The organism is Mycobacterium sp. 852002-51971_SCH5477799-a, from assembly GCF_001667145.1.
Classification (GTDB): domain Bacteria; phylum Actinomycetota; class Actinomycetes; order Mycobacteriales; family Mycobacteriaceae; genus Mycobacterium.
Genome location: NZ_LZIF01000118.1, coordinates 115,344 through 171,790 on the forward strand (window position 1 = coordinate 115,344; position 56,447 = coordinate 171,790).

Consider the following 56,447-nt stretch of genomic DNA (forward strand, 5'->3'; position numbering starts at 1 on the left):
CGAACACCCCGCGGTCGTGCGCCGCCGCGGTCTCCAACAGCGGGCGCAGCGAGCCGAACCCTAGGTATGGGGTGGCCGTCACGGCGTCGGCGGCCAGCGGTGAATCACCCGCCCAGGCGGCGGCATAGGACGCCATCGTCGTGCCGATGTCGCCGCGTTTGGCGTCGGCCAACACCAGCACCCCGGTCGATCGCAGGGCCGCGATGGTGCGTTCCAGCACCCCGAATCCCGCGGCACCGTAGGCCTCGAAGAACGCGACCTGCGGCTTGACGACGGCGTATCCGGAAAACGCCTCGATGCAGATGTCGCAGAACGCGGCCAGCCCGTCGGTGGTCGTGGGCAGGTCCCAGGCGCGCAGCAGCTCGGGGTGCGGGTCGATGCCCACACACAGCGGCCCGCGTTCCGCTTTCGCCGTCGCGAGGCGAACGCCGAAGCCGGTCACCGGTCCCCATGACCGGGCAAGCCGCCCTGACCGATTTGGCTGTGCAGCTCTTGCAGGCTGCGCACGCCGATGTCGCCGCGGATGCCCGCCTCGATGCCCTGGACGGCGGCCGAGGCGCCCTGCACCGTGGTGACACAGGGAATGTTGACCGACACGGCGGCCGAACGAATTTCATAACCGTCGATGCGTGGCCCGGAGTTGCCATATGGCGTGTTGATCACCATGTCGACCTCACCGGCCTTGATCGCGTCGACCGCCGACGTCTCGGGGCGGCCCGGCTGCGGGTCCTCGAAATGCTTGCGCACCTCGTCGCAGGGAATGCCGTTGCGGCGCAACATCTCCGCGGTCCCCTCGGTGGCCAGCACGCGGAATCCCAAGTCGGCCAGCCGTTTGACGGGGAAAACCAGCGATCGCTTGTCCCGGTTGGCCACCGACACGAAGATGGTGCCCTGCGCGGGCAGCGACCCATAGGCGGCGGTCTGGCTCTTGGCGAAGGCGCTGCCGAAGTCGCGGTCGATTCCCATCACCTCGCCGGTGGACTTCATCTCCGGACCCAGCAGCGAGTCGATGCCCGAGCCGTCAGCCCGGCGGAACCGGTGGAACGGTAGCACCGCCTCCTTGACCGCGATCGGGGCGTTCTGGGCCGCGTGGGCGCCGTCGCCGGACGACGCCAGCAACCCCTCCTCGCGCAGCTGGGAAATCTTGGCGCCCAACATGACCCGGGCACAGGCCTTGGCGAGCGGGATCGCGGTGGCCTTGGACACGAACGGCACCGTGCGGCTGGCGCGCGGGTTGGCCTCCAGGACGTAGAGCACGTCGTCTTTGAGGGCATACTGCACGTTGAGCAGGCCCACCACGCCGATGCCGTGTGCGATGGCCTCGGTCGCGCGGCGGACCTTCTCGATGTCGCTGCGGCCCAAGGTGACCGGCGGAAGCGCGCACGCCGAGTCACCGGAGTGGATGCCGGCCTCCTCGATGTGCTCCATGATGCCGCCGATGTACACCTCGGCGCCGTCACACAGCGCGTCCACGTCGATCTCCACCGCGTCCTCGAGGAAGCGGTCGACGAGCACCGGGTGCTCGGGCGAGAGCTCGGTGGCGCGGGTGATGTAGCCGCGCAGCGTCTCCTCGTCGTAGACGATCTCCATGCCCCGCCCGCCCAGCACGTAGGACGGCCGCACCAGCACCGGGTAGCCGATGTCTTCGGCGATCCGCTGGGCCTGCGCGAAAGTGGTTGCGGTGCCGTACTTCGGCGCCGGCAGGCCGGCCGCGGTGAGCACGTCGCCGAAGGCGCCGCGGTCCTCGGCCAGGTCGATGGCCTCCGGCGGCGTGCCGACGATCGGCACCCCCGCGTCGGCGAGGCGCTGGGCCAGCCCGAGCGGAGTTTGGCCGCCCAGTTGCACGATCACCCCGACCACACCGGCGCCGTCGCCCGCGGACTGCTGCTCGGCGCGGAACACCTCGAGGACGTCCTCGAAGGTCAGCGGTTCGAAGTACAGCCGGTCGGCGGTGTCGTAGTCGGTGGACACCGTCTCCGGGTTGCAGTTGACCATCACGGTCTCGAAACCGGCCTGGCTCAACGTCGTTGCCGCGTGAACACAGCTGTAGTCGAATTCGATGCCCTGGCCGATGCGGTTGGGCCCCGACCCCAGGATCAACACCTTGGGCTTCTCGGTCTGCGGCGCCACCTCGGTCTCGGCCGCGGGATCCAGCTCGTAGCTGCTGTAGTGATACGGCGTCTTCGCCTCGAACTCGGCCGCACAGGTGTCAACCGTCTTGTAGACCGGGTGCACACCCAGCCGCTCGCGCAGCGAGCGCACGCCGTTCTCGCCGGCCAATTCCGGCCGCAGCGCGGCGATCTGGCGATCCGACAGCCCACTGTGCTTACCACGACGCAACAGGTCGGCGTCGAGCACCGGGGCGGCGATCAACTCGGCACGCAGCTCGATCAGCTCGCCGATCTGCGCGACGAACCACGGGTCCACACCGCTGACCTCGGCGACCCGTTCCACCGAAGCGCCCAGGCGCAGCGCCAGTTCGATGTCGTATAGCCGGCCCTCGGTCGGCGTCAGCAGCCGGGTCAGCACCTCGTCGACGTCGCCGTCGGGATCAGGTTTGGTCCAGAAACCGGCGCGGGTGGTCTCCAGCGACCGCATCACCTTGCCGAGCGCCTCAATAAAGTTGCGGCCCAACGACATTGCCTCACCGACCGATTTCATGGTGGTGGTCAGGGTGGGATCGGCGCCCGGGAACTTCTCGAACGCGAAGCGCGGAGCCTTGACCACCACGTAGTCCAGGGTGGGTTCGAAACAGGCCGGCGTTTCCTTGGTGATGTCGTTGACGATCTCGTCGAGGGTGTAGCCGATGGCCAGCTTGGCGGCGATCTTGGCGATCGGGAAGCCGGTGGCCTTGGATGCCAGGGCACTCGACCGTGACACCCGGGGGTTCATCTCGATGACGACCAGCCGGCCATCGGACGGGTTGATCGCGAACTGGATGTTGCAGCCCCCGGTGTCCACGCCGACCTCGCGCAGGATCGCGATTCCCAGGTCGCGCATCCGCTGGTATTCCCGGTCGGTCAGCGTCATCGCCGGCGCGACGGTGACCGAGTCACCGGTGTGCACGCCCATCGGGTCGAAATTCTCGATCGAGCACACCACGACCACGTTGTCGTTGCCGTCGCGCATCAGCTCGAGCTCGAATTCCTTCCACCCGTAGATCGATTCCTCAATCAGCACGTTGGCGCTCGGGCTTTCGGCCAGCCCGGCGCCGGCCATGCGTTCGACTTCGTCGACGGATCGCGCCATCCCCGAGCCCAGGCCGCCCATGGTGAAGCTGGGCCGCACCACGACCGGCAGGCCGAGCTCCTCGACCGTTTCGCGAACCTCTTCCATGGTGAAACACACTCGGCTGCGGGCGGATTCACCGCCCACCTTGGCGACGATGTCCTTGAACATCTGCCGGTCCTCGCCGCGCTGAATGGCGTCGAAGTCGGCGCCGATGAGTTCCACGCCGTGGCGCTCCAGCGCCCCGTTTTCGTACAGCGCGACCGCGGTGTTGAGCGCGGTCTGCCCGCCCAGGGTGGCCAGCAGCGCGTCAATCTTGTTGCCGCGCTCGGCCTGCTGCACGATCACCTTCTCGACGAATGCGGCGGTTATCGGCTCGACGTAGGTGTGGTCGGCGTACTCCGGGTCGGTCATGATGGTGGCCGGGTTGGAGTTGACCAGGCTGACCTGCAGGCCTTCCGCGCGCAGCACCCGGCAGGCCTGGGTGCCGGAGTAGTCGAACTCGCAGGCCTGCCCGATGACGATCGGCCCCGAGCCGACCACCAGCACGTGGTTGAGGTCGGTGCGACGTGGCACTAGCTGCCCTCCCCTGCCATGAGCTCGATGAATTGGTCGAACAGGTACTCCGCGTCGTGCGGGCCGGCCGCGGCCTCCGGGTGGTACTGCACCGAGAAGGCTTGCCCGTCAGCGAGTTTGACGCCCTCGACTACTCCGTCGTTGGCGCAGGTGTGGCTGACGATCGCTTGGCCGAACGGCGTGTCGAAGGACTGGCCGGCCTCGCCCTCGAGCGCGAAGCCGTGGTTTTGGGCGGTGACGGCCACCCGGCCGGTGGCGTGGTCGATCACCGGGATATTGATGCCGCGGTGGCCGAACACCAGCTTGTAGGTGGACAGTCCCAGCGCCCGGCCCAGGATCTGATTGCCGAAACAGATGCCGAACAGCGGGATTCCGGCGCCCAGCACCTCGCGGGTGACCGCGACGATGTGATCGGCGGTGGCGGGGTCGCCGGGGCCGTTGGACAAGAAGACGCCGTCGGGCTTGAGGTCGGCGATCTGCTCGTAGGTCGCCGACGATGCCAGCACATGGGTCCGGACGCCGCGACGGGCGAAGTTACGCGGCGTATTGGTTTTGATCCCCAGGTCCAGCGCGGCCACCGTAAACCGCGGTGAGCCTTCGGGTTCCACGATGTAGGTCTCCGGCGTGCTGACCTCGCCGGCCAGGTCGGCCCCCAGCATGGACTGCTGACCGCGCACCCGCGCCAATAGTTCGTCCGTATCGGCGAGCGCGTCACCGGAGAACACCCCCGCCTTCATCGAGCCGCGGGTGCGCAGATGCCGCACCACCGCGCGGGTGTCGATGCCGGCGATCCCCACGATGTGCTGACGGACCAGTTCGTCCTCCAGCGTTCCGGTGGCCCGCCAGTTCGACGACCGCGGCGACGGATCGCGCACCGCGTAGCCGGCGACCCAGATCTTGTCGCCCCGGCTCTCGGCGTCCTCGCCGTTCCAGCCGGTGTTGCCGATCTGCGGCGCGGTGGCCACCACGATCTGCCGGTGGTAACTGGGATCGGTCAGCGTCTCCTGGTAGCCGGACATACCGGTGGAAAAGACGGCCTCGCCCAGTGTTTGGCCGACCTTGCCGAATGGTGTGCCGGTGAAGACGCGGCCGTCTTCGAGTACCAATTGCGCTTTACTCACGGGCGCCGCTCCTCCTCATGCTGCGATTTGAGCCAGCCGTCGTATTCGTTGCGGTGATTCGCCCGGAAGCCGGTGTCGATCTCGACACCCGACGGCAGCCGCCAACGGATCGCCAGTATCCCGATCCGGCCGGTCATCCGGCGCTCCATGCGGATCTCGGTGATCGAGTCTCGGGGGATCCAAATCGGTTGGGCTCGTACGCGTTCCACCATGATGCCCCCGGCGTAGCGGGTCAGCACCGCTCTGCTGCGGAAACCGAGATCGCCGGCCGCGATCCGCTCGTGCCAGCCCGGCGCCATCATGGAGCCGCAGTAGTGCCCGCGGGTGGTGATGGTCGCCGCCCCCACCTGGTCCGGGATCTCGGGCAACGCCCCGATCAGCTCCGCCTGCTGCTGGGAACGACGGTGCCACGTCCGCATCATCAGCTGGATCACCACCGTGATCACCACCACCACCACGGCGGCGAAGATCAGCGATCCCACCAGCGTGCCCGAGTTCATGCCGGGGACTTCCCATCTCGGGCGGTGACCTTGCCGCGTAGCAGCGTTGCGGTCACCGTGGAGGGCAGGGCCATCGCCTCGTACGGCGTGTTGGCCGACCGGCTGGCAAGGTCGGACCCGGCGACGGTCCATGACGCCGTGGGATCCACCACCGTGAGGTTGGCGGGCTCCCCCACCTCGAGCGGCCGCCCGTGATCCGGCAGGCCCACGATGCGTGCGGGGTTCTCACTCATCACCCGGGCAACGTCCCGCCAGGTCAGCAGCCCCGGGATGACCATCGTCTGCACCACGATCGACAGCGCCGTCTGCAGCCCCAGCATGCCGGGACGCGCCGCGGAGAACTCCACACACTTCTCGTGCTCGGCGTGCGGGGCGTGGTCGGTGGCCACGCAGTCGATGACACCGTCGGCCAGCGCTTGGCGCAACGCCATCGCGTCGGCGGCTTCACGCAGCGGTGGGTTGACCCGGTTTTGCCCGTCGTAACTGGCCAGCCTGCTGTCGTCGAGCATCAGATGGTGCGGGGTGACCTCGGCGGTGATCGAGATGCCTTGCCCCTTGGCCCATTTCACAATTTCGACGGTGCCCGCGGTGGAGGCGTGGCAGATGTGCACCCGGGCACCGGCATCGCGGGCCAGGAGCGCGTCACGGGCGACGATCGATTCCTCGGCCGCCCTGGGCCATCCCGCCAGGCCCAGCCGGGCGGCGGTCGGTCCTTCGTGGGCGACGGCGCCGACGGTCAGCCGCGGCTCCTCGGCGTGCTGGGCGATGAGCACGCCCAGGCCGGTGGCGTATTCCAGGGCGCGGCGCATCACCAGCGGGTCGTGCACGCAGATGCCGTCGTCGGAGAACATCCGCACCTGCGCCGCCCCGGCCGCCATCATGCCCATCTCGGTGAGCTCTTTGCCGGCCAGCCCGACGGTGACGGCGCCCACCGGATGCACGTCGACCAGGCCGACCTGCTGGCCGCGATGCCACACGTGGTCGGTGACCACCGGGCTGTCGGCGACCGGGTTGGTGTTGGCCATCGCGAACACCGCGGTGTATCCACCCAAAGCCGCTGCAGCCGAGCCGGTTTCGATGTCCTCGGCGTATTCGCGCCCGGGTTCGCGAAGGTGGGTGTGCAAGTCCACCAGGCCCGGCAGCAGCACGTGATCGGTGGCATCGATCACGTCGGCCGTCTCGGGGATCTCGCGACCCCGGCCGATGTCGACGATCTGGCCGTCATCGACCAGCACATCGACGCGATCGCCCTCGCCGTACAACCGAACCCCGCGCAGCAGCACGCTCACGCAACACCCTCTTTACTACCCGTCCGCTCCGCAGACTCGGTGCCGACCAGCACATGGAACAGCACTGCCATTCGCACGTGGACACCATTGGAAACCTGTTGCAACACAGCCGATTGCGACGAATCGGCCACCGACGAAGCGATCTCCATGCCGCGCAGCATCGGCCCGGGGTGCAGCACCACGGCATGGCCGGGCAGCATCGCCTGGCGGCGATCGGAAAGGCCGTACAGCGAGGAGTATTCGCGCACCGACGGGAAGAAGCCGCCGTTCATCCGCTCGGCCTGCACCCGCAGCATCAGCACCGCATCGGCGGCGGGCAGCTCGGCGTCGAAGTCGTTGGATACGGTGACCGGCCAGCCCTCGACCCCGACCGGCAGCAGCGTCGGCGGCGCGACCAGGACCACCTCGGCGCCCAGGGTGTCCAGCAGCATCACGTTGGAGCGGGCCACCCGGCTGTGCAGGATGTCGCCGACGATCACGATGCGACGGCCTTCGATGCCGCCGAGGCGCTGGCGGATGGTGAGCGCGTCCAGCAGTGCCTGGGTCGGGTGCTCATGGGTGCCGTCGCCGGCATTGATCACCGACGGCCCGCCATCCTCCTTCGCGCCGGTCCAGTCCGCGAGCAGATGCGCGGCGCCCGAAGCCGGGTGCCGGATGATCAGCGCGTCGGCGCCGGCGGCGCGCAGCGTGAACGCGGTGTCGCGCAGTGACTCCCCCTTGCCCACCGACGATCCGGACGCGCTGACGTTGATCACGTCGGCGCTCATCCACTTGCCCGCAACCTCGAAGGAGACCCGGGTGCGGGTCGAGTTCTCGTAGAACATCGTGACGATGGTGCGCCCGCGCAGCGTCGGCAGCTTCTTGATCTCGCGGCCCACCAGCGCCTGCGCGAACCGGTCGGCGTCGTCGAGGATGGCGGTGGCGTCGTCGCGGCTCAGGTCGCCGGCGGCCAGCAGATGGCGCGTCATCGTGAGATCACCACCCCGTCGTCACCGTCGTTCTCGCTCAGCAGCACGCGCACGCTCTCGCTGCGTGAGGTGGGGACGTTCTTGCCCACATAGTCGGCTCGCAACGGCAGTTCGCGATGGCCGCGGTCGACCAGCACCGCCAGCTGCACCGCCCGCGGCCTGCCCACGTCGCGCAGCGCGTCCAGCGCGGAACGCACGGAGCGGCCGGAGTACAAGACGTCGTCGACCAGGATCACCAACGCGTCGTCGATGCCGCCGGCCGGGATCGAGGTGGCTTCCAGCGGCCGCGGCGGCTTTTGCATCAGGTCGTCGCGGTAGAGCGTGATGTCTAGGGCGCCGTGACCGACTTCGACGCCGCTGTATTCGCCGATGTTGGTCGCCAGGCGGTTGGCGAGGATGACACCGCGGGTCGGGATGCCCAACAAGACCACCCGGGGCGCGTCCGGGGCGTCCAGCGCGGTCTTTTCGATGATCTGATGTGCAATGCGGGAAATGGTGCGGCTCACATCGGCCGCCGACATCAACTCCCGGGAATCGCTGCCCATGCCGGTGTCGCCCGCAGCACCCATACGAAACTTGACCTCCTTCTCCGCCTCGCCGGACGGATCGTTAAAGGATGTCGACTGCGTGGCAGCGTAGCACTTATTTCCAACGCGGCGCCGCCAGGCACCTGTCGCGCCGTCGGCCTCGCCCGCGCCAGTCACACCGGCCCGTCTCTGAAAAGGAACTCAGGATGTTTGCCCGCCGCACAGCGACAAGTTGGCGTCGCGGGCGAACGCGTCTTGTCGAATGGCGGGCACAGATGGCGTCCACCGCGATGCTCGGACGGGGCGTCAGCGAAGAACGCGAGCGCTGCTAGGAAGGCGGCGGAGGCGGCGCGGGCGGGGGCCAGGTGCGGCGCGGGCTAATGGGCCCGCAGTTCAGGCCGATTTTGCAGTGCCAGCCGCTTGCCTGGGGTTGGGTCGCGTCGCAGCAGGCGTCATCCGGCGATGTGGGCGCGGGGTCCACCGTCGTCGACGGGTCAGTGGCGGTGATGTGCGGCGCATTCGCGCCGCCGACTCCCGCCAGGGCAAACACGGCGGCACCACAGCACACTGCGGCCAGCGTCCTGGCCTTTTGATGGGCCATGACACGTAAGTCTAATTTCTGCGGGCTGAATGTACAGAGCCGCGACGCGGCGGCATGGCCGGCGAAAGGTGCCTGATCAGCTGCACCGAGATTGCCCGTTGAGCACGCAATTCGCCGGTGGCGAATAGGCACCGGTCAGCACGCCTCTCATGCCACCTGTGGCCGAACCGCCGGGCGCGATGGTGCGATTCCAATTCGCGGGGGCGAGCACATAGTGCGTGCCGGATTGGGTGATGGTGCTGTTCCAGGTGTGCACGACGGATTCTCCCGCCGGCAAGTCGAATTCCAGCCTCCAATCGGTCAGCGGCGCCGCACTGGGGTTGTTGACGATGAAGCGGGCGATGAAACCGGTCTGCCACGTGTGTTCCACCGACAACGTCGCCGTGGCCGCGGCCGCATGAGCCACGGGGGTGACGGCGAGCCCGAGGAAGGCAACTGTCACTGCCGCCACGGTTACGTGAAGCGCTGTGCGCCAGCGCTTCACGCAATTGTTCAGTCCGGACATAATGGCCAACACTAAAGCCAAACCTGCGATGCCGGCCCGCGCATCGCGGCTAAGCTGCAGTACCTTTGCTCAACCGAAACCATCATGAAATTTTGGCGCCGACACGGCCGATCGGCGCCGCCCCCGGCCCGCTAACCTGACCAGGTGAATCGCTCGACGCTTGGTGGCAATGCCGCCTCCGTTAGGGAAGTGTGCGACGCCGGCCTGCTCGCCGGTGCGGTGACGGTCGTCTGGCAGCGCGGAGAACTGCTACAGGTCAACGAAATCGGCTATCGCGACGTGGATGCGGGTCTGCCGATGCAGCGCGACACGCTGTTTCGCATCGCGTCGATGACCAAGCCGGTGACGGTCGCGACGGTGATGAGCCTGGTCGACGAGGGCAAGCTGACGCTCAAGGATCCGGTCGCCCGCTGGGCGCCGGAGCTGGCCGACGTGCGGGTGCTCGACGATCCGCACGGCCCGCTGGACCGCACGCACCCGGTGAACCGCACCATCCTGATCGAGGATCTGCTCACCCACACCAGCGGGCTGGCCTATGGCTTCTCGGTGACCGGGCCGATCTCCAAGGCCTACATGCGGCTGCCCTTCAATCAGGGCCCGGACGCCTGGCTGGCCGAGCTGGCCAAGCTGCCACTGGTGCATCAGCCCGGTGACCGCGTCACCTACAGCCACTCCATCGACCTACTCGGCGTCATCGCCGCCCGCATCGAAGACAAGCCGTTCCACGAGGTGCTCGACGAACGGATCCTCGGCCCGGTAGGCATGACCGACACCGGGTTCTTCGTCACGCCCCAGGCACGGCGGCGCGCGGCCACCATGTACCGCCTCGACGAACACAGCCGGCTGCAGCACGGCGTGATGGGACCGCCGCACCTGACCCCGCCGTCGTTCTGCAACGCCGGCGGCGGATTGTGGTCCAGCGCCGACGACTATCTGCGGTTCGTGCGGATGCTGCTCGGCGGCGGAACGGTCGACGGAGTGCGGGTGCTTTCGGAAGAGTCCGTCCGGCTGATGCGGACCGACCGGCTCACCGACGAACAGAAGAGGCACAACTTCCTCGGCGCACCGTATTGGGTCGGCCGCGGCTTCGGGCTGAACTTGTCGGTGGTGACCGATCCGGCCAAGAGCACACCGCTGTTCGGGCCCGGCGGTCGCGGCACGTTCAGCTGGCCCGGCGCCTACGGGACCTGGTGGCAGGCCGACCCCGACGCGGAGCTGATCCTGCTCTACCTGATTCAGAATCTGCCGGACCTGACCGTCGACGCCGCCACGGCCGTCGCCGGCAACACGTCGCTGGCCACACTCCGCACGGCGCAACCGAGATTCGTCCGCAACACCTATCGCGCCCTCGACCGCTAGAGTCACCGATGCCCACATACCCGCCCGACCGCATCAGCGGCCCGCGGCTGCTGCTACGCCCGCCCGCACTCGACGACGCCGGGGCGCTGTTTCAGCGGGTCGCCCGCGATCCGCAGGTCACCAAGTATCTGCTGTGGGCGCCGCATCCCGACGTCGCGGCGACGCGGCGCGTGATCACCGAAAAACTCAACGCCAGCACGGACGAGAAGACCTGGGTCATCGAGTCGCGGCACCGCGGCGAGGTGATCGGCCTGGCCAGCTGTCGACGCACCGCGCCGCACTCGGTCGAGGTCGGCTACTGCCTGGGCCGACGCTGGTGGGGCAAGGGATTGATGTCGGAGGTGCTCGGCATGCTGCTCACCGCGCTCGACGCCGATCGCGAGGTGTATCGCGTCTGGGCCACCTGCAGCGTGGACAACGAACGCTCGGCGCGGCTGCTCGAGCACGCCGGCTTCTTCCTGGAGGGACGGCTGGCCCGGCACGCGGTCTACCCCACGATGGGGCCCGAACCGCAGGACAGCCTGCTCTACGCCAAGATCCTGCGCTGATCAGGCTTTTTCCGCCACGCTGTCCTGCTCGAGCGCCCGGCGCGCATAGGCCCGCACGTCGGCATCGCCGTCCTTGAGCGCAAGCCCCAACGCGTCCCGGGCGGCGGGCTCACCGGCCCACCGGGTCAGGCTGAGCACGGCCGCCTTGCGCACGTCCAGATGGGCGTCGCCCAGCGCCTCGGACAGCTGCGGAACCGCGAGGTCGGCCGGCGCGCCGGCCAGCGCGCGCGCGGCGCCCTCCCGCACCTGCCAGGCCGGCGCCCGCAGCGCCTGCTTGATGGCGGCGTAATCCTCGTGGCCGCAACCTAATTGGCCCATTGCGGCCAGCGCGGCCGCGCGAACCAGCGGGTCGGCGTCGGCGACCAACCGGCGCACGGCCGACCTGGCTGGGGCTGCGGCCGCTCCCAGCGTTGCCAGCCCGGCGGCCACCGCGATGCGCACCTCGCGGTTCTCGTCGGCGGCGGCGGCGACGACGCCGTCGACGTCGTCGATGGACACCAGCGCCCGCACCGCCTCGATGCGCACCCGGTGATCAGTGTCGCCCAGGGCGCGACGGTACTGCCCGGCGTCACCGGCCCGGCGTGCGGCCAGCACGTACAGCGACGCGGCGCGCACCACGCGATCGACTGAATCCAGGTGCTCCCGAATGCTTTCCGGCTCGGGCAGCACCTCGACCAGCTCGCGGATTCCGTCGGCGCTGGTGAGGCGGACCGCGGCGTCGTCGTCGTTCAGCGCGGCCACCAGCGCCGGCGCGTAGCCGTCGGGAATGTGCTCGGTCAGCGTCGACACCGCGGTGCGGCGAACCCCTGGATCCGCGTCGACAAGGTAGGGCCCCAGGGTGGCGATCGTGGGCTCCTCGAGCGCAAGGACCTCGGCGATGCGCGGTGACGGCGGCTCGAAAGCCGTTGCTGCGGGGCCGATTCGGGACACCGCGGTGGCCGGCGCTTGGCCGCCGACCAACGGTGGCTGCTCCACGGGGTACACGGTCTGGTCGGTGGGCGGCAGGCCGTCGAGCTCGGGGACCGGCACGAAATACGGTGCCACCGGCCGCTTGAGGAACACCATCTCGCCGTCGGCGTCCCTGCGCAGATTGAGGTGATATCCCCACTGGTCGTCGTCGCGGCCCGGCAGGTCGGCGCGATCGTGATACAGCCCCCACCGCGATTCGGTGCGGGTGTGCGACGAGCGGGCGGCCATCTCGGCGCAGTCCCGGATGAACGACACCTCCACCGCGCGCATCAGCTCGTGCGGATTGCGGGCGCCCATCTCGGCGATCTCGGCGCTCATGCGCTCGAAGGTGCGGATGGCCAATGAAAGCTTGGCCCCGGTCTTGGGCGGCGCGACGTAGTCGTTGACGAACCGCCGCAGCTTGTATTCGACCTGCGGTTGGGGCGGGCCGTCCGGATGCCGCAGCGGCCGGTAGATCAGCTCGTGCGCCTCGCGCACCTGTTCGTCCGGAAGTTGTTGTGGCTCATCGACGTCGGCCAGGGTCGAGGCGGCGTGGGTGCCGGCCAGATCGCCGAACACGAACGCACCGATCATGTAGTTGTGCGGGACGCAGGCCATGTCGCCCGCGGCGTACAGCCCGGGCACGGTGGTGCGGGCGTGCTCGTCGACCCACACGCCCGATGCGGAATGCCCGCTACACAAGCCGATTTCGGAGATGTGCATCTCGATGTCGTGGGTGCGGTAGTCGTGGCCGCGGTTGGCGTGGAAGGTGCCCCGGGTCGGCCGCTCGGTGGTGTGCAGGATGTTCTCCAGCGCGGTCAGCGTCTCGTCGGGCAGGTGCGACACCTTGAGGTAGATGGGTCCGCGCGCGGAGTCGATCTCGGATTTGACCTCGGCCATCATCTGGCCCGACCAGTAGTCGGAGTCGACGAACCTCTCGCCGTGGGCGTTGACCTGATAGCCGCCGAAGGGATTGGCCACATAAGCACATGCCGGGCCGTTGTAGTCCTTGATCAGCGGGTTGACCTGGAAGCACTCGATGCCGGACAGCTCGGCGCCCGCGTGGTAGGCCATCGAGTAGCCGTCGCCGGCATTGGTGGGGTTCTCGTAGGTGCCGTACAGGTAGCCCGACGCGGGCAGGCCGAGGCGCCCGCAGGCGCCGGCGGCCAGGATGACCGCCTTGGCGCCGACCGTGACGAATTCGCCGGTGCGCGTGTTCAGCGCCGCCGCACCCACGGCACGCCCGCCGTCCACCAGCACCCGGACCGGCATCAGCCGGTTCTCGATGCGGATCTTCTCGCGCATCGACCGTTGCCGCAGCACGCGATACAGCGCCTTCTTGACGTCCTTGCCCTCGGGCATCGGCAGCACGTAGGAGCCCGAGCGGTGCACCCGGCGCACGGCGTATTCGCCGTGCTCGTTCTTCTCGAACTTCACGCCGTAGCGTTCCAGCCGCTGCACCATCGCGAAGCCGCGGGTGGCGGTCTGATACACGGTGCGCTGGTTGACGATTCCGTCGTTGGCGCGGGTGATCTCGGCGACGTAGTCCTCGGGTTCGGCCTTGCCCGGGATCACGGCGTTGTTGACGCCGTCCATGCCCATCGCCAGGGCGCCGGAGTGGCGCACGTGGGCCTTTTCCAGCAGCAGCACTTGGGCGCCGTTCTCGGCGGCCGACAGCGCCGCCATGGTGCCCGCGGTGCCGCCGCCGATGACCAGGACGTCGCAGTCGAGCCGGACCGGGGCCGCCGGGTCGGGGATCTGCATCACGCCGCCACCGCCGAGTGATTCAGTGCCGCAATGACTTCGGCGCGCAGCGCGGCGCGCTGCCGGTCGACGCGCGGCTCGGGCACGTCGACCAGGGTGCGCAACGGCTGACCGGCCTTGCCCAGGACGGCGATGCGATCGCCCAGCAGCAGCGCTTCGTCGACATCGTGGGTGACGAAGACGATCGTCGTCGGGTGGGCACGCCAGGTGTCGATGAGCAGGCGCTGCATGGCCGTACGGGTCTGGGTGTCCAGCGCGCCGAACGGCTCGTCCATCATCACCGCGCGCGGCGCCCCGGCCAGCCCGCGGGCCAGCTGGACGCGCTGCCGCATGCCGCCGGACAGGCTCTTGGGCAGATAGTCGCCGAAGCCGGTGAGGCCGAGCTCGGCGATCCAGCGGTCGGCCTCGGCGCGCCGGCCGGGCCGTGCGACGCCGCGCAGCCGCAGGGCCAACTCGATGTTGGAGCGCACGGTGCGCCAGGGCAGCAACGCGTTGTCCTGGAACACCATGCCCCGATCACCCGAGGTGGTGGTCACCTCGTCGCCGTCGGCCACGATCCGGCCCTCATCGGGCCGCAGCAGTCCCGCCAGGGCCCGCAGCACCGTCGACTTGCCACAGCCCGAGGGGCCGGTGAGCACCAGGATCTCCCCGGGGCGCACCGTCAGGCTCAGCCCGTCGATCACCGGTTCCCCGGTGTAGGACAAGCGAACTCGATCCATTTCCAGACTCACGCCCACAGTCATCGCTGCTCCTCCTCCGCTCGCGGCAGCCAGCTGGTCACCCGACGGCCCACGACCTCGACGGCCGCCGCCGTCGCGAAACCCAGCACGCCGATGGTGATGATTCCGACGAACACCTGCGGATAGGCCAGCACGGTGTAGTCCTGCCAGGTGCGATAGCCGATCCCGAGCCGGCCCGAGATCATCTCCGCGGAGATCACACAGATCCACGCCACGCCCATGCCGACCGAGAGGCCGCCGAACACGCCCGGCAGGATGCCCGGCAACACCACCTGCTTCAGCACATCCCATCGGCCGCCGCCCAGCGTGCGCACCGAGTCCTCCCACAGCGTGGGCAGGGCCCGCACCGCGTGGCGGGTGCTGACCAGGATCGGGAAGTAAGCCGCCAGGAAGGTGATGAACACGATGCCGGCCTCATCGGTCGGGAACAGCAGGATCGCCACCGGCACCATTGCGATGGCGGGCACCGGTCTGACCAACTCCGTCAGCGGGCCGAAGGTGTTGGCGAACAAGCGCGAACGGCCCAGCAGCACGCCGGTGGCGACACCGACCACGGCGGCCAATCCGAAGCCGGTGAGGATACGGATCAGCGACTGCGCCAGGTCGAGCCAGTACTCGGAGGTTCCGAGCCGGCGTCCCAGCGCGTGCACGATTTCGGTGACGGTGGGCAGCGTGTCGAAGCGCAGCAGCAGCCGGACCTTGTCGGCGGTGAGCGCCTGCCACAACCCGATCGCCGCGACAACCGAGGCGAGCCGCAGCAGCCGCCACTGCCACGGCGAGCCGGCACGTCGCGGGGTCGAGGTCGCCGGGACCGTGTCGACGACTTGCGTGGCTACCGGGGCTGCCGGGTCGCCGGTGAGATAAGCGGTCATACCGAACCTCCAAGGGCCTGCTCGTAATTCACGATGGTGCCGCCCGGGTGCGCGGCGAGATAGCGATGCGCGCCGGCCGGGGTTCCGAACGGCAGATAGTTCTGGCCCTCCTTGACCCAGACCGCCTTATCGGCGAACCACCGGGTGCCCAGCTCCGCATCGGGGACATAGGCTGCACGGACCTTGGCGCCGCGGGCGGTCGCGTCGCGCGCCGCCCGAAGCAGACCGGTCGGGTTGGCGACCGTCTGGGTGGAATCCGAACCGTCCAGCCACAGTTCGCTTGCGAGCGCGGGATCGCCGCGGAGCGTGGACGGGTTGGCGGTGGCGGCCCGGGCCGCCTCGTAGTTCAGGCCGCGCGCGCCGAACACGGTGCGCAACGGCGCGTCCTGGACGAAGGCGGATACCTCGAGGTCGGCGAAGTCGCCGATCGACTTCAGATACGGCACATCGTTTTTCAGCGCCTCGACCAGTGACGGTTTGAGCGTGGTGTCGAACGACGTACCGCCGGGACCGTTGTAGAGATACACCACTTCCTGCGGCAGACCGCTCCCCTGGGCGACGATGCGGGCAGCCTCCAGCGGCTTGGAGTTGAGGAAGTCGGTGGCGTCCAGTTGCGCCTGCAGGAAGGCGCCCAGCACATCCGGGTGGGCCGAGGCATACGAGCGTCGCACCAGCACCCCGTGCAGGGTGGGCAGGTTCAGCTCGGCGCCGTCGTACAGCAGTTTGGCCTTGCTCTGGAAGACCAGCAGGCCCGGCCAGGCGACGAACTGCGAAAGACCCTGCACCTGACCGGATTCCAGTGCCGATGCGCCCACCTGCGGTTGCTGGTTGAGCACTTCCACGCCGTTGATCCCGGCCCGGTCCAGCGCCCGCATCAAGGTGCCGTGACCGGCCGAGCCCACGCTGGCCGAGACTTTGGCGCCGGCCAGGTCTCGCAGCGTGGTCGCCGATGAACCGGGCGCCACCACCACCATGTTCAGGGCGCCCTTGGGGTTGTAGCCGGTGATGGAGACGATCTCGGTTTTCGCCAGCGGGTTGGCTTGCGTCTTGGAGCCGTTGATCAGCATGGGATAGTCGCCCATCGAACCGATGTCGATCTTTTCGGCGAGCATCTGCGCGGTGATCGGGGCGCCGGTGTCGTAATCCTGCCATCGCACCGCGTATTTGGTGCCGGTGCGGGTGGTGATGTCGGCCAGGCGGCGCTCCAGGTAGCCCTGCGCGCGCAGCAGCGTCCCGGCGGTGACGGTGTTGATGGTCTTGGACTGATATCCCACCACCACGTTGACCACACCGGAGGACTGCGACAGGGATTCCAGCGAGCAGCCGGTGGTGAGCGCGGCGATCACGATCACCACCGACGCGAGCCGGGTGGCGCGTCGTTTCATGAAAGTCCCTGGGATCGAATGCTTTTCAGCGAAGGAGATAGGGCATGTTGACGGTGACGGCGCCGGTCGGACAGCGGGCCGCGCAGGGGCCGCAATACCAGCACTCGTCGACGTGCATGAACGCCTTGCCGGTGTCGGGGTTGATGGCCAGCGCATCGAGCGGGCACACCTCCACGCACAGCGTGCAGCCGTCGATACACAGCGACTCGTCGATGGTGACCGGCACGTCGGCGCGGTTGTTGTTGATCAACGTCATGGGTTGCTCCTCATCGGCTCGGCTCTAATAAGTTTGCCCCGCATGGTGATTCGATCGCCCCGCATCCGGATGTACTCGAGGTCGACGGGGGTGCCGTCCGCGAGGCTGGTGAGCCGCTCGAGCATCAGCAGCGCAGCACCGTCGGGCACCTGCAGGGTGGCCGCCGAGTGCGCGTCGGCGGGAATGGCCTCCAGTGCCAGCGCCGCCGAGCCCAGCCGTTGCCCGCTCACCTTTTCGATGAGCGCGAACAGATCGTTGGTCTCCAGCGGATGGTTCAGCACCTCGCGGCCCAGCTTTGGGGCGAGGTAGGTGAGATCCAGGCTCAGCGGTAGGTCGCCCAGGTAGCGCAGCCGTTCGACGAACACCGCCTGCTGGCCCGGTTGCAGCCGCAGCCGGCGGGCCACCGACGGCGGCGCGGTGACCGGCATCGCGGCGCGCACCTCGTTGCGGACCTCACCGAGATCCTTGAATGTCTCCTTCAGACCCAGCAGCGCGTCGAGCCCGTGATCGTACTTGCGCTGCGCGACGTGCGTGCCGACCTTGGGTCCGCGGTCGATCAGCCCCTCGTGCTTGAGGACGGTCAGCGCCTCGCGAATGGTGTTGCGCGATACGGAGAATTCGGCGGCCAGGTCCAGTTCCGCGGGCAGGCCACCCGAGTAGGCGTCGGCGTGGATCTGCTGGCGCAGCACATCGGCGACCCGGCGGGCACGGTCGGCCCTGGGTCCTGCGATCGGTACTGGTTGCGCCACGGGGGTCACGCTAACGCAGCTCAGGGCGGTTTTGCGGGTCGCCGATCAGGCCCCGCGACGGCGGCCGGGCGCATTGCGCCGGGCCGCGTTCGGGCCCGACCAGCGAAAACCGCCACCCGCCGCGGTATTGCGCCACCTGCGCGAACGCGTCGGCTTTGCGATCCCGGTGAGCAGAACCTGCCAGGCCACCGAACCCGACGATTCCCGGATTGGCCCTCGACGAAGGATGATGGCGTGCATGACGGACGTTTCGAAGCACGCGCTGACCAAGGTGCCGGCGGTCACCCTGGGATTCTGGGTCATCAAGGTCTTGGCGACGACGTTGGGCGAGACCGGCGGCGACACCGTCACGATGACGCTGAATTGGGGTTACGCCGCCGGGGTCGCGATCTTCGGCGTCGCGCTGGTGGCGCTGGTTGCGGCGCAGATCCTCGCCAAGCGATTTCATGCGGTCCTCTACTGGGCGACGATCGTGGCCTCGACGACGTTCGGCACCGTGCTGGCCGATTTCGCGGACCGATCGCTGGGCATCGGGTACACGGGCGGATCGCTGCTGCTGCTGGCGTGCCTGCTGGCCACCCTGGGGCTGTGGCGATGGTCGCAGGGCACCGTGTCGGTCAGCACCGTCTCGACGCCCAAAGTCGAGGCTTTCTACTGGGCGACCATCACGTTCTCGCAGACGCTGGGCACCGCCCTCGGCGATTGGCTGGCCGACACACGCGATTTCGGGTACGAACGCGGCGCGCTGGTTTTCGCGGTCGGCCTGGCGGTGGTCGCGGCCCTGTACTTCTGGACGTCCATTTCCCGCGTCACCCTGTTCTGGGTGGCGTTCATCCTCACCAGGCCGCTGGGCGCGACCGTCGGTGACTTCATCGACAAGCCCGTGGCCGACGGCGGCCTGGCGTGGAGTCGCCCGCTCGCCTCGGCGGTGCTCGCGGCGCTGATCGCGGTGCTGGTCGTGGTCATACCGCAGCGCCCGGGCCGCCACCCCGGCGAACCCAAAGATGATGAGGCACAAGATTATCCGGGTAACGAAGTCGAGCAACCAGACCGGGACGGACGCTGACCGCCGCCCGATTGAGGGTACGTCCGGCCCTCGACGTAGCTTGGAAACATGCGCGTCCTGCTCGTTGAGGATGAACCGCGGCTGTCCGCCACCGTGGCCAGGGGGCTCAAGGCGGAGGGCTTCGTCGTCGTGGCCGTCGGCAACGGTGTCGACGGCCTGCGCGAGGCCACCGAAAACGCTTTCGACGTAGTCGTTCTCGACATCATGTTGCCGGGGCTCAGCGGTTATGAGGTGCTGCGCCGGATGCGGTCGCACAAGGTGTGGACACCGGTGCTCATGCTGACCGCCAAGGACGGTGAATACGACGAAACCGACGCCTTCGACCTGGGAGCGGATGACTATCTGACGAAGCCGTTCTCGTTCCGCGTGCTGGTTGCTCGGCTGCGGGCACTGATTCGTCGCGGCGCCCCGGCGCGGCCGGTGGTGATGAAAGCGGGGACGCTGGCCCTGGACCCCGCCCGGCACACGGTGAAACGGGGCTCGACCCCGATCGCGCTGACTCCGCGCGAATACGGGGTGCTCGAATTCCTGATGCGCAACAAGGACGTGGTGGTGACCAAGGCCGAGATATTGCAGAACGTCTGGGACGCGCACCACCACGGCCCCGACAACGTGGTCGAGGTCTACGTGGGATATCTGCGGCGCAAGATCGATGTTCCTTTCGGTACCAACACCATCGAGACCATTCGGGGCGTCGGTTACCGACTGCTGTCCTGAGACACGGGCAGCGTCACGATCATTTTTGTTCCACCACAGGGCGGGTCGTCGATGGTGACCACGCCCCCGTGCGCGGCAACGACCTCGGCGACGATTGCCAGGCCCAGCCCGGCCCCTCCCCCGGCGCGGGCCCGATCGGTATCCAGGCGCACGAAACGTTCGAATACCCGGCTCCGGTCGGCCGGGGCGATTCCGGGGCCGTCATCGCTGACGGCGAGCGTCGCCGTTCCGTCCTGGCCGCCGACTTCGATGGCGGCACACGAAACCGCATGGCGGACAGCATTTTCGATGAGGTTACGGATCATCCGCGACATGGCCACCGGGTCGGCTTGCAGGCGCACCGGCCGGATCTCGGTGTGGATCACGCATCGCGTGTCACGCCGCGCGCGGTCGACTTCGGCCTGAGCGAGCTCATCGAGCGCCACCTGCTCTTTGCGCCGCAGCAGCGTCTGCTCGTCGGCGCGGGCCAGCAGCAGCAGATCTTCGATCAAGGTATGCATGCGCCGCGCCTCGGGCAGCAAGGTGTTGATCGCCAGTTCGGCGTCGAGCAGATCGGGATGTGCCTCGGCCACTTCCAACCCGGAGATGATGGTGGTCAGCGGGCTGCGTAATTCGTGTGACGCGTCGCCGACAAAGCGCTGCTGCGCACGGTGACCCGCTTCCAGGCGCGAGAGCATCTCGTTCATGGTGACGGCCAGGGCCGCGATTTCGTCGTGGCTGTCCGGCACCGGCACCCGCTCGGCCAGATCCGAGGTCGAGATGTCGGCCACCCGGGTTCGGATGGCGTCGACCGACTGCAGCGACCGTCGCACCAGCCAGTAGGTTGCCCCGGCCGCGACCGCGACGATCACGGGCGCGCTGCAGGCCAACAGGATCGCCAGCGTCCGCGCGGTCGCCTCGACCGCCTCGCTGCCTCCCCCCACCAGCACCGTGTACACCCCCGATGGGGTCGCGACCTTTTGACCACTGACACGCATATCGTCACCGGCGACCGCGTCGTCGGGTAGGCCGCGACGCAGGTTGAAGTCGAACTGATTCGCCGGGACCAGCGGCGTTTTCGGCGCCGAGCCGGATCGCTTCACCACGGTGCCATCCGGACCGATCAATTGTGTTGCGACCACGCGCTGATCGGTATGCAGCAACGCGTTGTCGAGGTCGTCGAGCGAACCGGACTGCAGCGCCTTGGTGATGTCGTGGACCCTTTCGGCGGCGGCGTAGTCGACGCCCGCCAACAACTTGCGGTACAAAACCGCGTCCAACCCCGCGCCGGCCACGCTGAGCGCGCACAGCACGACGATTGCCGACGCGGCCGCCGAGCGGGCCGAAATGCCCAGCTGCGCGAGGTGCCACGAACGCGCTCGCCCGCTTCGCCGGAACGGCCGGATACCGGATATGCGCACGTCGTCAATTCTGCAACCCCGCCGCCGGGCTGAAAACATCGAGCTCAGCGCGTTCTCAGCGCCCTCTCAGCGGCCGCGTCCTAGGCTGACGTCGTCATGCCTGGTATTGCACGCCCTGTGCGTCGTAACGACCGTGCGATCACCCGACTACTGGTCGGCGTGGCGGTCATTCTCGGTTGCGCTGCCCTGGGAGCGACCCCCGCCGGTGCCGACCCGAGCCCGTTCAACACCCTCAGTTCGAGCTGCAACCAGACGGCTCCCGCGGGCCGCGACGCACTGCTTCAGGGGATCCGGCATGGCATCGCCGACTGGACGCCGGGTGGACCGCACACCTCCGCCCGCACCACGTGCGGCCCGAGCCCGACACCGACGACCGGTTAGTCGCTCAGCTGTCGGCGGCCGACGGCACCGCTGGGGCGTCGTCGACACCGTTGGCGCGTGCCCCGTTGGTTCCGGACGCGTCCGAGGGAAGCTCGAAAGCCGCGGTCACCGAACCCACCGCCGCCATCGCGGCGTTGCGTTGCGCTTCCATCCGGGCCAGCGCCGCCTCGGTGAAGACCGACAGCCCGAGATCGGGGTTGTAGCCGTGGATTTCCTTGACGTCGAGCTGGGCCATGAAGTACACGATCTCCTTGGAGACCACCTGGCCAGGCACCAGCACCGGAAATCCCGGCGGGTAAGGCACCACGAACGTCGTCGACACCAGGGTCTTGCCCTCGGCCAGCCGCCGTCCGGCGGTGCCGATCAGCACATGCTCTCGATCGGATTCTTCGTATCCCGAATAAAAGGCCGAACGCATGTCGCCGAACTTGCACTCATCGACGGGTTTGAAGGCGACGTCGAACTCACTGAAGTCGGGCAGATGCGGCAGATCCTCGGTGATCTCCTCCACATGACGCTGCTGCAACTCCCGGTCGGCGACGCTGGCCGCCTTCTCGATGCGGTCGAAATCGATTGCCACCCTTCGCAACACGTCGAGCAGGTAGTGCACGCTCGACCAAGTGACACCGATCGTGAAGATCAGCAGCACGCTGTTGATCGACGTTTTGTTGATCTGGATGCCGAATCGCTCCATCAAAATTTTCTCGCGGAAGTCGTAGCCGTTCATTCCGGTCGTGCCGACGAAAAGCGTGACACGCGTGGGATCCAGCACGAACTGGTCGGATCGCCACGCCTCGTTCCACTCGGCCAGGGCGCCCTGCCTGATCGAAGCGGTCGAGCTGACCGCGGACTCCCGGAAGTCCTCGGGCACCAGGTCCGATTCGTCGAGAATCCGAAACCACCTGCTGATCAGCCGGTCTTTACGCACCCGATGCCGGAAGACCAGCGCCATGTCGTAGACCTGCCGGACCAGTTGGAAGCCTTCGATGTCGACCTGGCGCCGGGCCAGGTCCAGGGACGCCAGCAGCTGCTGGTTCGGTGACGTCGAGGTGTGGGTCAGAAACGCCTCACCGAACGAATCGCGGGTCAGCGCGTTGAAGTCCTGATCGCGTACGTGGATCATCGACGCCTGCCGCAACGCCGACAGCGATTTGTGCGTGGAGTGCGTCGCATACACGCGCACCCGCGCGGTGGCCGGGTCGGGCATCAGCTTGCGCTCGACCCACTCCGACCGGTCGACCCCGGCCATGGACGCGGCCCATTTCCGGTATTCCGCAACGTATTCCGGCGATGCCAGCATCTGCTCGAGACGCTCGGCAGACACCATCGCGGTCCGCTGCCGGGCCCATGGCACGGCCGTGGCGAACGCATACCACGCCTCGTCCCACAAAAAGCAGATGTCGGGCTTGATCGCCAGCACCTCCAGCATGACCTGCAGGGGGTTGTAGACGACACCGTCGAACGTGCAGTTGGTCAGCAGAAGCATGCGCACCCGGTGCAGCTGACCGGCCGCTTCCAGATCCAGCAGTGTCTGCTTGATGGTGCGCAGCGACACCGCGCCATAGATCGCGAACTGCGGCAGCGGATACGCGTCCAGATACAGCGGGTAGGCGCCGGCCAGCACCAGCCCGTAGTGGTGCGACTTGTGGCAGTTGCGGTCGATCAGCACGATGTCGCCGGGTCGCGTCAGCGATTGCACCACGATCTTGTTGGCGGTCGACGTCCCGTTGGTGACGAAGTAGGTGTGGTCGGCGTTCCACGTCTTCGCGGCCTTGTCCATCGCCTTCTTGATGTTGCCGTGCGGGTCCAGCAGCGAGTCGAGGCCACCGGAGGTGGTGGAGGTTTCCGCCATGAAGATGTTGCGGCCGTAGAACTCCCCCATGTCCTGCAGCGACCTGGAGTTGAAGATGCTGGCCCCGCGCGCGACGGGCAGGGCGTGGAATTGGCCGACGGGCGCCGCGGCATACGCCCGCAATGCGTCGAAAAACGGTGTGGCATAACGGTTTCGCAGCCCGGCGAGCACCGTGCTGTGCAGGTCGGTGACGTCGTTGAGCCGGTAGAACGTCCGGTCGTAGACGTCGGGCTCGGCGTCATCGCCGGCGGCGATCGACTCGTCGGTCAGCAGATAGAGGTCGATGTGGGGGCGCAGCTCCCTGATCCACTCGCCGCACTCCACCCAGTCGTTGGCGCGATCGGGGATGACGCCGTTCGCGTCCTCGTTGGGCCCGAGCAACGTGTTCATCAGCGGCAGCCGGTCGCGCGACCGAAGCGGTAGGTCGTCGCGAATGATCGCGGCCTGGATCTCGCCGTTGAGTGCGACCGCGGTGATGGCGTCCTCGACGCTGGGAACCACCAAGATTTCGAACTGCACGTCGTCGGAGGGGCTGCGCAGCGTGCGCAAGCACTCGGCAAGGCTGTCCGGCGCCGTGCTCGGGGCGTCGTCGGCGAGCAGCACGGTGTAGAAGTGCTGCTGCTTGGCCTGTGCGACCAGCTCCTGGTCATCCAGCGGCGACGAGGTGTCGAAAAGCCCTGCGCGGTCACCGTATTCACTCAGCAATCGCACGGCCAAGGAGACCTCTTCGGTGAGCCGCACGGTGGACAGGCTCTCCAGGTGCGCGCGGAAGATCGCCAGATTCGACGCACCGGGGTACAGCCAGTACCGCTCGTATGCGGCGATGCGATCCATCAGCCGTTTCACCCGCGCCACGTCGTGGGCCTTGTCCAGACCGGCGAGGTCCACCTCGGCCAGGTGACGGCAGGCGTCGTCGAGCAGGTTCCACGTGTCGACCCGGGCGTAGGACGGGTTGGCCACGGCCGCCAGTGCGGACACTCGAAGTCGTCGCGGCTGGGTGCTGTATCGAATCATGACTCACCTGTTCTTCTCGGATCCGCCGCCGCTGACGTGCCGCTCGTATTGTCAACCCGCCGCGCCACCCCCGTGGTCATTTCACCGCAGCTCGATCAATCCGCCTCGTCGTCGCTTTCCACGTCACCCTCTATTACGCGCCTTCGCCCCCGGGCGCCGTCCGTCCACCGCAGCATCGGCAGCTCCCAACGGCGGGCCGGCAACTCGGTGACATCGGTGAGGGACCTGACCACGCCCTGCGTCAGTCCCATGATCGCGGCCATCACCGGCAGCAGCGGCTGCAGCGGCTTGGCCGCCGAGCGCACCGTGCTGATGCGGCGCGCGACGACCACCCGTTCGACGCAGTGATACAGCCAGGCGCCCACGGCGAGCGCGTAGATCGAGAGCACCGAGGCGACGATGGTCAGGCGAAAGGCGGCGCAGATCACCGCACCCAGCACCACCGTCGCGGCCAGGACGGCCGCCACGAGCAGGCGCAGCTCCAACCGGGTCATGGCTGCGGTCCGTGGCCCTCCGGTGTCGTGTCGGAACCCACCGCGCCCCGAACCGCCCGGGCGGCGGCCCTGATCTGCGGCGTCACCAGCATGATGTGGCCGAGGACCCCGTTGACGAAGCCCGGCGAGTCGTCGGTGGACAGCTCCTTGGCCAGCTGGACGGCCTCGTCGACGGCGACCGGCTCCGGCACGTCCTCGGCGTAGAGCAGCTCCCAGACCGCGACCCGCAGGATGGCGCGGTCCACTGCGGGCAACCTGTCCAGCGTCCAGCCCTGCAGATGCGAGCTGATCAAGTCGTCGATGTGCGCGGCGTGTTCGCTGACGCCGCGCGCCGCCGTGGCCGTGTACGGCTGCAGCGGCGCTATTTCGGGGTTCGTTTGTGCGAGCCCGGTGCGGACGTCGACGACCTCCGCCGGGCTCAATCCGCGGGCCTCGGCTTCGAACAGCAGGTCGACGGCGCGCTTGCGGGCCTGGTGGCGTCCCCTCACGGGTCTACTCACGCGTTGATGCGCCCCAAGTAGCTGCCGTCGCGCGTGTCCACCTTCAGCTTGTCGCCGGTGTTGATGAACAGCGGCACCTGGATCTCGGCGCCGGTCTCCACGGTGGCCGGCTTGGTGCCGGCGCTGGACCGGTCGCCCTGCAGCCCCGGCTCGGTGTGGGTGACCTCCATTTCGACCGATACCGGAAGCTCGAGGTACAGCGGTGACCCATTGTGAAAAGCCACCTGCACCGGTAGGCCCTCCAGCAGGAACCGGGCGGCGTCGCCGACCAGCGACTCGGGCAGCGGGTGCTGCTCGTAATCCTGGCTGTCCATGAACACGAAGTCCGAGCCGTCGCGGTACAGGTAGGTGGCGTCGCGCCGGTCGACGGTGGCCGTCTCCACCTTGACCCCGGCGTTGTAGGTCTTGTCGACGACCTTGCCGGAGAGCACGTTCTTCAGCTTGGTCCGCACGAAGGCCGGGCCCTTGCCGGGTTTGACGTGCTGGAACTCGACGATCTGCCAGAGCTGGCCGTCGATCACCAGCACCAGTCCGTTCTTGAAATCGGCAGTGCTTGCCACGGTTCGGTATATCTCCTCGGACGTTGGACAGTCGTCTGCGGACACTGTCTGTGACTTGTCGGCCAGTTTAGAGCGGTCCGCGACCTCGCCCCCCGGGCCGGGTCGGCCGGCGACGCACAACCCCTGGGGCTTACGCCAGAACCGTCAGCTCCTTGGGGAAGTTGGTCAGCAGTTCCGGGGGCTTGCCGCCGGCCTCGTCGGGCACCACCAGCGTGTCCTCGATGCGCACCCCGCCGCGGCCGGGCAGGTAGACGCCGGGTTCCACGGTCACCACGGATTCGGCCAGCAACGTACCGGTGGACGTGGCGCCGATGCCGGGCGCTTCGTGGATTTCCAGACCGACGCCGTGGCCCAGACTGTGGCTGAACTGCTCGCCATAGCCGGCGTCGGCGATCACCTGGCGGGCCGCGGCGTCCACCTCGCGCAGGCCGGCGCCGGCGTGCAGCGCCTCCCGGCCGGCTCGCTGCGAGTCGGCGACCAGCTGGTAGATCTCCAGCTGCCAGTCGGCCGCCTTGCCGAGCACGAAGGTGCGGGTCATGTCGGAGTGGTAACCGCCGACCAGCGCACCGAAGTCGATCTTGACGAAATCGCCGCCGGCCAGCGCCGCGTCGGTGGGTCGGTGATGCGGGATCGCCGAATTCGGCCCCGCGGCCACGATGGTCTCGAACGAGATCGCGTCGGCGCCGTGGTCCAGCATCAGGGCCTCCAGCTCGCGGCTGACCTCGCGTTCGGTCCGGCCGGGCCGCAGGCCGCCATGCGCAACCAGGTCGGTCAGTGCCGCGTCGGCCGCCTCGCAGGCCAGCCGCAGCAGCGCGACCTCGCCGGCGTCTTTGACCTCGCGCAGCGCTTCGACGGTTCCGGCCGCCTTGACCAGCTCGGTGGACGACTTGCGCTCGTCCAGCTCGCGGGTCAGGGAGTCGAATCCGTCGACGGTCACCACGTTGCTTTCGAAGCCCAGCTTCTGCACACCCGCCTCGGCGGCCTGTGCGGCCAGGTAGCGTCCCAGCGCCCGTTCGATTGCGACTTCGAGGTCCGGTGCCTGCTCGGCGGCCTGGGTTCGGTACCGCCCATCGGTGGCCAGCACGGGGCCGCGATCGTCGGCGAACACCAGCAACGCGCCGTTGGACCCGGTGAACCCGGAGAGGTAGCGAACGTTCACCAGGTCCGTGACCAGCAGCGCATCCAATCCGCTGGCCTCAAGTCGCGCTCTGAGTCTGCCTCGACGCTGTGAATGTGTCACGAGTCTTGACGGTACTCGCTACGCTTTGGGGCCATGAGTAAGTGGATGCTGCGCGGATTGGTCTACGCCGCGACGATGGTCGTGGTCCGATTGTTCCAGGGTGCGCTGATCAACGCGTGGCAGACGCAGGCGACGCTGTTCAGCGTGGCGCTGCTGCTTCTGTTCATCATCGGCGTGATCATCTGGGGGATTCGCGACGGCCGGGCCGACGCCATCGCCAACCCCGATCCGGATCGCCGCGGCGACCTGGCGATGACCTGGCTGTTGGCCGGCCTGGTGGCCGGCGTGCTCAGCGGCGCCATCACCTGGCTGATCGCGACCTTCTACAGCGGCCTGTACACCGGGGGGCTGCTCAACGAGTTGACGACGTTCGCGGCCTTCACCGCGCTGATCGTCTTCGTGCCAGCGATCATCGGCGTGGCCTTCGGGCGCTGGCGGGTGGATCGCAATCCCCCGGCGCGCCGGCCCGGCACTGACGACGAGCGGGCCGACACCGACGTGTTCTCCGCGGTGCGCGCCGACGACGCGCCCACTGGCGAGATTCCCACGCAGGGGTCCGGTGCCCACACCGAGGCGCGCACCGCGTCGGTCGCCACAGCCGAGCGCGAGGCGCCCACCGACAAGGTGTCCACCACCGAATCGCCGACCGAAACGATCGCCAAGCCCGGAGACGACCCGAAGACCGAGGTGATCCGCACCGGCGACGAGCACGCCAGGCCCAGCACGGAGCACGACAAGGGCTAGCTGTCGGAGCCGGGCTCCCCGGCCAGGTAGCGCAGGGCGAGCAGATAGCCCTGCACCCCCAGCCCGACGATCACGCCGGTCGCGACCGGGCTGAGGTAGGAGTGCCGCCGAAACTCTTCGCGCGCATGGACATTGGAGATGTGCACCTCGATGAGGGGGGCACTCAACTCCGCGCACGCGTCGCGCAGCGCCACGGATGTGTGGGTGAGCCCCCCGGCGTTGAGGATCACCGGTTCGCCCGCATCGGCGGCCGAATGGATCCAGTCCAGCAGCTCCGCTTCGTTATCACTCTGTCGCACAACGGCTTTGAGTCCGAGCGCGTCGGCCTCCCGTTCGATCAGCGCGGCCAGTTGATCGTGCGTCGTGTCGCCGTACACGTCCGGCTCGCGCACGCCCAGCCGGCCCAGGTTCGGGCCGTTGATGACGTTCACCGTGGTGGTCACGAAGCCTCCTCCGCGAGTCCGGCATAGGCCGCCGCCAACAACGAAGGGTCGGGGCCGGCCATCCGGCCCGGCTTGCCCAGGCCGTCGAGGACCACGAACCGCAGCACCCCGGCCCGCGACTTCTTGTCTCCCGACATGTATTCCAGTAACTGCGGCAACGCGTCGGCGTCGTAGCTGACCGGCAGGCCGAGCGCGGACAGGATGCTGCGGTGCCGCTGCGCGGTGGCATCGTCGAGGCGGCCGGCCAGCCGGGCCAGCTCGGCGGCGAAGACCAAACCCACCGACACCGCGGCGCCGTGCCGCCACTGGTAGCGCTCGCGACGCTCGATCGCATGCCCCAAAGTGTGTCCGTAGTTGAGGATTTCGCGCAGCTCCGACTCCTTCTCGTCGGCGGCGACAACCTCCGCCTTGACGGCGATCGCCCGGCGGATCAGCTCCGCCAGCACGTCACCCGACGGGTCGACCGCGGCCCGCGGATCGGCCTCGATGAGGTCCAGAATCACCGGATCGGCGATGAATCCCGCCTTGACGATTTCGGCCATCCCCGCGACTAGTTCGTTGGCCGGCAACGTCTGCAGTGTTGACAGGTCGACCAGAACGGCGTGCGGCTGATGGAACGACCCGACCAGGTTCTTGCCCGCGTCGGTGTTGATCCCGGTCTTGCCACCGATGGCCGCGTCGACCATGCCGAGCAGCGTGGTGGGCACGTGTACGATGTCGACGCCGCGCAGCCACGTGGCCGCCGCGAACCCGGCGACGTCGGTGGCCGCTCCGCCGCCCAGACTGACCAGTGCGTCTTTGCGCCCAATCCCGATGCGGCCCAGGACTTCCCACAAGAAGCCCACCACCGGCAGGTCCTTGCCCTCCTCGGCATCCGGGATTTCGATGCGGTGCGCGTCTACACCCTTGTCCGCCAACCGGCTTCGGATCACCTCGGCGGTCTCCGCCAGCACCGGTTGATGCACGATGGCGACCTTGTGCCGGCCACAGAGAAGTTCGTCCAGCTCGCCCAGCAAGCCGGTGCCGATGATCACCGGGTAGGGCGGGTCGACGGCCACCTCGATGGTGACCGGATCACCGGGCGGGGTCATACGGCGCCACTCCTCATCGCTTCGCGACGCATCGTCGCCGGCGCTGTCATGTCGCGGCCCCGGCGGGGGCCTGCAACCGCGACACGATGTAGCGGACCACCGCACCGGGGTTGCGCCGGTTGGTGTCGACGCGGATGGTCGCCGCGCGCCGGTACAGCGGGCTGCGCTCGGCCAGCAGCGCGCGGTACTTGTCGGCGCGATCGGGTCCGGCCAGCAGCGGGCGCACGGTGTTGCCGCCGGTGCGCCGCACGCCTTCGGTGGCGCTGATCTCCAGATAGATGACGGTGTGACCGGCGAGCGCGGCCCGAACCCCCGGGCTGGTGACCGCGCCGCCCCCGAGTGACACCACGCCGTCGTGGTCGGCCAGCGCGGCGCGCACCACGCCTTCCTCGATGCGGCGGAATTCCGGCTCGCCGTCGGTGGCGAAGATCTCGGCGATGCGGCGCCCGGTCTGCTGCTCGATGGCCACATCGGTGTCCAGGAATTCGACGCCCAGCGCCTTGGACAGACGCCGGCCGATGGTGGACTTGCCCGACCCCGGCAGACCCACCAGGACCGCTTTGGGCGCCATTACGCGGTACCCCGCGCGGCCGGCGACTCCCGCTCGGCGACCGCCTGTCGATAAGCCTCGACGTTGCGGCGGGTTTCGGCCAGCGAATCGCCGCCGAACTTCTGCAGCGCCGCCCGGGCCAGCACCAGCGCCACCATGGCCTCGACCACCACGCCGGCGGCCGGCACCGCGCACACGTCCGAGCGCTGATGGATCGCGACGGCCTCGTCGCCGGTCGCCATGTCGACGGTGGCCAGCGCCCGCGGCACCGTGGAGATGGGCTTCATCGCGGCGCGCACCCGCAGCGGCTGGCCGTTCGTCATGCCGCCTTCCAGGCCGCCCGCGCGGTTGGTCGAGCGGACCACGCCGTCGGGCCCGGGATACATCTCGTCGTGGGCGCGGCTGCCGCGGCGGCGCGCCGTCTCGAAACCGTCGCCGATCTCGACGCCCTTGATCGCCTGGATGCCCATGACGGCCGCGGCGAGCTGGCTGTCGAGGCGGTTGTCGCCGCTGGTGAACGAGCCCAGCCCGACGGGCAGGCCCACGACCACCACCTCGACCACCCCGCCGAGGGTGTCGCCGTCCTTCTTGGCGGCTTCGATCTCGGCGATCATCGCCTCCTCGGCCGCCTTGTCGAAGGCCCGCACCGGGCTGGCGTCGATCGCGGGCAGGTCGCCCGGGCCCGGCGGCGGGCCCTCGTAGGGCGCCGACGGGCCGATCGCGATCACGTGCGAGAGCACCTCGACGCCGAGCGCCTGACGCAGGAACGAGCGGGCGATGGTGGCCGCCGCGACGCGGGCCGCGGTCTCGCGGGCGCTCGCCCGCTCCAGCACCGGCCGGGCGTCGTCGAAGCCGTACTTGAGCATGCCCGCGTAGTCGGCGTGGCCGGGCCGCGGCCGGGTCAGCGGGGCATTGCGCGCGGTGTCCGCCAACTCGGCCGGGTCGACCGGATCGGCGGCCATCACGGTCTCCCACTTCGGCCATTCGGTATTGCCGATCTCGACGGCGATGGGCCCGCCCAGGGTGACGCCGTGACGCACCCCGGCCAGCACGCTCACCGCGTCACGCTCGAACGCCATCCGCGCGCCGCGACCGTAACCGAGGCGGCGGCGGGCCAGCTGTTCGGCAATGTCGAGCGAGGTGATCTCCACACCGGCGACCATGCCTTCGAGCACGGCCACCAGCGCGCGGCCATGCGACTCCCCAGCAGTGATCCAACGCAACACGGGTCCCATCTTCCCATGTCGACTTCCGAAAAGCCGATTCGCGCAGCCCGCGGCGATAGTGGGCCCGCGCGCGGCCCGGGTCAGAAGAAACTGCTCTGCGGCAGGTCCGCACCGTGGACGGCGCGCCCGCAGATTCATCCGCGCTGATTCTTGCGATGACCATGGGATAGGCCGCGAAGCCGCGCCGCGCCTTCGCGGTCATGTGCCACCATGTTGCCTGGTGGGGCAATTTCTCTGGTACATACCGAATACCGTCGAGCCGGGCCATCGAGGCGACGATACCGTCGACGGCTGGGGAAGCCTCGACTATTCGGTCGACCTGGCGCTGCGGGCCGAGCAACACGGCTGGGAAGGCGCGCTGATCGGCACCGGCTGGGGGCGGCCGGACACGTTCACCGTCGCGACCGCAATCGCCGCGCGCACCACCAACTTCGCCCCGCTGGTGGCGGTCCGCCCCGGTTACTGGCATCCGGCGCATTTCGCCAGTGCGGCGGCGACCCTGGATCGGCTCAACGACGGCCGGCTGTTGATCAACATCGTGAGCGGTGCCGATGACCTGGCCGCGTATGGCGACGCCGAAGTCGACAAGACACGCCGCTACGATCGCACCCGCGAATTCATCCGGCTGGTGCGCCGGTTGTGGAGCGAGGACGACGTCACCTTCCGCGGCGAGTTCTACCGCGTCGAACGCTCGACGCTGCGGCCGCGTCCGCTCGGTGCGGCCGGCGGCCGGTTCCCGAAGCTCTACTTCGGCGGGGCATCGGCGACCGCCGAGCAGGTCGCCGCGACCGACGCCGACGTCCAACTGTTCTGGGGCGAGTCACTGGACGGGATCGCCGAACGCATCGACAGGCTGAAGTCGTTGTCCGACAAGCTCGGTCGCGAACACTCGCCGCTGGAATTCGGCCTTCGGGTGACCACGCTCGTGCGCGACACGTCCGAGCAGGCCTGGCGCGACGCCGAGGCGAAGGTCGCCAAACTGGCCGGCACGCCGACCATGCTGCTGCTGCACGACCCGGCGGGGTCCGAGGGGCAGCGGCGTCTCAACGACCTTGCCGGGCGCGGGGAGGTGCTCGATTCCTGCCTGTATACGACGCCGAGCAAGTACGGCGGGGAAGGCGCCGGCACGACGTGGCTGGTCGGCTCGGCCGTCGAAGTCGCCGACGCGTTGCGCAAATATGCCGACCTCGGGGTCAGCCATTTCGTGTTGTCGGACACCCCGTACAAGTCCGAGACGGTCAGGTTGGGCGACCAGTTGTTGCCGCTGCTGCGCTCCACCGCCGTGCCGAACTGAGGGCGTCAAAACAGCGCCAGCCCCACGCCCGCCGCGCTGGCCAGACACATCGACGGCCCGTGCGGCACCGCGGCCGCGCCGTCGGCACCGCCGCGAAGCCGGCCGACCGCCCCGATCACCGCGGTCAGCAACGGCGCCCCCACCGCCGCCAGAAACCACACGCCGACCCCGAAGCAACCGGTCAGTGCGCCCAGACCGAGAGCCAGCTTGACGTCACCGGCGCCCATTCCGCGCGGCACAGCGCAGTGCACCGCCAGGTAGACCGCGGTCAAGGCCCCGGTTCCGGCCAGTGCGGCCGACCCGCGGCCAGCCACCGTCGCGACGGCCAGGACCGCCGCGGCGCCGGTCAGCGTCAGCGCGTTGGGCAAGCGCCGTTCGCGGATGTCGTAGCAACTCAGCGCCGCCAACCAGGCCACCACCAGACACGCCGCCGCAATTCCCATGCGCGGCAGGCTAATCCGGGGGAGCCACCGCGCAAGTCATGGCCTCGCGCGGCGCGGGCAGCCCGGTGAACTGCTCCACCTGCGCGAAAGCCTGGTGCAGCAGCATCTGCAGACCGCTGACCACCCGGCCACCCGCGCCGCTGACCGCGGCGGCCAACGGCGTGGGCCACGGATCGTAGACGGCGTCCAGCAGCACACCGATGCGCGCGAAGGTGCCGACGTAGCGTTCGGCCACGTCCGCCGGGATGGTGCTGACCAGCACCTCCGCGGCCGCCACCTCGTCGGCCAGCCCGTCGCCGTCCAGGTCGCAGAACCGGCTCGACACGCCCAGCTGCGTGCCCAGGTCCACCAACCGGGCCGCCTTGTCGGGATTGCGGGCCACCACGGTGATGCCGGCGACGCCCAGTTGGACCAGCCCGGCGACGGCGGCCGGCGCGGTGCCGCCCGATCCACAGACGAGCGCCCATCCAGAGGTCCGCCCTGTTGACGCGAGCGCCCCCGCGACCCCGTCGATGTCGGTGTTGTCGGCCCGCCAGCCGGTCGGCGTGCGCACCAGGGTGTTGGCCGAGCCCACCCGCTGCGCGCGGTCGGTGCGCTCGTCGGCGAATCGCAGGGCGGCGAACTTGCCCGGCATCGTCACCGACACCCCGGCCCATTCGGGGCCGAATCCGCCGACCACGCCCGGCAGCTGGTCGGCGTCGCACTCGATGCGCTCGTAGGTCCAATCGGTTAGACCGAGCGCGCGGTAGGCGGCCAGGTGCAACTGCGGGGATTTCGAATGGGCGATTGGCTTACCGAGCACGGCCGCCCTGCGCGGGCCCGCGCTAGCGGGGTGTGCTGTCGAGGACACCGTTGTGCTTAGCCAGCTCGATGTTGGCCAGGTGTTGTTGATAGTCGCGGGTGAACAGCGTCGTCCCCTGAGCGTCGATGGTGACGAAATACAGCCAGTCGCCGGGCTCAGGGTGCTCGGCGGCGCGCAGCGCGTCGGTGCCGGGCGAACAGATGGCGGTGGCGGGCAAGCCCTGGGACACGTAGGTGTTCCACGGCGTCTTCTGGGCCCGGTCGGCGTCGCTGGTAGCCACCTCGCGGCGATCCAGCGGGTAGTTGACCGTCGAGTCGAACTCGAGCGTGTGGTGGGCGTGTAGGCGGTTGTAAATGACCTGCGCGACCTTTGCGAAGTCCTGGGAGTTGGACTCCTGCTGCACCAGTGACGCCACCACCAGGATGTCGTAGGGCGACAGGCCCATGGCCTGGGCGGTGTCCACCAGCCCGGACTTCAGGTACTCCTCGGCTCCGGCCCCGATCAGGGTGGCCAGGATGGCCTCAGGCGAAGCGGATGGGTCGATGTTGAACGTGCCGGGCGCGATCAAACCCTCGATCCGGCGGTGGTCCCTGCCGAGCTCGCCGACGGGTTCGGTGGCCCATGGCGGCACTGCCAACGCCAAGGGAGAGCTGTTGGTCGCGGCCGCGCGCAGGTCCTGCGCCCGGACGCAACGGGTGTCACCGTCGAGGTCCACGCAGGTGGCTCGCGAGATCAGCGTCAGGATTCCGGGCGTCACCACATTGGTCTTCATGTCGGTGGTGTCGTCGAGCTGACGGCCTTCCGGGATGACCAGCCGGCCCACCCGGCTATTCGGGTCGGTCAACCGCGCGACGGCGTTGGCCGCCGGGATTTCGGTGCGCATCCGGTAGAAGCCGGGCTGAATCGAGTTGATGGCGCTGTTGCCGTGCGCGGCGTTGACGAACGCCCGCACCGTCTTGATGACCTGCTCTTTTTGCAGCGTCTCGCCGATGTTGGTGGTGGAGTCACCGGCCTGTACCTGAATCACCAGGTCCCGCTTGCCGCTGCCGCTGTAGTCGTCGCCGAGCCCAAACAGGGCGTGCCACAGCTTGCCGCCCATGAAGACGCCGGCGACCACCACCACGACGAACACCGCGAGCGCGATCTTTGCGGCGAAGCGCCGCCGACGGCCCCGCTTCGCCTGGTTGCGGGCGACGCGGCTCGACCTGCGCCGGGACGGCGCGCCCACCGCCTCGGGCTCGGCCCGTTCCCGCCGTGCGCTGTCAACCATCGCTGAGCTCCCCCGCCACCGCCGTGCGGCGCTGATCCAGCCAGCTCTGCAGGATCGCCACCGCCGCCGCCTGATCGATCACAGCACGCTGTTCCTTGGCCCGCACCCCCGCCGCGCGCAGCGATCGCTGCGCGGCCACGGTGGTCAACCGCTCGTCGGCCAGCCGCACCGGAGTGGGCGCAATCCGCTGAGCCAACGCGTCGGCCACCTCGATCGCGTCGAGGGCCGACGGGCCGGTGCGATCGGCCAGCGTGCGCGGCAGCCCGACCACCACCTCGACGGCCTCGTATTCGGCGGCCAGCGCGGCCAGTCGCCGCAGATGTTTGCCGTTGCGGTCGCGGCGGACGGTTTCGACCGGGGTGGCCAGGATGGCGTCGGGATCGCTGCAGGCCACGCCGATGCGGACGCTGCCGACGTCGATGCCTAGCCGTCGCCCCCGCCCGGGATCCTGCTGCGGATCGCCGGGCCGGTCAGGCAAGCGGTGCTGTGTCAAGACCACTCAATCGACCCGCGCTATCGCGGCGATCTCGGCACGTATCGCGTCGAGCGCCACGTCGATGGCTGCCGGGTCCTTACCCGAACCCTGCGCCAGGTCAGCCTTGCCGCCGCCACGTCCGTCGACGGTCGCGGCGAGCTGCTTGACCAGGTCGTTGGCGCGAAGGCCGAGATCTTGGGCGGCCGGGTTGGCGGCGACCGCATACGGCACCGACCCGCCTTCGCCCTCGGCGATCAGCGCGACCACCGCGGGATCGCTGCCCAGCTTGCCGCGAATATCCCCGACCAGGGAGCGCAGATCGGCCGCCGTCATCCCGCCCGACATCCGCTGCGCCACCACCCGGACGTTACCGATACGCTCCGCGCCGGCCGCGGCGTTGGTCGCGGCGGCCCGCGCCCCGGCCAGCCGGGCGCGTTCGAGTTCCTTCTCCGCCGCCTTGAGCCGCTCGACCAGGTTGGCCACCCGGGCGGGCACCTCGTGGGACGGCACCTTCAGCGACGACGCCAGTCCCGCCATCAGCGCGCGTTCCTTGGCCAGGTGCCGGAACGACTCGAGCCCGACGTAGGCCTCCACCCGGCGCACGCCGGAGCCGACCGAGGATTCGCCCAGGATCGTCACCGGGCCGATCTGAGCCGAGTTGTGCACGTGAGTGCCCCCGCAGAGCTCCAGCGAAAACGGGCCGCCGATCTCCACCACCCGAACCTCGTCGGGGTAGGCCTCGCCGAACATGGCCATCGCGCCCATCGCCTTGGCCTTGTCCAACTGCTCGGTGAACGTGTGCACCTCGAAGTCGGCCTGCACGGCCTGGTTCGTCACCTCTTCGACCTCGGTGCGCTGTCCCTCGGACAGCGGACCCTGCCAGTTGAAGTCGAACCGCAGGTAGCCCGGCCGGTTCAGCGATCCAGCCTGAACGGCGTTGGGGCCCAATACCTGTCGCAGCGCCGCATGCACCATGTGGGTGCCCGAGTGCCCCTGGGTGGCGCCGCGGCGCCACTGCGGGTCGACCGCGGCGACGACGGTATCGCCCTCCACGAATTCACCGGACTCGACGTTAACCCGATGTACCCACAGGGTTTTGGCAATTTTCTGCACATCGGTGACCGCGGCGCGGGCGCTCTGTCCGGCACCCGTCCCACTGATGGAGCCCTCGTCGGCAATTTGGCCGCCGGCCTCGGCGTACAACGGAGTGCGGTCGAGCACGAGTTCAACCCGGTCCGCCCCTTCGGCGCCGTGGGCGACCACCGGAACCCGCTTGCCGTCGACGAAGATGCCCAGAATCTTTGCCTCGGAGGTCAGTTCGTCGAAGCCGGTGAACTCGGTGGGCCCGGCGTCCACCAGTTCGCGGTAGGCGGTCAGGTCGGCGTGTGCGTGCTTACGCGCGGCGGCATCGGCCTTGGCGCGGCGGCGCTGCTCGGCCATCAATTCCCGGAAGCCGACTTCGTCCACCCGCAGGCCGGCCTCGGACGCCATCTCCAGCGTGAGCTCGATGGGGAAGCCGTACGTGTCGTGCAAGGTGAAAGCATCCGAGCCCGAAATCCCTTTCGCGCCAGAGGCTTTGGTAGTGCCGGCCACCTCGTCGAACAGCTTCGAACCCGCCGTCAGTGTGCGATTGAATGCGGTTTCCTCGGCGACGGCGATCCGCCGGATGCGGTCGAAATCGGCGACCAGTTCGGGATACGACGGGCCCATCGCGTCGCGCACGGTGGCCATCAGGTCACCGACGATGGGTCCCTCGATGTCGAGCAGCTTGGCCGAGCGAATCACCCGGCGCAGCAACCGGCGCAGCACGTAGCCCCGGCCATCATTGCCGGGTGTGACGCCGTCGCCGATCAGAATGGCCGCGGTGCGACTGTGGTCGGCGATGACCCGGTAGCGCACGTCGTCTTCGTGGTTGCCTACGTCGTACCCACGCGGTGCCCGCGCTGCCGCGGTGTCGATGACGGGCCGCAACAGGTCGGTCTCGTACACGTTGTGCACGCCCTGCAGGATGAAAGCGACCCGCTCCACCCCCATGCCGGTGTCAATGTTCTTGCGCGGCAACGGCCCCAGGATCTCGAAGTCGGCCTTGCCGGTGCCCTCGCCGCGTTCGTTCTGCATGAACACGAGGTTCCAGATCTCGATGTAGCGGTCCTCGTTGGCGATCGGGCCGCCCTCGACGCCGAACTCCGGCCCGCGGTCGTAGTAGATCTCCGAGGACGGGCCGCACGGGCCGGGGATGCCCATCGACCAGTAGTTGTCTTCCATGCCGCGGCGCTGGATGCGGTCCTCCGGCAGCCCGGCGATTTCCTGCCACAGCCGCACGGCCTCGTCGTCGTCGAAAAAGACTGTCGTCCAGATGCGTTCGGGATCGAGGCCGTAGCCGCCCTGCTCGACGCTGTTGGTCAGCAGGCTCCACGCGAGTTCGATGGCCCGACGCTTGAAGTAGTCGCCGAACGAGAAGTTGCCGGCCATCTGAAAGAACGTGTTGTGCCGGGTGGTGATACCGACCTCGTCGATATCCGGGGTGCGGATGCACTTCTGGATGCTGGTGGCGGTCGAGTATTCGGGGGTCCGCGCACCCAGGAAGTAGGGCACGAACTGGACCATGCCGGCGTTGACGAACAACAGGTTGGGGTCGTCCAGTATCACCGATGCGCTCGGCACCTCGGTGTGCCCCGCCTCCACGAAATGATCAAGAAACCGTTTCCTGATCTCGTGTGTCTGCACTTTCGGAGTCCGCTTCTTCCTGTTACTTCGACGTCTGCATCCCAGCCTATTCGCCGGCGCATGGGAAGCCCGTCTAACGACGCATTTCGACCGCTCACAGTACCTGCCCCGGCGCGACGGGCACCGAGGCGCTAACCCTCCAGAAAGCTCAGCCGGACCGAGCGTTGCGGGTTGTCCCGGTTCAGGTCGACCAGGACGATGCTCTGCCACGTGCCCAGCATTGGCTCACCGGCCGACACCGGAACCGTCACCGACGGCGCGACGAGCGCCGGCATCACATGGTCGGCGCCGTGGCCCGCGGAGCCGTGCGAATGCCGGTAACGATCGTCGCGCGGCAGCAGGCGCTCCAGCGCGTCGACCAGGTCGTCGTCGGAACCGGCACCCGTCTCGATGATGGCCACCCCGGCCGTGGCGTGCGGAACGAACACGTTGCACAGGCCGTCCCCCCGCGAAAAGCAGAACCCGCGCACCGCCTCGGTCAGATCGACGATTCGGCGGCGCGAGGTGTCCACGTCCAACAAATCGGTATGCACCCGGCCAAGCCTACGGCGCGAGCCTTGAGGCCAGCCAATGCATTGTGAGCGCTGCCACAGAGTTCAGGGCAGCGAAGAAGCTTGCCGAAAGCGTTGCGGCGACTAATCGGCAGGAGGAAGGTAGCGGGTGGGACCGGTGGCGCCGCCGGGGCGCCGCCCCGACACAGGAGGGGCCGACCGTGTACGCACGCTCCACCACCATCCAGGCGCAACCCCTGTCCGTCGACATAGGTATTGCGCATGTTCGCGATGTCGTCATGCCCGCCCTCACCGAAATCGATGGGTGTGTGGGGCTGTCGCTGTTGGTCGACCGGCAATCCGGCACCTGCATCGCCACCAGCGCGTGGGAAACCATCGACGCGATGCGCCGCAGCGCCGAGCATGTCGCACCGATCCGGGACCGTGCCGCGCTGATGTTCGACGGCAGCGCGCGCGTCGAGGAATGGGACATCCCGTTGCTGCACCGCGACCACCCCTCCCGCGCTGGGGCGTGTGTGCGGGCCACCTGGCTCAAAGTGGTCCCCGACCAGCTGAACCGGTCGCTGGAGTTCTACCGGATGGCGGTGCTGCCCGAGATGGAGAATCTCGACGGTTTCTGCAGCGCCAGCCTGATGGTCGACCACCCCGCCTGTCGCCGCGCCGTGAGCTGCTCCACGTTCGACTCCATGGAAGCGATGGCCCGCAACCGCGACCGCGCCAGCGAACTGCGCAGCAGGCGGGTGCGTGACCTGGGCGCCGAAGTGATCGACGTCGCCGAGTTCGAGCTGGCGATCGCGCACCTTCGGGTGCCCGAGCTGGTCTAGCGCGTCAGCGCAGCGCGTCGCCGGGGAATCCGCGGCAGGCGTGCACCTCGTAGGTGAAGACCCCCGCGGCGACCCCGGGGTCGTCGGCCATGATGGCCGTGGTGTCCTCGACCGTCGCCGCGAACACCCCGATGCCGCAGACGTCGGATTCGTCGCTGACCGGCAGGACCACGGCGAGCACGCCGTCGTCGCGCAGCCCGAAATTGCGCCGGCCGTGCTCCCAGATGACGCCGACTGACGACTCGTCGACGAACCTCGGGCCGCGCTTGAGGATGACGACGCTGTAGGCCTTGGCGGTGGGCAGCAGCCGGCGCATCTCTTCGTCGGTGAAGGTTTTCATGACGGTTTCCTCTTGTTGCGGATGATCGCGCGCAGCCGGTCCAGCCGGCCGGCCATTTCGCGTTCGCCGCCGCGGCCGGTGGGCCGGTAGTAGTCGACACCGACCAGTTCGTCGGGTGGATATTGTTGCGCGACAACGCCATCCGGGTGGTCGTGGGAGTACTGGTAGCCCTGTGCGTTGCCCAGCCCCGCCGCGCCCGAATAGTGCCCGTCGCGCAGATGCGGCGGAACCAGTCCGGCTTTGCCGGCCCTGATGTCGGCCATCGCCGCACCCAGCGCCGTGGTAACCGCGTTCGACTTCGGCGCGCTGGCCAGATAGATCGTGCAGTGCGCCAGGGTGAGCTGCGCCTCGGGCATGCCGATCAGCGCCACCGTCTGTGCGGCCGCAACCGCGAGCTGCAGCGCGGCCGGGTCGGCCATGCCGATGTCCTCGCTGGCCAGGATCATCAGCCGGCGCGCGACGAACCGGGGGTCCTCGCCGGCGACCAGCATGCGGGCCAGGTAGTGCAGCGCGGCGTCGACGTCCGAGCCGCGGATCGACTTGATGAAGGCGCTGATGACGTCGTAGTGCTGGTCGCCGTCGCGGTCGTAGCGCACCGCGGCCTCGTCCAGGGACTGCTCAACGGCTGCGACGGTCAGCTCGCCGTCGGGCTCGACCGCCTCGGCGGCGACCTCCAGCGCGGTCAACGCGCGGCGGGCGTCGCCGGCGGCCAGCCGCACCACCAGGTCGACGGCCTCGGGCGCGACGGTGACCTGACCGCCCAGCCCGCGCGGGTCCTCGATCGCGCGCCGCACCACGGTGCGGATGTCGTCGGCGCTCAGCGGCCGCAGCTGCAGGATCAGCGAGCGCGACAACAGCGGCGCCACCACCGAGAAGCTCGGGTTCTCCGTGGTTGCCGCCACGAGGAGCACCACCCGGTTCTCCACCGCGGACAACAGCGCGTCCTGCTGGGTCTTGGAGAACCGATGTACCTCGTCGATGAACAGCACCGTCTGCTCCCCGGACAGCAGCGCCCGGCGCGCGGTGTCGATCACGGCCCGAACGTCTTTGACGCCGGCCGACAGGGCCGACAGCGCCTCGAACCGGCGGCCGGTCGCCTGCGAGATCAGCGCGGCAAGCGTCGTCTTACCGCTGCCGGGCGGGCCGTACAGGATGGCCGACGCCACGCCCGAACCCTCGACCAGGCGGCGCAGCGGGGATCCGGGCGCCAACAGATGGTCCTGCCCGACCACCTCGTCCAGCGATGCCGGACGCATCCGGACCGCCAGCGGTGCGCCGCCCGACACGCCCAGCCCGTGATCGCTTGACTGCGACGGGCCGGGCAGGTCAAACAGACCGTCGGACACGGCTTCAGGCATACCACGAAGCCGCGACACGGCGGCGACTCATATGGCGGGGTCTGCAAGCCCGTCGGATACTTGTTAAGTTCTGCGACGCATGCCCAGAACGTCGACGACGTAGGAGCGGCCATGAGCCAACCCCCGGAGTACCCCGGCAATCCGATCGGCCCGCAAGGCAATCCTGAGCCCTCCGGTTACCCGCCCCCCGGATACGGGCCACCTCCCGGCTCCGCGCCGCCGCCCGGATACGGGCCACCACCCGGCTCCGCGCCGCCCCCCGGATATGGGCCACCACCGGGTTACGGTCCACCCCAACAGCCCGGCTACCCGCCGCCGGGCTACGGCGGCCCGCAACGGTTCAGCATCAGCGAAGCCTTCTCCTGGGCGTTCAACAAGTTCGGTAAGAACGCCGTGCCGCTGATCGTTGCGTTGCTGGTGTACGCCGTGGTCGGGCTGATCCTTTACGCCCTGGTCTTCGTGCTGTTGGGCGGGGGCGACGCGACGACGAGCAACGCCGACGGAAACTATGGCGCATCGTTTGCGGGGAGCGTGGGCGGCGTCGGCGCGATCGTCCTGCAGATCGTGATTTTCGTCTACACCATTTTCGTCCAGGCGGCGTTCCTGTCGGGCGCCCTCGACATAGCCGACGCCCGGCCGGTGACCGTCAGTTCCTTCTTCAAGCCGCGCCACTTCGGCAACGCGCTGCTGGCCGCGGCACTGCTCAGCGTGATCAGCGCGGCCCTGGACGCGGTGTCGCTGATCCCGCCGACGATTCTCTTCAACTTGGTGGCGCTGTTGGCGGTTGCGGTCTTCAGCTTCTTCGCGCTATTCACCATCGCCTTCGCGACGGATCGCGACCTGCCCCCGATCGAGGCGCTGAAGGCAAGCTTCACCACGGTCCGCTCCGACATCGGCAGCACCTTGCTGTCGTGGCTGGTGCAGTTCGCGATCGTGCTGGTCGGTGCCCTTCTCTGCCTGGTCGGGCTCGTCGTCGCCGCCCCGGTAGCGCTGTTGATCCAGGTCTACACCTACCGCCGGCTGTCCGGCGGATCGGTCGCGCCGTGAGTCCCCTGACTGCCGCCGTCAACTGAGCCGGCCCCGCTGCCTCAGTCGGGTTACCAGGCCGGCCCGCAAATGACATTCGCCACCGGTGCACCATCAGGGCCCGGCACCGTGCGCTATGACGCGGATCGCCTGCTGGCCGGATACCGCGCCGCGCGGGCCCAGGAGGCGCTCTTCGATCTGCGGCACGGTCCGGCAAGCGGCTATGACGAATTCCTCGACCGGGACGGCAACGTACGACCGGCATGGGGCGAGCTGGCCGACGCCATGGCGGAGCGGGGCCGCGCCGGGCTGGACCGGCTGCGCTCGGTGGTGCACGACCTCATCGACAACGATGGCATCACCTACACCGACGTCGAGCTCGACGGTCGCGGCCAGGAGCCCAGGCCCTGGCAGCTGGACACGCTGCCGATCGTGCTGTCCGCGGCCGACTGGGAGGTGCTCGAGACCGGCCTGCTGCAACGGTCGCGGGTTCTCGACGCCGTGCTGGCCGACCTGTACGGGCCGCGCAGCCTGCTCACCGAAGGGGTCCTTCCCCCCGAGCTGCTGTTCGGCCATCCCGGGTACGTGCGCGCGGCCAATGGAATCGAAATCCCCGGGCGCCACCAGCTTTTCATGCACGCCTGCGATGTCAGCCGGCGCCCGGACAGCACTTTCGTCGTCAACGGCGACCACACCCAGGCGCCCTCGGGGGCCGGGTACGCGCTGGCCGACCGGCGCGTGGTCGCGCACTCGCTTCCCGACCTCTACGAGCGAATCGCGCCGCGCCCGGCGACACCGTTCGCGCAGGCGCTGCGACTGGCGCTGATCGACGCCGCACCCGATGACGCCCAGGATCCCGTGGTGGTGGTGCTGTCCCCGGGTAGCTACTCGGAGACCGCATTCGACCAGGCCTATCTGGCCACCCTGCTGGGTTTCCCGATGGTGGAAAGCGCCGACCTGGTGGTGCGCGACGGCATGTTGTGGATGCGCTCGCTGGGCACCTTGAAGCGCGTCGACGTCGTCCTGCGCCGGGTCGACGCAGACTACACGGACCCGCTGGATCTGCGCGCCGACTCCCGGCTCGGGGTGGCCGGACTGGTGGAGGCGCAGCGCCGCGGGACCGTGACCGTGGTCAACACGCTGGGCAGCGGCATCCTGGAAAACCCTGGGCTGCTGCGTTTCCTGCCCCCGATGGCCGAGCACCTGCTGTCGGAAACGCTGCAGCTGCCCACCACCGAAATGTATTGGGGCGGCATCGCGAGCGAACGCTCACACCTGCTGGCGAATCTGCCTTCGTTATTGATGAAGTCCACCATCGGCGAGAAAACCCTTGTCGGACCGGCACTTTCGTCTCACCAGCTGACGGACTTAGCGGCCCGCATCGAGCAGATGCCGTGGCAGTGGATCGGCCAGGAGCTGCCGCAATTCTCGTCCGTGCCGACCGACCATGCCGGCGTGTTGTCCTCGGCGGGCGTCGGCATCCGGTTGTTCACCGTTGCCCAGCGCGGCGGCTACGCGCCGATGATCGGCGGCATCGGTTACGTGGTGACCCCCGGAGCCGGCGCGTATACACTGAAAACAATTGCGGCAAAAGATGTCTGGGTGCGGCCCACCGAGCGGGCGCGGGCCGAGGCGATCAGTCTTCCGGCGCCGGAGCCGCCGGCGAAGACGGCCGCGGGCACCTGGGGCGTCAGCTCCCCGCGCGTCCTGTCCGACCTGTTCTGGATCGGCCGCTACGGTGAGCGCGCGGAAAGCATGGCGCGGCTGCTGATCGTCGCGCGCGATCGGTTCCACGTCTACCGCCACCACCAGCACAGCGAGGAGAGCGAGTGCGTGCCGGTGCTGATGACCGCGCTGGGGCGAATCACCGGAACGGCCGACGGCGACGGTGACCACGCCGAGATGATCGCCGTTGCCCCTTCCACGCTGTGGTCACTCACCGTCGATCCGCACCGGCCCGGCTCTCTGGTCCAGTCGGTGGAGGGGTTGGCACTGGCCGCGCGGGCGGTGCGCGACCAGATGTCCAACGACACCTGGATGGTGCTTGCCGCGGTGGAGCGTGCGTTGGCGCTGGAAAGCGATCCGCCGCAATCACTTTCGGAGGCCGACGCCTTGCTCACCGGAGCCCAGACCCAGACGCTGGCGGCCATGCTGACTCTTTCGGGAGTGGCCAACGAGTCGATGGTGCGCGACGTGGGCTGGACGATGATGGACATCGGCAAACGGATCGAACGCGCGCTGTGGCTGACGGCGCTGCTGCAGGCCACACTCACCGTCGTCCGCAACGCCGCGGCCGAACAGACCGTCATCGAATCCACCCTGGTGGCGTGCGAGTCCTCGGTCATCTACCGGCGCCGCACCGTGGGCAAGATCAGCGTGGCCGCCATGGCCGAGCTCATGCTGTTCGACGCGCAGAACCCGCGGTCGCTGCTGTACCAGCTGGAGCGGCTGCGGATCAATCTCAAGGACCTGCCCGGCTCGTCGGGATCGACGCGCCCGGAACGGTTGGTCGACGAGATCGGCACGATGTTGCGGCGGTCCCACCCCGCCGAGCTCGAACGGGTCAGCGACGACGGCCGGCGTGCCGAGTTGGCGGAGCTGCTCGCGTCGGTGCACGGCGAACTGCGCGACCTGGCAGAAGTCATCACCACTACCCAGCTGGCGTTGCCCGGTGGTATGCAACCGATTTGGGGTCCCGACGAACGACGCGTGATGCCGGCCTAGTTTCGTTCTCTGCCATCATCTCTCACACGTTCGATGCCGCGTGGTCCGCGGTGAGGCCGTGGTAGCGGTGCGGATCGGGCAGTCGCCGTCGCCGCACCATGTGCACCAGTGCCAGGACCGACAGCGCGGCGGCGTAGATACACCACAGTGACGCGAAGGCGTGCACGTACAGGACGGCGACCACGATGAGCCCCACCAGGTTGGCGAACCCGAACACCACGATGGAGCGATAGCCCGACAACAGTGCCGGGCCGATGACGGCGATGACGTAGAGCACCGCCCACACGTAGCCGCCGTGAACGCCGATCTGGTATTGCAGCGCATGGGGGCCCTTCGTCACTTCGACCGGTTCGGTGAGCACGACGACAGCCAGATAGGCCGACACGACGGTGCCCAGCACCGCGAACGGCGCCACCCGCAGCCGGGCACCGCGCGGTTCCAGCATCAGGATCGCCCACGGGACCAGCGCGGGAAGCAGCGGCAGCGCGATGAAAACATATGCGCGTGTGGCCAAGTGGACCAGCCCCGGCGAGAAGAAGCCGTCGGGCCACACGGCCGCCTCGATGAACTGGTGGACCGCGAACACCGTCGGCAACAACGCAAATGGCACCTCGCGCCAGTGCCTCACCTCGCGCAGGGTCGCCACGGCGACCGGGACGAGGGCGGTGCCCACCACCAGATCCGCTGTGATCGAAAAGCACATCGTCGCAGAGTTCCCGTTCGTGCCGCCGCGAATCGGGCTTTGGCCCCGAGAGCGACTCAGCCGGCCACCGAGGCGGGGCCGCGCGACTCCGAGGTCACCTCGTCGACCACGGTGTGGATGAACTTCATCTTCTGCAGCACCGCGGCCGGGAGCACGAACGGGTACAGGTCGTCGTGGCCCATCGATCGGTTCACCATGTTCAGCGACCATGACAGCGGCAGCCACATGTCGATGATCGTCTGAAAAGCGCTGGGGCCCAACGCGGGCCGGTCGAAGGTGGCCGACGCCGGGGCCAGTCCGCACCACGCCGAGGTGTCCAGCGTGTCACGGATGTGCAGGTAGTGGGCGAACGTCTCGGCCCAGTCCTCGGCGGGATGCATGGTGGCATAGGACGATACGAACTGCTCCTGCCAGCCCTGGGGAGCGCCCTCGCTGTAGTGACGATCGAGCGCCGCCTGATAGTCGGCTTCGTGGTCGCCGAACAGCTCGTTGAACCGCTCCACGTAATCGGTGAACCCTGCGACCAGCCGGTAGTAGTAGTAGTGCCCGATCTCGTGGCGGAAGTGACCCAGCACGGTCCGGTACGGCTCGTCCATCTCGACCCGCAACTGCTCGCGGTGCGCGTCGTCGCCCTCGGCCAAGTCGATGGTGATGACGCCGTTCTCGTGCCCGGTCATCACCTGCTCGTGCGCGCTGGACAGCAACCGGAAGGCCAGCCCGTAATCGGGATCCCTATCACGCCCGACGATCGGCAGCTTCAGCTCGTGTAGCTCGGCGATCAGCCTGCGTTTGCCCGCCTCGGCTCTGGCGAACTCGGCCATCCCGGTGGTGTCGGCGTCGTTGGGCCGTTCGATCGTCAACGCGCACGATGGGCACAGCAGCCGGGGGTTGTTGACGGGCACCAGCCAATTGCATTCGGCGAGTAGTAGATTGGCGCACAGCTGATACTCGCTCGCGCGCACGAAGCCGGCGTGCTCACCGGTATCGCCGTCCGAGATCACCAGCAACGCCATCTGGTCGAGCGAAAACCCCAGCGCGCTACCGCAATTGAGACAGGTGGAGTTCTCGAAGGTCAGGCGCTGCCCGCAGTTGGGGCAGGTGAAGTCACGCATACAGCACATCGCCTTCGAAGGGCACCACGTCGACGGCGACGTCGATCGCGCTGTGTTCCGAGTTGGTGTAGATGATGCCCCGCAGCGGCGGGACGTCCGCGTAGTCGCGGCCCCGGCCCACGACGATATAGCGCTCGTCGACCATCTGGTCGTTGGTGGGATCAAGCCCCAACCACTCGAAGCGACCGGGCTGCTGCGGAGTCCACACCGCTGCCCAGGCGTGGGTGGCGTCGATGCCGATCATCCGATCCTTTCCGGGTGGCGGGGCGGTGGCCAGATATCCGGACACGTAACTAGCCGCCAACCCGTTGGCTCTCAGGCAGGCGATCGCCAGCCTGGCAAAGTCTTGACATACCCCTTCGCGCGCTGCGAGAACCTCGTTGACTCCGGTGGAAATCGTCGTCGACCCCGATCGGTAGGTGAAGTCGGTGAAGATGCGCGACGTCAAATCGCGCAGCACTTCGATCAGGGGACGCCCGGGGGTGAAGCTGGGCGCCGCGTAGTCGCGGACGTCGTCGGTGATCTCCGGCGGATTCAGGTCCAGCGTGAACTCGGTCGCCAAGGCCGCGCTGGGTTCGGTGGGCCGGGCCGCCTCCCACGGCTGGGCCGCTGAGGTGTGGGAATCCGGGCGGGGCGGATAGACGTCGACGATGGAATCGCTGATCACCTTCAGGGTGCGGTGCGGCTCGGTCACGTGGAAATAGGAGCTGGTGTTGCCATAGCTGTCCATGCTGGTGGAGCTGTCGGCCGGGGCCGGCTCGATGATCAGCTGATGCGCGACGCAGCGCTGCCGCAGCGAGTCGCGCGGCGTGAGAAACCCGCGCCCGTACGAGCTGGTCACGATGTCGGAGTAGCGGTACTCGGTGCGGTGGGTCACCCGGTGTCGGCGGGCGGCCCCGGCCCCCGGTTCGCCTGGTTCTGCTAGCAAGCGCTTGTCCTCCTCACCGCTGATCTCATCACATGCATGACCCCTGGGCAGAGCCCGCGGAAGCCTTCGTCGCCCACCGTTTGCCAATCCGACGGCAATGGCGCCGACACGGGAGCACAATCGTGTTGTGGCCACCTGGGGCGAGGTCGCCCGCATCGTCGGTGAGCTGGCGCTCACCTCCGAGCCGTCACCGCACGACTGGCGGGTCGGCAAGAAATTGCTGGCCTGGGAGCGGCCGCTGCGGCCCTCCGAGCGCGAGGCGCTGGAGCGCAACGGCCCGCAGCCACCGCAGGGCGACATACTCGGGGTCCGGGTGTCCGATGAGGGCGTCAAGTTCGCGCTGATCGACGACGAGCCGGGGGTCTACTTCACCACCCCGCATTTCGACGGCTATCCCGCTGTGTTGGTCAACCTGGCCGAGATCTCGGTGCGCGATCTCGAGGATCTGATCACCGAGGCGTGGCTGACCCAGGCGCCGCGGAAATTGGTTCAGGAGTTTCTGGCCGAATCGCGGTGATGCGCTCAGACGTGCCGAAGGTCGATGACGCGCTGCAGGTCGTCGATGCAGGCGCTGACGACGTCGGCGAGGATCACCTGCGTCTTCTCGTGCGCCCCGGACTGCAACTCCGCGGCGTGATGACGCGCCGACGCCGCGTACGCGCATGCGCCGGCGGGATCGGAGTCGGCGAGTGCGGTCGCGGCCGCCAGCACCACCAGCACGCTGGGCACCGGATGCGGAAGGGCTTCGCGGCCGCCGTCTGCGATGGGATCGGGGCCGGGCGAGACCGCGCGGGCCAGTTGCAGCACCGAGCCGGCCAGCAGGGCCACGTGCACGGCCTGGTGATCTGCGGCCTCGATCGTGGTGCGCAGGCCCCAGCGGCGCGGCGCGATGGTGACGACATGGCGGGCCGTGGTGCGCGCCTCGAGCAACCCGCTGAGCTGTTCGTGCACCCGGTCGACGGCCGTCAGCGGCCAATCCGGCGGCGGGGCTTTGCGTCCGGCGGCGACGTCCGCGGCGCGCGCCAGGACGTCGTGCAGTACCCCGAGCACACCGACGCGGGCATTGCGCAGCACCGTCAGCGGGTCGGCGGGAAACAGCAAGACGGCGAAGACGATGGCCACGGCGCCGCCGATCAGCGCGTCGAAGATGCGTTCCAGGCCGACGCCGCCGTGGTACAGGGCAAGCACCAGAATCGCCGACACCACGGTCTGGTTGGCGAACATCATCCCGTGCCCGATGAAGCCGCCCCCGATGAACACCGCCGCGGCCAACGCCACCAGCGCGGCGACCGCGATGGGTAGCTCGCCGGGCCCGAGTAGGCCCTGCACCAGCGAACCGAGACCGATCCCCAGGGTCACCCCGATCATCATCTGAACGGCGCGTTGCGCCCGCAGCACATTGCTGGTCGACAACGACACCGCGGCGGCGATCGGCGCGAAGAACGGCTGCGGGTGATCCAGGACGTCGTGAGCCAGGTACCAGGACAGGCCCGCGGCCACCGCGGTCTGCACCAGGTTGAACCACACCACCCGCAGCCGCTTGCTGCCCGCGCGCGCGGCGGCGAGAACCAGCGATGGCACCGCTCGCCGCGAACCGCCCACCGGCTAGGTCCGGTTTAACTCGAACAGCGGAATCACCCGGGTGGTCTTGGCCTGGTACTCGGCGAAGCCGGGAGCAACGGCGGTGATCTTGTCGAAGAGCGCGGCCCGCTCGTCGGCAGGAAGCTCGTGGGCGGCGACGTCGTACGAGTCGGTGCCGATCTCCACGCGCGCCTGCGGATCAGCGCGCAGGTTGTGTACCCAGGCCGGGCTGACGGGGGCGCCGGCGAAGGAGCCGATGATGATGAGCTTGCCGTCGACGCGGAAATAGGCCAGCGGCGATACCCGCGGCTCACCGGATTTCGCGCCGGTCGTATGGAGCAACAGCAGGTTGGCGCCCTCGAACTGGCCGCCGACCTTGCCGTCGTTGGCGCGGAACTCGTCGATGATGCTCTTGTTGAATGCGTTGACGGTCTCGGCGTCAGGGGTATCGGTCATGCCCTGTGAACCTTTTCGGGCTTGGCGTCTATTCCGGACTCCTTGCGCTGCTGGGCGGTGATCGGCGCCGGCGCTTCGGTGAGCGGGTCGACGCCGCCACCGGTCTTCGGGAAGGCGATGACCTCACGGATGGAGTCGACCCGGGACAGCAGCGCGTTGATCCGGTCCCAGCCGAACGCGATGCCACCGTGCGGGGGTGCGCCAAAGGTGAAGGCCTCCAACAGGAATCCGAATTTCTCCTCGGCCTCGGCGTGATCCAGGCCCATCACCGCGAACACCCGCTCCTGGATGTCGCGGCGGTGGATACGTATCGATCCGCCGCCGATCTCGTTGCCGTTGCAGACGATGTCGTAGGCGTCGGCGAGCACGTTGCCGGTGTCGGTCTCGATGGCGTCCTCATGCCCGGGCTTGGGTGAGGTGAACGCGTGGTGCACGGCGGTCCACGCCCCCGACCCGACGGCCACGTCCCCGGCGGCGGTCGCGTCGTCGGCGGGTTCGAACAGCGGCGGGTCCACCACCCAGACGAACGCCCAGGTGTCGGGGTCGATCAGGTCCAGCCGGTGGGCGATCTCGCCGCGGGCGGCCCCCAGCAGCGCGCGGGAGGGCTTGGCCGGGCCCGCCGAGAAGAAGACGCAGTCCCCCCGCTTCGCCCCGACGTGCGTGGCCAGCCCATCGCGTTCCGCATCGGAGAGGTTCTTGGCCACCGGACCACCCAGCGTGCCGTCGTCGGCGATCAGGACGTAGGCCAGCCCGCGGTGGCCGCGCTGTTTGGCCCACTCCTGCCAGCCGTCCAGCGTGCGCCGCGGCTGCGATGCCCCGCCGGGCATCACCACGGCACCGACATAGGGCGCCTGGAAAACACGAAATGTGGTGTCTTTGAAGAACTCTGTGCAGTCGACGAGCTCGAGCCCGAAGCGCATGTCGGGCTTGTCGGAGCCGAACCGTCGCATCGCGTCGGCGTAGCTGATCCGCGGAATCGGCGTCGGGATCCGGTAGCCGATCAACGCCCACAGCGCGACCAGGATCTCCTCGGAGATCGCGATGATGTCCTCGGCGTCGACGAAGCTCAGCTCCATGTCGAGCTGGGTGAACTCGGGCTGGCGGTCGGCGCGGAAGTCCTCGTCGCGGTAGCAGCGGGCGATCTGGTAGTAGCGCTCCATCCCGGCCACCATGAGCAGCTGCTTGAACAGCTGCGGGCTCTGCGGCAGGGCGTAAAACGAGCCTGGATGCAGTCGGGATGGCACCAGGAAGTCGCGGGCCCCTTCCGGGGTGGAGCGGGTGATGGTCGGGGTTTCGATCTCGACGAAATCGTGTTGCGCGAGCACCGACCGCGCGGCGGCATTCACGTTGGAGCGCAGGCGAATTGCCGTGGCCGGACCGTCACGGCGCAAGTCCAGGTAGCGATACTTCAGCCGCAGCTCCTCGCCGGCGGGTTCGTCGAGCTGGAACGGCAGCGGGGCGCTCTCCCCCAGCACCGTCAGCGAGGTGGCGTTGATCTCGATGTCACCGGTGGTGATTTCGGGGTTGGCGTTGCCCTCTGGGCGGATCTCGACGACACCGGTGACGGCGACACAGAATTCGGCGCGCAGCCGGTGCGCCTGGGCCAATACATCGTTCTCGCGAAACACCACCTGGGCGATCCCGGAGGCGTCGCGCAGGTCGATGAAGATGACGCCGCCGTGGTCGCGGCGGCGGGCCACCCAGCCCGCCAGCGTCACCTGCTGCCCGGCGTCGCTACTCCTCAGCGAACCCGCGGCATGACTGCGCAGCACAAAACACTCCTCTTCACCTGGGTTGAACGAGTGCCCAGTCTAAAGGAGGTAATTTCGGTGGCATCGCCACAGACGCTGCTACCAATATCGCCCTGGTCGGTCCCGGCGCCGTCGGCACGACGGTCGCCGCGCTGCTGTACCGGGCGGGCCATTCGGTCATGATGTGCGGCCGCACCCCGCGCGACGCCATCGAACTGCGGCCGGACGGATCGGATCCGATCGTTGTTCCCGGGCCGGTGCGCACCGATCCCACCGAGGTGACCGGGTCGGTGGACATGGTGCTGCTGGCCGTCAAGGCCACCCAGAACGACTCGGCGGCCGGCTGGCTGGCCAGGCTGTGCGACGTCCACACCATCGTCGTGGTGCTGCAAAACGGCGTGGAGCAGGTCGAGCAGGTGCAGCCGCACTGCCCGCGCTCGCCCGTCATCCCCGGGATCGTGTGGTACTCGGCCGAGACCCACCCCGACGGCTGGGTGCGATTGCGCACCGAGGCGGCCCTGGTCCTGCCCAGCGGGCCGTCCGGGGAGACCGTCGCCGAACTGCTGCGCGGCGCCGGTTGCCGGGTGGACTGCGACCCCGACATCATCACCGCGGCCTGGCACAAGCTGCTCACCAACGCGTTGGCCGGGTTGATGGCGCTGGCGCGGAGGCGGTCCGGGATGTTTCGCCGCGACGACGTCGCCGCGCTGTCGCGCCGCTACGTCGCCGAGTGCCTGGCCGTCGCGCGGGCCGAGGGCGCTCGGCTGGCCGACGGGGTGGTCGACGAGTTGGTCGACATGTTCGGCAACGTTGCCGAAGACCTGAGCACGTCGATCCTCACCGACGCGGAACACCGGCGCCCGATGGAATGGGACGTCCGCAACGGCGTGATCATTCGCAAGGGCCGGGTCCACGGGCTGGCCACGCCGATCAGCGACGTCGTAGTGCCCTTGCTGGCCGCGGCCAGCGACGGCCCCGGCTAAGTTATTGTCATGTTCCCCTGCGAACGCGTCGATACCAGCTTCACCGACACCGCACCTTTCCGGTTCAGCAACAGCGTCGACCTGGCGATCACGCCCGAGCAGCTGTTCGAGGTGCTTTCCGATGCCCAGTCCTGGCCGCGGTGGGCGAAGGTGATCACGAAGGTGACCTGGACCAGCCCCGAGCCGCGCGGCGTCGGGACCACCCGCGTCGTCGAGATGCGCGGCGGCCTCGTCGGCAACGAAGAATTCCTCGCCTGGGAACCGTTCACGCACATGGCATTTCGGTTCAACGAATGCTCGACCCGATCCGTGGCGGCATTCGCCGAGGATTACCGGGTCGAGGTCATCCCCGGTGGCTGCCGACTGACGTGGACGATGGCCCAGAAACCGGCCGGCCCGGCGAAGCTGGCGATGGTCGTGGTGGGCCCCCTGCTGAACCTGGCGCTGCGACGCTACCTGCGCAACCTGCGCAGGTACACCGATTCCCTTGCGACCCGGCAACATTAGGAGAGTGTCATGACCTTCAACGAGGGCATGCAGATCGACACCAGCACGGCATCCTCGTCCGGCGGGGGCGGGATGGGAATGGCCGTCGGAGGTGGTGGCCTCGGGCTGCTCATCCTCATCGGGGCGCTGTTTTTCGGCGTCGACCCCGGTCGCGTCATGAACTCCCAGCAGACGAACACCGGCGGGTACTCGGCGCCGGGCTTCGATCTGAGCCAGTGCAGAACAGGCGCCGACGCCAACAAGTACGTGCAATGCCGCGTGGTCGCCACGGGCAACTCGGTGGACGCGGTGTGGCATCAGCTGATGCCGGGTTACACCCGCCCCCACGTCCGGCTGTTCAGCGACCAGGTGAGCACCGGGTGCGGACCGGCCACCACCGACGTAGGGCCGTTCTACTGCCCGGTGGACCAGACGGCGTACTTCGACACGAGCTTCTTTCAGGATGTGCTCGTCAAGCAGCTGCATTCCAGCAATGGGGCTTTTGCACAGGAGTACGTCGTCGCCCACGAATACGGTCATCACGTGCAGCAACTGCAAGGCACCCTGGGCCGCTCCCAGCAGGGAGCCAAAGGCGCCGGCGGCAACGGCGTACGCACCGAGCTGCAGGCAGACTGCTACGCCGGTGTCTGGGCGCACTACGCCGCCACGGTCAACCAGAAGGACGGCACGCCGTTCCTGAATCCGTTGAGCGACGACGACATTCGCGACGCGCTATCGGCTGCCGCATCGGTCGGCGACGACCGGATCCAGAAACAGGCAACCGGGCATGTCAACCGCGAAAGCTGGACCCACGGCTCGGCCGAGCAGCGCCAGCATTGGTTCACTGTCGGCTATCAGACCGGTGATCCGAAGCAGTGCGACACCTTCTCCGCGCCCGACTTGGGCTAGCCGTTTCAGGCCAGCAGGTCCTGTAACTCGGCGCGGCGCTGCTCGTCGAGTGGCAACAGCGGTGCGCGCGGGTCGCCGACCGGGAAATCGAGCAGCTCCAGGCCGGCCTTCACGGTGGTGGCCAGCCCGCCGGCGACGATGAAAGTGAGCAGCGGGTTGAGGTCGTCGTAGAGCTTTTGCGCGGTGTCCAGGTCTTGCGCAAGCACCGCCTCGTACAGGTCGATGCAGGGCTGCGGCCGCAAATTCGGTGCGGCCGTGCACCATCCGGACGCTCCGGCCTTCAGCGCGTCGAGCACCAGCGGGTTGCTGCCGTTGTAGAAGGGCAGCCGATTGCCGGACAGTTCGGCGATGCGCTGCATGCGGGTCAGGTCGCCGGTGGATTCCTTCACCATGGTGACGTTGTCGATGCTTTCGAACATGCGCACCAACAGTTCGGGGGGCATGTCGACACCGCTGGTGGCCGGGTTGTTGTAGGCCATGATCGGGATGGAGATGGCGTCACTGATGCTGCGGTAATGCTGGAAGATCTCGCGCTCGGTGAGCTTCCAGTAGGACACCGGCAGAATCATCACCGCGTCGGCCCCGGCCTGCTGCGCGTACCGGGCGCGCCGAATTGTCTTGGCGGTGGTCACATCTGACACCCCGACGATCGCCGGGACACGGCCGGCGACGGTGGCGATGGTGGTGTCGACGACGGTGTCGAATTCGGGTTCCTCGAGGTAGGCCAGTTCGCCCGTGCTGCCCAGCGGTGCGATCGCGTGAACATCGGCCGACACCAGCCGCTCGACCAGCGCGGCCAGCCTTTCGGTGTCGATACCCTTCTCGGAGAACGGAGTCACCGGATAGGCGATGATGCCGTGGATCGGGGGCTCAGACGGTTGCGCCACAGAGGTCTCCTCGGATTACGGTTGGCGGATAACGGGTTCAGCTGGCCAGCACGTCGGGGTGCCGGGCCAGGGCGCGCCGGGCGTAGTAGGCGAAGTTGGCCCTGCTGCGCTGCGGTGACAGCGTCCAGTCGTGGGCTTCGCGGGCCAGCTCTTCGGGCAGTTCCCTGACCGCGCCGGCGGACATGGCGGCCAGCTGCAGCTTGGCGGCACGCTCGATGAGGATTCCCAACGAACATGCCTCCTCGACGCTGGCACCGGCGATGACGTGGCCGTGGTGCGCGAGCAGCACAGCCTTCTTGTCGCCGAGGGCGGCGCTGATGATCTCGCCCTCTTCGTTGCCGACGGGCACGCCCGGCCACTTCGGCAAGAACGCGCAGTCGTCGTAGAACGGCGTGGTGTCCATGTGGGAGACGATCAGCGGGACTTCCAGCATCGACAGCGCCGCGACGTGAAACGCGTGGGTGTGCACGATGCATTGCACGTCGGGCCGGACGCGATAGATCCAGCTGTGAAATCGGTTGGCGGGATTGGCGATTCCGTCCCCGTCGAGAACATTGAGGTCCTCGTCGACCAAAAGCAGGTTGTCGTCGGTGATCTCGTCGAACCCCAGGCCCAGCCGCTGGGTGTAGTAGGTGCCGTCTGCCTCGGCGCGGGCGGTGATCTGCCCGGCCAGCCCCGCGTCATGCCCGGCGTCGAACAACGCCCGACACGTCAAAGCCAGCTTCTGGCGCGTGGTCAATTGCGAAACGGCGACGTTAGCGGTCAACTGCTCGGCAGCCCTGCGCATCAGATCGGACTTCGAATCGGTGAACGTGCTGGCCATAATCCGCTCCCTCGACGATATGACACAATGGTAGCACTGTAGGAAACCTTGTGTCATGAGAGGGGGCCGCCCATGACCGCACTGCTGCGCGCGGTCCGCAAGCAACGCGGCCTCACGCTCGAGGCGCTGGCCCAGCAGACCGGACTGACCAAGAGCTACCTGTCCAAGATCGAACGCCAACGCAGCACACCCTCGATCGCGGTGGCCCTCAAGGTCGCCAAGGCCCTCGATGTCGACGTCGGTCGGCTGTTCTCCGAGGACGCGGCGCAGGAGAAAATCATCGTCGAGCGTGCCACCGGCAGCGCCCCCGAGGGTGAGCGCTATCGGGTGCTCGCCTCGTCACTGCTGGGGAAGACGATGTCGCCGTTCGTGATTCGCCCGACGGAGCAGCTGGCCGACGATCCCCATCCCGAGCATGCCGGCCAGGAATTCATGTTCGTGCACGCCGGAACCATCGAATTCGATTACGGAGACCAGACATTCACGCTCGAGGCCGGCGACAGCGCTTATTTCGACGCCTCGGTCAGCCATAAGATCCGCGCCGTCGGCGCCGCTCGCGCCGAAGTCGTCGTCGTCGCGCACGCCGAACCCGGGAGCACACCGGCGTGAGCGCGACCGAGCTGTTTGACCGGCGTCGTCGCGACGGGCGAGACGGTGTTCGCCATCAGCGAACGCGGGCTGCTTACCCGGGCTAGGCCGCGCAGGTGACGGTGGTGGTCGCGTCCTGCTGCGCGATCACCTGGCCGTCCACGGCGATCTCGCAGTGGAACGAGGCCGGACCGTTGCCCGAATCCGGCCAGTGCAGCATGCCGCTGGCGC

56 protein-coding genes (2 of these 56 cut by a window edge) are annotated in these 56,447 nt (G+C 68.4%); 15 read left to right on the forward strand and 41 right to left on the reverse strand.

All coding sequences use genetic code 11. The annotated features are described in order from the left end of the window. The 8 genes from pyrF to A5753_RS21275 all read right to left on the reverse strand — a co-directional run. Positions 1 to 442, reverse strand: the 5' portion of a protein-coding gene (pyrF, locus tag A5753_RS21240) for an orotidine-5'-phosphate decarboxylase (RefSeq protein WP_067132940.1). The gene continues 383 nt to the left of window position 1, outside the view; only the first 442 of its 825 coding nucleotides appear in the window; the start codon lies at positions 440 to 442; the stop codon falls past the left edge of the window. After that, the gene (carB, locus tag A5753_RS21245) at positions 439 to 3,804 is read right to left on the reverse strand and encodes a carbamoyl-phosphate synthase large subunit (protein ID WP_067132943.1); all 3,366 of its coding nucleotides are present in this window, start codon (positions 3,802 to 3,804) and stop codon (positions 439 to 441) included. Before carB ends, pyrF begins: the two co-directional genes overlap by 4 nt. Next, positions 3,804 to 4,925, reverse strand: a complete 1,122-nt coding sequence (carA, locus tag A5753_RS21250) for a glutamine-hydrolyzing carbamoyl-phosphate synthase small subunit (RefSeq protein WP_067132946.1) — start codon at positions 4,923 to 4,925, stop codon at positions 3,804 to 3,806. The genes carB and carA overlap by 1 nt, the downstream gene beginning before the upstream one ends. Continuing rightward, positions 4,922 to 5,425 carry a transporter gene (locus A5753_RS21255; protein ID WP_067132949.1) on the reverse strand — a complete coding sequence of 168 codons (504 nt, stop codon included), beginning with the start codon at positions 5,423 to 5,425 and terminating at the stop codon, positions 4,922 to 4,924. The genes carA and A5753_RS21255 overlap by 4 nt, the downstream gene beginning before the upstream one ends. After that, positions 5,422 to 6,714: a dihydroorotase gene (locus A5753_RS21260; protein WP_067132952.1), complete on the reverse strand. Its 1,293-nt coding sequence runs from the start codon at positions 6,712 to 6,714 to the stop codon at positions 5,422 to 5,424. Before A5753_RS21260 ends, A5753_RS21255 begins: the two co-directional genes overlap by 4 nt. Beyond that, on the reverse strand, positions 6,711 to 7,682 hold the full coding sequence (locus A5753_RS21265) for an aspartate carbamoyltransferase catalytic subunit (RefSeq protein ID WP_067132955.1): 972 nt from the start codon (positions 7,680 to 7,682) through the stop codon (positions 6,711 to 6,713). The genes A5753_RS21260 and A5753_RS21265 overlap by 4 nt, the downstream gene beginning before the upstream one ends. Beyond that, entirely contained in the window at positions 7,679 to 8,251 is a 573-nt protein-coding gene (gene pyrR / locus A5753_RS21270) for a bifunctional pyr operon transcriptional regulator/uracil phosphoribosyltransferase PyrR (RefSeq protein WP_067132958.1), read from the reverse strand. The genes A5753_RS21265 and pyrR overlap by 4 nt, the downstream gene beginning before the upstream one ends. Before the next feature lie 635 nt (positions 8,252 to 8,886). After that, positions 8,887 to 9,315 (reverse strand): cellulose-binding domain-containing protein, encoded by a 429-nt coding sequence (locus A5753_RS21275; protein ID WP_067132961.1) that lies wholly within the window; start codon positions 9,313 to 9,315, stop codon positions 8,887 to 8,889. A gap of 144 nt (positions 9,316 to 9,459) precedes the next feature. Here A5753_RS21275 and A5753_RS21280 point away from each other — a divergent pair, with 144 nt between their 5' ends. Both A5753_RS21280 and A5753_RS21285 read left to right on the forward strand, forming a co-directional pair. Beyond that, positions 9,460 to 10,674 (forward strand): serine hydrolase, encoded by a 1,215-nt coding sequence (locus A5753_RS21280; protein WP_067132964.1) that lies wholly within the window; start codon positions 9,460 to 9,462, stop codon positions 10,672 to 10,674. Between the two features lie 8 nt (positions 10,675 to 10,682). Next, a complete protein-coding gene (locus A5753_RS21285) occupies positions 10,683 to 11,222 on the forward strand; it encodes a GNAT family N-acetyltransferase (protein ID WP_067132967.1) in 540 nt (179 codons plus the stop codon). Here the strand turns inward: A5753_RS21285 and A5753_RS21290 are convergent, their stop codons facing one another. Genes A5753_RS21290 through A5753_RS21315 form a run of 6 tightly spaced genes read right to left on the reverse strand, consistent with a single transcriptional unit; the run spans position 11,223 to position 17,945 of the window. Beyond that, positions 11,223 to 13,934 (reverse strand): fumarate reductase/succinate dehydrogenase flavoprotein subunit, encoded by a 2,712-nt coding sequence (locus A5753_RS21290; RefSeq protein WP_067132970.1) that lies wholly within the window; start codon positions 13,932 to 13,934, stop codon positions 11,223 to 11,225. Continuing rightward, positions 13,934 to 14,677: an ABC transporter ATP-binding protein gene (locus A5753_RS21295; protein ID WP_067132973.1), complete on the reverse strand. Its 744-nt coding sequence runs from the start codon at positions 14,675 to 14,677 to the stop codon at positions 13,934 to 13,936. Before A5753_RS21295 ends, A5753_RS21290 begins: the two co-directional genes overlap by 1 nt. Beyond that, the gene (locus A5753_RS21300) at positions 14,674 to 15,546 is read right to left on the reverse strand and encodes an ABC transporter permease (RefSeq protein WP_067132977.1); all 873 of its coding nucleotides are present in this window, start codon (positions 15,544 to 15,546) and stop codon (positions 14,674 to 14,676) included. Before A5753_RS21300 ends, A5753_RS21295 begins: the two co-directional genes overlap by 4 nt. Beyond that, the gene (locus A5753_RS21305; protein WP_067132982.1) at positions 15,543 to 16,931 is read right to left on the reverse strand and encodes an ABC transporter substrate-binding protein; all 1,389 of its coding nucleotides are present in this window, start codon (positions 16,929 to 16,931) and stop codon (positions 15,543 to 15,545) included. Before A5753_RS21305 ends, A5753_RS21300 begins: the two co-directional genes overlap by 4 nt. A 25-nt stretch (positions 16,932 to 16,956) precedes the next feature. Then, positions 16,957 to 17,187, reverse strand: coding sequence for a ferredoxin family protein (locus A5753_RS21310; protein ID WP_064885673.1), 231 nt, complete (start codon positions 17,185 to 17,187; stop codon positions 16,957 to 16,959). Beyond that, positions 17,184 to 17,945, reverse strand: coding sequence for a GntR family transcriptional regulator (locus A5753_RS21315; RefSeq protein ID WP_067132986.1), 762 nt, complete (start codon positions 17,943 to 17,945; stop codon positions 17,184 to 17,186). Before A5753_RS21315 ends, A5753_RS21310 begins: the two co-directional genes overlap by 4 nt. Before the next feature lie 229 nt (positions 17,946 to 18,174). Between A5753_RS21315 and A5753_RS21320 the strand changes: the two genes are divergently transcribed. Together A5753_RS21320 and A5753_RS21325 are read left to right on the forward strand one after the other, a co-directional pair. Next, a complete protein-coding gene (locus A5753_RS21320; protein WP_067133169.1) occupies positions 18,175 to 19,002 on the forward strand; it encodes a hypothetical protein in 828 nt (275 codons plus the stop codon). A gap of 48 nt (positions 19,003 to 19,050) precedes the next feature. Next, positions 19,051 to 19,719, forward strand: coding sequence for a response regulator transcription factor (locus A5753_RS21325; protein WP_067132989.1), 669 nt, complete (start codon positions 19,051 to 19,053; stop codon positions 19,717 to 19,719). Here A5753_RS21325 and A5753_RS21330 read toward each other — a convergent pair. Next, positions 19,701 to 21,158: an ATP-binding protein gene (locus A5753_RS21330; protein WP_082971419.1), complete on the reverse strand. Its 1,458-nt coding sequence runs from the start codon at positions 21,156 to 21,158 to the stop codon at positions 19,701 to 19,703. The genes A5753_RS21325 and A5753_RS21330 overlap by 19 nt on opposite strands. Before the next feature lie 78 nt (positions 21,159 to 21,236). On the opposite strand from A5753_RS21330, the gene A5753_RS21335 reads away from it, so the two are divergent. Further along, positions 21,237 to 21,500 (forward strand): hypothetical protein, encoded by a 264-nt coding sequence (locus A5753_RS21335; RefSeq protein ID WP_231990131.1) that lies wholly within the window; start codon positions 21,237 to 21,239, stop codon positions 21,498 to 21,500. 4 nt (positions 21,501 to 21,504) lie between these two features. On the opposite strand, the gene A5753_RS21340 is transcribed toward A5753_RS21335, so the two are convergent. From A5753_RS21340 to A5753_RS21360, 5 genes are all read right to left on the reverse strand, one after another. Continuing rightward, positions 21,505 to 24,366 (reverse strand): aminotransferase class I/II-fold pyridoxal phosphate-dependent enzyme, encoded by a 2,862-nt coding sequence (locus A5753_RS21340; RefSeq protein WP_067132992.1) that lies wholly within the window; start codon positions 24,364 to 24,366, stop codon positions 21,505 to 21,507. A 95-nt stretch (positions 24,367 to 24,461) separates the two neighbouring features. Then, entirely contained in the window at positions 24,462 to 24,860 is a 399-nt protein-coding gene (locus A5753_RS21345) for an antitermination protein NusB (RefSeq protein ID WP_067132995.1), read from the reverse strand. After that, positions 24,857 to 25,360: a transcription antitermination factor NusB gene (gene nusB, locus A5753_RS21350; protein ID WP_067132998.1), complete on the reverse strand. Its 504-nt coding sequence runs from the start codon at positions 25,358 to 25,360 to the stop codon at positions 24,857 to 24,859. Before nusB ends, A5753_RS21345 begins: the two co-directional genes overlap by 4 nt. Next, on the reverse strand, positions 25,357 to 25,920 hold the full coding sequence (gene efp, locus A5753_RS21355; RefSeq protein WP_066863465.1) for an elongation factor P: 564 nt from the start codon (positions 25,918 to 25,920) through the stop codon (positions 25,357 to 25,359). Before efp ends, nusB begins: the two co-directional genes overlap by 4 nt. 130 nt (positions 25,921 to 26,050) lie before the next feature. Beyond that, complete coding sequence (locus A5753_RS21360; protein WP_067133001.1) at positions 26,051 to 27,160, reverse strand: Xaa-Pro peptidase family protein; 1,110 nt, start codon at positions 27,158 to 27,160, stop codon at positions 26,051 to 26,053. Between the two features lie 33 nt (positions 27,161 to 27,193). Here A5753_RS21360 and A5753_RS21365 point away from each other — a divergent pair, with 33 nt between their 5' ends. Continuing rightward, positions 27,194 to 27,904 carry a B-4DMT family transporter gene (locus tag A5753_RS21365; protein ID WP_197694763.1) on the forward strand — a complete coding sequence of 237 codons (711 nt, stop codon included), beginning with the start codon at positions 27,194 to 27,196 and terminating at the stop codon, positions 27,902 to 27,904. Here A5753_RS21365 and aroQ read toward each other — a convergent pair. From aroQ to aroC, 4 genes are read right to left on the reverse strand one after another with little or no spacing between them, the layout of a single operon-like run. Beyond that, positions 27,901 to 28,347 carry a type II 3-dehydroquinate dehydratase gene (gene aroQ / locus A5753_RS21370; RefSeq protein WP_067133007.1) on the reverse strand — a complete coding sequence of 149 codons (447 nt, stop codon included), beginning with the start codon at positions 28,345 to 28,347 and terminating at the stop codon, positions 27,901 to 27,903. The two genes, A5753_RS21365 and aroQ, sit on opposite strands and share 4 nt — an antisense overlap. Next, positions 28,344 to 29,438 carry a 3-dehydroquinate synthase gene (aroB, locus tag A5753_RS21375; RefSeq protein WP_067133011.1) on the reverse strand — a complete coding sequence of 365 codons (1,095 nt, stop codon included), beginning with the start codon at positions 29,436 to 29,438 and terminating at the stop codon, positions 28,344 to 28,346. Before aroB ends, aroQ begins: the two co-directional genes overlap by 4 nt. 46 nt (positions 29,439 to 29,484) lie before the next feature. Beyond that, on the reverse strand, positions 29,485 to 30,009 hold the full coding sequence (locus A5753_RS21380; protein ID WP_067133014.1) for a shikimate kinase: 525 nt from the start codon (positions 30,007 to 30,009) through the stop codon (positions 29,485 to 29,487). Continuing rightward, entirely contained in the window at positions 30,009 to 31,214 is a 1,206-nt protein-coding gene (gene aroC / locus A5753_RS21385; protein WP_067133179.1) for a chorismate synthase, read from the reverse strand. Before aroC ends, A5753_RS21380 begins: the two co-directional genes overlap by 1 nt. A 220-nt stretch (positions 31,215 to 31,434) precedes the next feature. On the opposite strand from aroC, the gene A5753_RS21390 reads away from it, so the two are divergent. Continuing rightward, positions 31,435 to 32,508, forward strand: a complete 1,074-nt coding sequence (locus A5753_RS21390; RefSeq protein WP_067133017.1) for an LLM class flavin-dependent oxidoreductase — start codon at positions 31,435 to 31,437, stop codon at positions 32,506 to 32,508. A gap of 5 nt (positions 32,509 to 32,513) precedes the next feature. Here A5753_RS21390 and A5753_RS21395 read toward each other — a convergent pair whose 3' ends face one another. From A5753_RS21395 to A5753_RS21420, 6 genes are all read right to left on the reverse strand, one after another. Beyond that, a complete protein-coding gene (locus A5753_RS21395; RefSeq protein ID WP_067133020.1) occupies positions 32,514 to 32,951 on the reverse strand; it encodes an A24 family peptidase in 438 nt (145 codons plus the stop codon). A 10-nt stretch (positions 32,952 to 32,961) separates the two neighbouring features. Continuing rightward, complete coding sequence (locus A5753_RS21400) at positions 32,962 to 33,801, reverse strand: shikimate dehydrogenase (protein WP_067133023.1); 840 nt, start codon at positions 33,799 to 33,801, stop codon at positions 32,962 to 32,964. After that, positions 33,776 to 35,023: an endolytic transglycosylase MltG gene (gene mltG, locus A5753_RS21405; protein WP_067133026.1), complete on the reverse strand. Its 1,248-nt coding sequence runs from the start codon at positions 35,021 to 35,023 to the stop codon at positions 33,776 to 33,778. Before mltG ends, A5753_RS21400 begins: the two co-directional genes overlap by 26 nt. After that, on the reverse strand, positions 35,016 to 35,522 hold the full coding sequence (gene ruvX / locus A5753_RS21410) for a Holliday junction resolvase RuvX (RefSeq protein ID WP_067133029.1): 507 nt from the start codon (positions 35,520 to 35,522) through the stop codon (positions 35,016 to 35,018). Before ruvX ends, mltG begins: the two co-directional genes overlap by 8 nt. Further along, on the reverse strand, positions 35,523 to 38,225 hold the full coding sequence (gene alaS, locus A5753_RS21415) for an alanine--tRNA ligase (RefSeq protein ID WP_067133032.1): 2,703 nt from the start codon (positions 38,223 to 38,225) through the stop codon (positions 35,523 to 35,525). Positions 38,226 to 38,356: 131 nt separating this feature from the next. Further along, a complete protein-coding gene (locus A5753_RS21420; protein ID WP_197694766.1) occupies positions 38,357 to 38,746 on the reverse strand; it encodes a secondary thiamine-phosphate synthase enzyme YjbQ in 390 nt (129 codons plus the stop codon). 191 nt (positions 38,747 to 38,937) lie between these two features. Here A5753_RS21420 and A5753_RS21425 point away from each other — a divergent pair, with 191 nt between their 5' ends. After that, on the forward strand, positions 38,938 to 39,561 hold the full coding sequence (locus A5753_RS21425; RefSeq protein ID WP_067133038.1) for a hypothetical protein: 624 nt from the start codon (positions 38,938 to 38,940) through the stop codon (positions 39,559 to 39,561). A gap of 4 nt (positions 39,562 to 39,565) precedes the next feature. Here the strand turns inward: A5753_RS21425 and A5753_RS21430 are convergent, their stop codons facing one another. Both A5753_RS21430 and A5753_RS21435 read right to left on the reverse strand, forming a co-directional pair. Then, positions 39,566 to 39,901: a hypothetical protein gene (locus A5753_RS21430; RefSeq protein ID WP_067133041.1), complete on the reverse strand. Its 336-nt coding sequence runs from the start codon at positions 39,899 to 39,901 to the stop codon at positions 39,566 to 39,568. Further along, positions 39,898 to 41,259, reverse strand: a complete 1,362-nt coding sequence (locus A5753_RS21435) for a replication-associated recombination protein A (protein WP_067133045.1) — start codon at positions 41,257 to 41,259, stop codon at positions 39,898 to 39,900. The genes A5753_RS21430 and A5753_RS21435 overlap by 4 nt, the downstream gene beginning before the upstream one ends. A 111-nt stretch (positions 41,260 to 41,370) precedes the next feature. On the opposite strand from A5753_RS21435, the gene A5753_RS21440 reads away from it, so the two are divergent. Beyond that, complete coding sequence (locus tag A5753_RS21440; protein ID WP_067133049.1) at positions 41,371 to 42,306, forward strand: hypothetical protein; 936 nt, start codon at positions 41,371 to 41,373, stop codon at positions 42,304 to 42,306. A gap of 69 nt (positions 42,307 to 42,375) precedes the next feature. Beyond that, positions 42,376 to 45,009: a circularly permuted type 2 ATP-grasp protein gene (locus tag A5753_RS21445; RefSeq protein WP_067133052.1), complete on the forward strand. Its 2,634-nt coding sequence runs from the start codon at positions 42,376 to 42,378 to the stop codon at positions 45,007 to 45,009. A gap of 22 nt (positions 45,010 to 45,031) precedes the next feature. Here the strand turns inward: A5753_RS21445 and A5753_RS21450 are convergent, their stop codons facing one another. The 3 genes from A5753_RS21450 to A5753_RS21460 are packed head-to-tail and all read right to left on the reverse strand — an operon-like array spanning position 45,032 to position 47,752. Beyond that, the gene (locus tag A5753_RS21450) at positions 45,032 to 45,712 is read right to left on the reverse strand and encodes a DUF6629 family protein (RefSeq protein ID WP_067133055.1); all 681 of its coding nucleotides are present in this window, start codon (positions 45,710 to 45,712) and stop codon (positions 45,032 to 45,034) included. A 56-nt stretch (positions 45,713 to 45,768) separates the two neighbouring features. Continuing rightward, positions 45,769 to 46,824, reverse strand: a complete 1,056-nt coding sequence (locus A5753_RS21455; RefSeq protein ID WP_067133058.1) for a putative zinc-binding metallopeptidase — start codon at positions 46,822 to 46,824, stop codon at positions 45,769 to 45,771. Beyond that, complete coding sequence (locus A5753_RS21460) at positions 46,817 to 47,752, reverse strand: transglutaminase family protein (protein WP_067133062.1); 936 nt, start codon at positions 47,750 to 47,752, stop codon at positions 46,817 to 46,819. Before A5753_RS21460 ends, A5753_RS21455 begins: the two co-directional genes overlap by 8 nt. Positions 47,753 to 47,879: 127 nt before the next feature. Here A5753_RS21460 and A5753_RS21465 point away from each other — a divergent pair, with 127 nt between their 5' ends. Further along, positions 47,880 to 48,269 carry an MmcQ/YjbR family DNA-binding protein gene (locus A5753_RS21465; protein ID WP_067133182.1) on the forward strand — a complete coding sequence of 130 codons (390 nt, stop codon included), beginning with the start codon at positions 47,880 to 47,882 and terminating at the stop codon, positions 48,267 to 48,269. Between the two features lie 5 nt (positions 48,270 to 48,274). On the opposite strand, the gene A5753_RS21470 is transcribed toward A5753_RS21465, so the two are convergent. Genes A5753_RS21470 through aspS form a run of 3 tightly spaced genes read right to left on the reverse strand, consistent with a single transcriptional unit; the run spans position 48,275 to position 51,561 of the window. Beyond that, on the reverse strand, positions 48,275 to 49,354 hold the full coding sequence (locus A5753_RS21470) for an aromatic acid exporter family protein (RefSeq protein WP_067133065.1): 1,080 nt from the start codon (positions 49,352 to 49,354) through the stop codon (positions 48,275 to 48,277). A gap of 3 nt (positions 49,355 to 49,357) precedes the next feature. Further along, the gene (locus A5753_RS21475) at positions 49,358 to 49,789 is read right to left on the reverse strand and encodes a nitroreductase family deazaflavin-dependent oxidoreductase (protein ID WP_067133068.1); all 432 of its coding nucleotides are present in this window, start codon (positions 49,787 to 49,789) and stop codon (positions 49,358 to 49,360) included. After that, positions 49,786 to 51,561, reverse strand: coding sequence for an aspartate--tRNA ligase (aspS, locus tag A5753_RS21480; protein WP_067133071.1), 1,776 nt, complete (start codon positions 51,559 to 51,561; stop codon positions 49,786 to 49,788). The genes A5753_RS21475 and aspS overlap by 4 nt, the downstream gene beginning before the upstream one ends. A gap of 62 nt (positions 51,562 to 51,623) precedes the next feature. Here aspS and A5753_RS21485 point away from each other — a divergent pair, with 62 nt between their 5' ends. The 3 genes from A5753_RS21485 to A5753_RS21495 are packed head-to-tail and all read left to right on the forward strand — an operon-like array spanning position 51,624 to position 53,918. Beyond that, on the forward strand, positions 51,624 to 52,523 hold the full coding sequence (locus tag A5753_RS21485) for an oxidoreductase (RefSeq protein WP_197694767.1): 900 nt from the start codon (positions 51,624 to 51,626) through the stop codon (positions 52,521 to 52,523). A 9-nt stretch (positions 52,524 to 52,532) separates the two neighbouring features. Further along, a complete protein-coding gene (locus A5753_RS21490) occupies positions 52,533 to 53,030 on the forward strand; it encodes an SRPBCC family protein (RefSeq protein ID WP_067133077.1) in 498 nt (165 codons plus the stop codon). A 9-nt stretch (positions 53,031 to 53,039) separates the two neighbouring features. Continuing rightward, positions 53,040 to 53,918, forward strand: a complete 879-nt coding sequence (locus A5753_RS21495; RefSeq protein WP_067133081.1) for a neutral zinc metallopeptidase — start codon at positions 53,040 to 53,042, stop codon at positions 53,916 to 53,918. A 5-nt stretch (positions 53,919 to 53,923) separates the two neighbouring features. Here the strand turns inward: A5753_RS21495 and A5753_RS21500 are convergent, their stop codons facing one another. Both A5753_RS21500 and A5753_RS21505 read right to left on the reverse strand, forming a co-directional pair. After that, entirely contained in the window at positions 53,924 to 54,805 is an 882-nt protein-coding gene (locus tag A5753_RS21500) for a dihydrodipicolinate synthase family protein (protein WP_067133083.1), read from the reverse strand. A gap of 37 nt (positions 54,806 to 54,842) precedes the next feature. Further along, positions 54,843 to 55,628 carry an aldolase gene (locus A5753_RS21505; protein ID WP_067133087.1) on the reverse strand — a complete coding sequence of 262 codons (786 nt, stop codon included), beginning with the start codon at positions 55,626 to 55,628 and terminating at the stop codon, positions 54,843 to 54,845. Positions 55,629 to 55,700: 72 nt separating this feature from the next. On the opposite strand from A5753_RS21505, the gene A5753_RS21510 reads away from it, so the two are divergent. Next, positions 55,701 to 56,237: a helix-turn-helix domain-containing protein gene (locus tag A5753_RS21510; RefSeq protein ID WP_067133091.1), complete on the forward strand. Its 537-nt coding sequence runs from the start codon at positions 55,701 to 55,703 to the stop codon at positions 56,235 to 56,237. Between the two features lie 82 nt (positions 56,238 to 56,319). Here the strand turns inward: A5753_RS21510 and A5753_RS21515 are convergent, their stop codons facing one another. Further along, positions 56,320 to 56,447: the 3' portion of a hypothetical protein gene (locus A5753_RS21515; protein ID WP_067133094.1), read on the reverse strand. 304 nt of this gene lie beyond the right edge of the window; 128 of the gene's 432 nt are visible here — the last part of the coding sequence; the start codon falls outside the window, past its right edge — the gene reads right to left on this strand; its stop codon occupies positions 56,320 to 56,322.

Bases quoted from the DNA above. Each gene is read 5' to 3' on its own strand.
- A5753_RS21300 (WP_067132977.1), bottom strand. From the start codon at position 15,546: ATGACCGCTTATCTCACCGGCGACCCGGCAGCCCCGGTAGCCACGCAA.
- A5753_RS21505 (WP_067133087.1), bottom strand. From the start codon at position 55,628: ATGGCCAGCACGTTCACCGATTCGAAGTCCGATCTGATGCGCAGGGCT.
- A5753_RS21440 (WP_067133049.1), top strand. From the start codon at position 41,371: ATGAGCCAACCCCCGGAGTACCCCGGCAATCCGATCGGCCCGCAAGGC.
- A5753_RS21430 (WP_067133041.1), bottom strand. From the start codon at position 39,901: ATGAAAACCTTCACCGACGAAGAGATGCGCCGGCTGCTGCCCACCGCC.
- A5753_RS21445 (WP_067133052.1), top strand. From the start codon at position 42,376: ATGACATTCGCCACCGGTGCACCATCAGGGCCCGGCACCGTGCGCTAT.
- A5753_RS21395 (WP_067133020.1), bottom strand. From the start codon at position 32,951: ATGGGAATTGCGGCGGCGTGTCTGGTGGTGGCCTGGTTGGCGGCGCTG.
- A5753_RS21265 (WP_067132955.1), bottom strand. From the start codon at position 7,682: ATGACGCGCCATCTGCTGGCCGCCGGCGACCTGAGCCGCGACGACGCC.
- A5753_RS21255 (WP_067132949.1), bottom strand. From the start codon at position 5,425: ATGAACTCGGGCACGCTGGTGGGATCGCTGATCTTCGCCGCCGTGGTG.
- A5753_RS21305 (WP_067132982.1), bottom strand. From the start codon at position 16,931: ATGAAACGACGCGCCACCCGGCTCGCGTCGGTGGTGATCGTGATCGCC.
- aroB (WP_067133011.1), bottom strand. From the start codon at position 29,438: ATGACCCCGCCCGGTGATCCGGTCACCATCGAGGTGGCCGTCGACCCG.
- A5753_RS21510 (WP_067133091.1), top strand. From the start codon at position 55,701: ATGACCGCACTGCTGCGCGCGGTCCGCAAGCAACGCGGCCTCACGCTC.
- mltG (WP_067133026.1), bottom strand. From the start codon at position 35,023: ATGGTTGACAGCGCACGGCGGGAACGGGCCGAGCCCGAGGCGGTGGGC.
- A5753_RS21455 (WP_067133058.1), bottom strand. From the start codon at position 46,824: ATGCGTGACTTCACCTGCCCCAACTGCGGGCAGCGCCTGACCTTCGAG.
- A5753_RS21435 (WP_067133045.1), bottom strand. From the start codon at position 41,259: ATGCCTGAAGCCGTGTCCGACGGTCTGTTTGACCTGCCCGGCCCGTCG.
- A5753_RS21310 (WP_064885673.1), bottom strand. From the start codon at position 17,187: ATGACGTTGATCAACAACAACCGCGCCGACGTGCCGGTCACCATCGAC.
- A5753_RS21345 (WP_067132995.1), bottom strand. From the start codon at position 24,860: ATGACCCGGTTGGAGCTGCGCCTGCTCGTGGCGGCCGTCCTGGCCGCG.
- A5753_RS21380 (WP_067133014.1), bottom strand. From the start codon at position 30,009: ATGGCGCCCAAAGCGGTCCTGGTGGGTCTGCCGGGGTCGGGCAAGTCC.
- A5753_RS21285 (WP_067132967.1), top strand. From the start codon at position 10,683: ATGCCCACATACCCGCCCGACCGCATCAGCGGCCCGCGGCTGCTGCTA.
- A5753_RS21450 (WP_067133055.1), bottom strand. From the start codon at position 45,712: ATGTGCTTTTCGATCACAGCGGATCTGGTGGTGGGCACCGCCCTCGTC.
- A5753_RS21340 (WP_067132992.1), bottom strand. From the start codon at position 24,366: ATGATTCGATACAGCACCCAGCCGCGACGACTTCGAGTGTCCGCACTG.
- A5753_RS21275 (WP_067132961.1), bottom strand. From the start codon at position 9,315: ATGTCCGGACTGAACAATTGCGTGAAGCGCTGGCGCACAGCGCTTCAC.
- A5753_RS21490 (WP_067133077.1), top strand. From the start codon at position 52,533: ATGTTCCCCTGCGAACGCGTCGATACCAGCTTCACCGACACCGCACCT.
- A5753_RS21295 (WP_067132973.1), bottom strand. From the start codon at position 14,677: ATGACTGTGGGCGTGAGTCTGGAAATGGATCGAGTTCGCTTGTCCTAC.
- A5753_RS21320 (WP_067133169.1), top strand. From the start codon at position 18,175: ATGACGGACGTTTCGAAGCACGCGCTGACCAAGGTGCCGGCGGTCACC.
- A5753_RS21495 (WP_067133081.1), top strand. From the start codon at position 53,040: ATGACCTTCAACGAGGGCATGCAGATCGACACCAGCACGGCATCCTCG.
- A5753_RS21325 (WP_067132989.1), top strand. From the start codon at position 19,051: ATGCGCGTCCTGCTCGTTGAGGATGAACCGCGGCTGTCCGCCACCGTG.
- A5753_RS21290 (WP_067132970.1), bottom strand. From the start codon at position 13,934: ATGCAGATCCCCGACCCGGCGGCCCCGGTCCGGCTCGACTGCGACGTC.
- A5753_RS21330 (WP_082971419.1), bottom strand. From the start codon at position 21,158: ATGTTTTCAGCCCGGCGGCGGGGTTGCAGAATTGACGACGTGCGCATA.
- A5753_RS21475 (WP_067133068.1), bottom strand. From the start codon at position 49,789: ATGACCGATACCCCTGACGCCGAGACCGTCAACGCATTCAACAAGAGC.
- A5753_RS21365 (WP_197694763.1), top strand. From the start codon at position 27,194: ATGAGTAAGTGGATGCTGCGCGGATTGGTCTACGCCGCGACGATGGTC.
- pyrR (WP_067132958.1), bottom strand. From the start codon at position 8,251: ATGGGTGCTGCGGGCGACACCGGCATGGGCAGCGATTCCCGGGAGTTG.